The organism is Exiguobacterium sp. s50 (genome assembly GCF_018618175.1).
Classification (GTDB): domain Bacteria; phylum Bacillota; class Bacilli; order Exiguobacteriales; family Exiguobacteriaceae; genus Exiguobacterium; species Exiguobacterium chiriqhucha.
On the sequence record NZ_JACSLP010000007.1, the window covers coordinates 57509 to 114178 of the forward strand.

Annotated in this window: 59 protein-coding genes, 2 tRNA genes and 1 other annotated feature (2 of these 62 only partly in view); of the genes, 19 read left to right on the forward strand and 42 right to left on the reverse strand. The window is 51.5% G+C overall.

Going from position 1 to position 56670, the window contains the following annotated elements; translation table 11 throughout:
- Together cshA and KNP68_RS10975 are read right to left on the reverse strand one after the other, a co-directional pair.
- Positions 1-135: the start of a degradosome RNA helicase CshA gene (gene cshA / locus KNP68_RS10970; protein WP_214799566.1), read on the reverse strand. The gene continues 1371 nt to the left of window position 1, outside the view; the window shows 135 of its 1506 coding nt (coding positions 1-135); its start codon is at positions 133-135; the stop codon falls past the left edge of the window.
- Positions 136-298: 163 nt separating this feature from the next.
- Entirely contained in the window at positions 299-1150 is an 852-nt protein-coding gene (locus KNP68_RS10975) for a CvfB family protein (protein ID WP_029596042.1), read from the reverse strand.
- Positions 1151-1438: 288 nt separating this feature from the next.
- On the opposite strand from KNP68_RS10975, the gene KNP68_RS10980 reads away from it, so the two are divergent.
- From KNP68_RS10980 to KNP68_RS11000, 5 genes are all read left to right on the forward strand, one after another.
- Entirely contained in the window at positions 1439-1588 is a 150-nt protein-coding gene (locus KNP68_RS10980) for a hypothetical protein (protein ID WP_021067792.1), read from the forward strand.
- A 128-nt stretch (positions 1589-1716) separates the two neighbouring features.
- The gene (locus KNP68_RS10985; RefSeq protein ID WP_021067793.1) at positions 1717-1959 is read left to right on the forward strand and encodes a hypothetical protein; all 243 of its coding nucleotides are present in this window, start codon (positions 1717-1719) and stop codon (positions 1957-1959) included.
- An 83-nt stretch (positions 1960-2042) separates the two neighbouring features.
- Positions 2043-2303, forward strand: a complete 261-nt coding sequence (locus KNP68_RS10990) for a hypothetical protein (RefSeq protein WP_029596043.1) — start codon at positions 2043-2045, stop codon at positions 2301-2303.
- Between the two features lie 94 nt (positions 2304-2397).
- Positions 2398-3099, forward strand: a complete 702-nt coding sequence (locus KNP68_RS10995; protein WP_214799568.1) for a lysophospholipid acyltransferase family protein — start codon at positions 2398-2400, stop codon at positions 3097-3099.
- Positions 3096-4988 (forward strand): ABC-F family ATP-binding cassette domain-containing protein, encoded by a 1893-nt coding sequence (locus KNP68_RS11000; protein ID WP_214799570.1) that lies wholly within the window; start codon positions 3096-3098, stop codon positions 4986-4988. The genes KNP68_RS10995 and KNP68_RS11000 overlap by 4 nt, the downstream gene beginning before the upstream one ends.
- Positions 4989-4997: 9 nt before the next feature.
- On the opposite strand, the gene KNP68_RS11005 is transcribed toward KNP68_RS11000, so the two are convergent.
- The 6 genes from KNP68_RS11005 to KNP68_RS11030 all read right to left on the reverse strand — a co-directional run bounded on the left by KNP68_RS11005 (position 4998) and on the right by KNP68_RS11030 (position 9048).
- A complete protein-coding gene (locus tag KNP68_RS11005) occupies positions 4998-5543 on the reverse strand; it encodes a GNAT family N-acetyltransferase (RefSeq protein WP_214799572.1) in 546 nt (181 codons plus the stop codon).
- A 5-nt stretch (positions 5544-5548) separates the two neighbouring features.
- Positions 5549-6184 carry a response regulator gene (locus tag KNP68_RS11010; RefSeq protein WP_021067798.1) on the reverse strand — a complete coding sequence of 212 codons (636 nt, stop codon included), beginning with the start codon at positions 6182-6184 and terminating at the stop codon, positions 5549-5551.
- Positions 6181-7209: a sensor histidine kinase gene (locus tag KNP68_RS11015; protein WP_214799574.1), complete on the reverse strand. Its 1029-nt coding sequence runs from the start codon at positions 7207-7209 to the stop codon at positions 6181-6183. The genes KNP68_RS11010 and KNP68_RS11015 overlap by 4 nt, the downstream gene beginning before the upstream one ends.
- On the reverse strand, positions 7206-7898 hold the full coding sequence (gene liaF / locus KNP68_RS11020) for a cell wall-active antibiotics response protein LiaF (RefSeq protein ID WP_131472469.1): 693 nt from the start codon (positions 7896-7898) through the stop codon (positions 7206-7208). Before liaF ends, KNP68_RS11015 begins: the two co-directional genes overlap by 4 nt.
- 87 nt (positions 7899-7985) lie before the next feature.
- Entirely contained in the window at positions 7986-8642 is a 657-nt protein-coding gene (locus tag KNP68_RS11025) for a PspA/IM30 family protein (protein ID WP_021067801.1), read from the reverse strand.
- A 22-nt stretch (positions 8643-8664) separates the two neighbouring features.
- Entirely contained in the window at positions 8665-9048 is a 384-nt protein-coding gene (locus KNP68_RS11030; RefSeq protein ID WP_021067802.1) for a lmo0954 family membrane protein, read from the reverse strand.
- A 244-nt stretch (positions 9049-9292) separates the two neighbouring features.
- Here KNP68_RS11030 and rsgA point away from each other — a divergent pair, with 244 nt between their 5' ends.
- On the forward strand, positions 9293-10267 hold the full coding sequence (rsgA, locus tag KNP68_RS11035) for a ribosome small subunit-dependent GTPase A (protein ID WP_214799576.1): 975 nt from the start codon (positions 9293-9295) through the stop codon (positions 10265-10267).
- A 208-nt stretch (positions 10268-10475) separates the two neighbouring features.
- On the forward strand, positions 10476-11702 hold the full coding sequence (locus KNP68_RS11040) for an NAD(P)-dependent malic enzyme (protein WP_021067804.1): 1227 nt from the start codon (positions 10476-10478) through the stop codon (positions 11700-11702).
- 39 nt (positions 11703-11741) lie between these two features.
- Here the strand turns inward: KNP68_RS11040 and pflA are convergent, their stop codons facing one another.
- The gene (pflA, locus tag KNP68_RS11045) at positions 11742-12458 is read right to left on the reverse strand and encodes a pyruvate formate-lyase-activating protein (protein WP_021067805.1); all 717 of its coding nucleotides are present in this window, start codon (positions 12456-12458) and stop codon (positions 11742-11744) included.
- Between the two features lie 56 nt (positions 12459-12514).
- Positions 12515-14761: a formate C-acetyltransferase gene (pflB, locus tag KNP68_RS11050; RefSeq protein ID WP_021067806.1), complete on the reverse strand. Its 2247-nt coding sequence runs from the start codon at positions 14759-14761 to the stop codon at positions 12515-12517.
- A 360-nt stretch (positions 14762-15121) separates the two neighbouring features.
- On the opposite strand from pflB, the gene KNP68_RS11055 reads away from it, so the two are divergent.
- Genes KNP68_RS11055 through KNP68_RS11065 form a run of 3 tightly spaced genes read left to right on the forward strand, consistent with a single transcriptional unit; the run spans position 15122 to position 17403 of the window.
- The gene (locus tag KNP68_RS11055; RefSeq protein ID WP_021067807.1) at positions 15122-15544 is read left to right on the forward strand and encodes a hypothetical protein; all 423 of its coding nucleotides are present in this window, start codon (positions 15122-15124) and stop codon (positions 15542-15544) included.
- Positions 15545-15598: 54 nt separating this feature from the next.
- Entirely contained in the window at positions 15599-16765 is a 1167-nt protein-coding gene (locus KNP68_RS11060; RefSeq protein ID WP_131472465.1) for a DEAD/DEAH box helicase, read from the forward strand.
- Positions 16762-17403 carry a hypothetical protein gene (locus tag KNP68_RS11065; protein ID WP_214799578.1) on the forward strand — a complete coding sequence of 214 codons (642 nt, stop codon included), beginning with the start codon at positions 16762-16764 and terminating at the stop codon, positions 17401-17403. The genes KNP68_RS11060 and KNP68_RS11065 overlap by 4 nt, the downstream gene beginning before the upstream one ends.
- 29 nt (positions 17404-17432) lie before the next feature.
- Here KNP68_RS11065 and KNP68_RS11070 read toward each other — a convergent pair whose 3' ends face one another.
- The 25 genes from KNP68_RS11070 to KNP68_RS11190 all read right to left on the reverse strand — a co-directional run bounded on the left by KNP68_RS11070 (position 17433) and on the right by KNP68_RS11190 (position 42693).
- Positions 17433-18533 carry a hypothetical protein gene (locus tag KNP68_RS11070; protein ID WP_214756677.1) on the reverse strand — a complete coding sequence of 367 codons (1101 nt, stop codon included), beginning with the start codon at positions 18531-18533 and terminating at the stop codon, positions 17433-17435.
- Positions 18534-18542: 9 nt separating this feature from the next.
- On the reverse strand, positions 18543-19349 hold the full coding sequence (locus KNP68_RS11075; RefSeq protein WP_214799580.1) for a hypothetical protein: 807 nt from the start codon (positions 19347-19349) through the stop codon (positions 18543-18545).
- Positions 19346-20026: an ABC transporter ATP-binding protein gene (locus KNP68_RS11080; protein ID WP_021067812.1), complete on the reverse strand. Its 681-nt coding sequence runs from the start codon at positions 20024-20026 to the stop codon at positions 19346-19348. Before KNP68_RS11080 ends, KNP68_RS11075 begins: the two co-directional genes overlap by 4 nt.
- The gene (locus tag KNP68_RS11085; RefSeq protein WP_029596052.1) at positions 20004-20396 is read right to left on the reverse strand and encodes a GntR family transcriptional regulator; all 393 of its coding nucleotides are present in this window, start codon (positions 20394-20396) and stop codon (positions 20004-20006) included. The genes KNP68_RS11080 and KNP68_RS11085 overlap by 23 nt, the downstream gene beginning before the upstream one ends.
- A 123-nt stretch (positions 20397-20519) precedes the next feature.
- Entirely contained in the window at positions 20520-21125 is a 606-nt protein-coding gene (locus KNP68_RS11090) for a kinase (protein ID WP_214799582.1), read from the reverse strand.
- Between the two features lie 54 nt (positions 21126-21179).
- Entirely contained in the window at positions 21180-22865 is a 1686-nt protein-coding gene (locus KNP68_RS11095) for a b(o/a)3-type cytochrome-c oxidase subunit 1 (RefSeq protein WP_035385689.1), read from the reverse strand.
- Positions 22866-23336: a cytochrome c oxidase subunit II gene (locus tag KNP68_RS11100; protein WP_021067816.1), complete on the reverse strand. Its 471-nt coding sequence runs from the start codon at positions 23334-23336 to the stop codon at positions 22866-22868.
- Positions 23337-23357: 21 nt separating this feature from the next.
- Entirely contained in the window at positions 23358-23477 is a 120-nt protein-coding gene (locus tag KNP68_RS11105; protein ID WP_021067817.1) for a hypothetical protein, read from the reverse strand.
- 242 nt (positions 23478-23719) lie between these two features.
- A complete protein-coding gene (locus KNP68_RS11110) occupies positions 23720-24430 on the reverse strand; it encodes a Crp/Fnr family transcriptional regulator (RefSeq protein WP_021067818.1) in 711 nt (236 codons plus the stop codon).
- Between the two features lie 173 nt (positions 24431-24603).
- Entirely contained in the window at positions 24604-25989 is a 1386-nt protein-coding gene (locus KNP68_RS11115) for an aldehyde dehydrogenase (RefSeq protein ID WP_021067819.1), read from the reverse strand.
- A gap of 90 nt (positions 25990-26079) precedes the next feature.
- The gene (locus KNP68_RS11120) at positions 26080-27237 is read right to left on the reverse strand and encodes an MFS transporter (RefSeq protein ID WP_131472457.1); all 1158 of its coding nucleotides are present in this window, start codon (positions 27235-27237) and stop codon (positions 26080-26082) included.
- Between the two features lie 141 nt (positions 27238-27378).
- Positions 27379-28092, reverse strand: coding sequence for a purine-nucleoside phosphorylase (gene deoD, locus KNP68_RS11125; RefSeq protein ID WP_029596056.1), 714 nt, complete (start codon positions 28090-28092; stop codon positions 27379-27381).
- A gap of 15 nt (positions 28093-28107) precedes the next feature.
- A complete protein-coding gene (locus tag KNP68_RS11130; RefSeq protein ID WP_021067822.1) occupies positions 28108-28815 on the reverse strand; it encodes a response regulator transcription factor in 708 nt (235 codons plus the stop codon).
- Positions 28812-30560, reverse strand: a complete 1749-nt coding sequence (locus KNP68_RS11135; RefSeq protein WP_021067823.1) for a sensor histidine kinase — start codon at positions 30558-30560, stop codon at positions 28812-28814. The genes KNP68_RS11130 and KNP68_RS11135 overlap by 4 nt, the downstream gene beginning before the upstream one ends.
- A gap of 226 nt (positions 30561-30786) precedes the next feature.
- A complete protein-coding gene (locus tag KNP68_RS11140) occupies positions 30787-31875 on the reverse strand; it encodes a M48 family metallopeptidase (protein ID WP_214799583.1) in 1089 nt (362 codons plus the stop codon).
- 94 nt (positions 31876-31969) lie between these two features.
- On the reverse strand, positions 31970-33076 hold the full coding sequence (locus KNP68_RS11145; RefSeq protein WP_251131497.1) for a PQQ-dependent sugar dehydrogenase: 1107 nt from the start codon (positions 33074-33076) through the stop codon (positions 31970-31972).
- A 35-nt stretch (positions 33077-33111) separates the two neighbouring features.
- Positions 33112-34572, reverse strand: a complete 1461-nt coding sequence (locus KNP68_RS11150; RefSeq protein ID WP_214799585.1) for an MDR family MFS transporter — start codon at positions 34570-34572, stop codon at positions 33112-33114.
- Positions 34573-34635: 63 nt separating this feature from the next.
- Positions 34636-35355 (reverse strand): ABC transporter ATP-binding protein, encoded by a 720-nt coding sequence (locus tag KNP68_RS11155; RefSeq protein ID WP_058765719.1) that lies wholly within the window; start codon positions 35353-35355, stop codon positions 34636-34638.
- Positions 35342-36145: an ABC transporter permease gene (locus tag KNP68_RS11160; protein WP_236355798.1), complete on the reverse strand. Its 804-nt coding sequence runs from the start codon at positions 36143-36145 to the stop codon at positions 35342-35344. Before KNP68_RS11160 ends, KNP68_RS11155 begins: the two co-directional genes overlap by 14 nt.
- Positions 36146-36691, reverse strand: coding sequence for a nitrous oxide reductase accessory protein NosL (locus KNP68_RS11165; RefSeq protein ID WP_214756684.1), 546 nt, complete (start codon positions 36689-36691; stop codon positions 36146-36148).
- Entirely contained in the window at positions 36678-37865 is a 1188-nt protein-coding gene (locus KNP68_RS11170) for a NosD domain-containing protein (RefSeq protein ID WP_214756685.1), read from the reverse strand. Before KNP68_RS11170 ends, KNP68_RS11165 begins: the two co-directional genes overlap by 14 nt.
- Positions 37866-38012: 147 nt before the next feature.
- Positions 38013-39308, reverse strand: coding sequence for an ABC transporter substrate-binding protein (locus KNP68_RS11175; protein ID WP_214799587.1), 1296 nt, complete (start codon positions 39306-39308; stop codon positions 38013-38015).
- Between the two features lie 179 nt (positions 39309-39487).
- Positions 39488-40471, reverse strand: a complete 984-nt coding sequence (gene asnA / locus KNP68_RS11180) for an aspartate--ammonia ligase (RefSeq protein WP_021067832.1) — start codon at positions 40469-40471, stop codon at positions 39488-39490.
- A gap of 66 nt (positions 40472-40537) precedes the next feature.
- Positions 40538-40779: a binding site (T-box leader), on the reverse strand.
- Between the two features lie 106 nt (positions 40780-40885).
- A complete protein-coding gene (locus tag KNP68_RS11185; RefSeq protein WP_251128740.1) occupies positions 40886-41791 on the reverse strand; it encodes a carbohydrate ABC transporter permease in 906 nt (301 codons plus the stop codon).
- Positions 41788-42693, reverse strand: a complete 906-nt coding sequence (locus KNP68_RS11190; protein WP_058765715.1) for a carbohydrate ABC transporter permease — start codon at positions 42691-42693, stop codon at positions 41788-41790. Before KNP68_RS11190 ends, KNP68_RS11185 begins: the two co-directional genes overlap by 4 nt.
- Positions 42694-42935: 242 nt before the next feature.
- Between KNP68_RS11190 and KNP68_RS11195 the strand changes: the two genes are divergently transcribed.
- The 3 genes from KNP68_RS11195 (at position 42936) to KNP68_RS11205 (ending at position 48710) form a co-directional block, all read left to right on the forward strand.
- Positions 42936-44621, forward strand: a complete 1686-nt coding sequence (locus tag KNP68_RS11195; protein ID WP_029596063.1) for a formate--tetrahydrofolate ligase — start codon at positions 42936-42938, stop codon at positions 44619-44621.
- A gap of 22 nt (positions 44622-44643) precedes the next feature.
- Positions 44644-45573 carry an alpha/beta fold hydrolase gene (locus KNP68_RS11200; RefSeq protein ID WP_214756689.1) on the forward strand — a complete coding sequence of 310 codons (930 nt, stop codon included), beginning with the start codon at positions 44644-44646 and terminating at the stop codon, positions 45571-45573.
- 161 nt (positions 45574-45734) lie between these two features.
- Positions 45735-48710, forward strand: a complete 2976-nt coding sequence (locus tag KNP68_RS11205; protein ID WP_214799589.1) for an SH3 domain-containing protein — start codon at positions 45735-45737, stop codon at positions 48708-48710.
- A gap of 42 nt (positions 48711-48752) precedes the next feature.
- On the opposite strand, the gene KNP68_RS11210 is transcribed toward KNP68_RS11205, so the two are convergent.
- The 3 genes from KNP68_RS11210 to KNP68_RS11220 are packed head-to-tail and all read right to left on the reverse strand — an operon-like array spanning position 48753 to position 50079.
- Positions 48753-49166: a hypothetical protein gene (locus KNP68_RS11210; protein WP_021067838.1), complete on the reverse strand. Its 414-nt coding sequence runs from the start codon at positions 49164-49166 to the stop codon at positions 48753-48755.
- Positions 49163-49717 (reverse strand): hypothetical protein, encoded by a 555-nt coding sequence (locus tag KNP68_RS11215; protein ID WP_021067839.1) that lies wholly within the window; start codon positions 49715-49717, stop codon positions 49163-49165. The genes KNP68_RS11210 and KNP68_RS11215 overlap by 4 nt, the downstream gene beginning before the upstream one ends.
- 2 nt (positions 49718-49719) lie before the next feature.
- Complete coding sequence (locus KNP68_RS11220; protein WP_021067840.1) at positions 49720-50079, reverse strand: hypothetical protein; 360 nt, start codon at positions 50077-50079, stop codon at positions 49720-49722.
- Between the two features lie 128 nt (positions 50080-50207).
- Between KNP68_RS11220 and KNP68_RS11225 the strand changes: the two genes are divergently transcribed.
- The 4 genes from KNP68_RS11225 (at position 50208) to KNP68_RS11240 (ending at position 51956) form a co-directional block, all read left to right on the forward strand.
- A tRNA-Gly gene (locus KNP68_RS11225) sits at positions 50208-50281 on the forward strand.
- Between the two features lie 16 nt (positions 50282-50297).
- Positions 50298-50371, forward strand: a tRNA-Gly gene (locus KNP68_RS11230).
- 180 nt (positions 50372-50551) lie between these two features.
- The gene (locus tag KNP68_RS11235; RefSeq protein ID WP_021065283.1) at positions 50552-51352 is read left to right on the forward strand and encodes an MBL fold metallo-hydrolase; all 801 of its coding nucleotides are present in this window, start codon (positions 50552-50554) and stop codon (positions 51350-51352) included.
- Positions 51353-51749: 397 nt separating this feature from the next.
- Positions 51750-51956: a DUF3006 domain-containing protein gene (locus KNP68_RS11240; RefSeq protein WP_016508383.1), complete on the forward strand. Its 207-nt coding sequence runs from the start codon at positions 51750-51752 to the stop codon at positions 51954-51956.
- 41 nt (positions 51957-51997) lie between these two features.
- On the opposite strand, the gene KNP68_RS11245 is transcribed toward KNP68_RS11240, so the two are convergent.
- Positions 51998-52552: a peroxiredoxin family protein gene (locus KNP68_RS11245; protein WP_131472443.1), complete on the reverse strand. Its 555-nt coding sequence runs from the start codon at positions 52550-52552 to the stop codon at positions 51998-52000.
- A 74-nt stretch (positions 52553-52626) separates the two neighbouring features.
- Between KNP68_RS11245 and KNP68_RS11250 the strand changes: the two genes are divergently transcribed.
- A complete protein-coding gene (locus KNP68_RS11250; RefSeq protein WP_242679031.1) occupies positions 52627-53478 on the forward strand; it encodes an aldose 1-epimerase family protein in 852 nt (283 codons plus the stop codon).
- A 34-nt stretch (positions 53479-53512) separates the two neighbouring features.
- On the opposite strand, the gene KNP68_RS11255 is transcribed toward KNP68_RS11250, so the two are convergent.
- From KNP68_RS11255 to KNP68_RS11265, 3 genes are all read right to left on the reverse strand, one after another.
- On the reverse strand, positions 53513-53731 hold the full coding sequence (locus KNP68_RS11255) for a PspC domain-containing protein (protein WP_021065279.1): 219 nt from the start codon (positions 53729-53731) through the stop codon (positions 53513-53515).
- 27 nt (positions 53732-53758) lie between these two features.
- Positions 53759-54463 (reverse strand): NAD(P)H-binding protein, encoded by a 705-nt coding sequence (locus tag KNP68_RS11260; RefSeq protein WP_214799591.1) that lies wholly within the window; start codon positions 54461-54463, stop codon positions 53759-53761.
- Positions 54464-54542: 79 nt separating this feature from the next.
- Positions 54543-55784: an LCP family protein gene (locus tag KNP68_RS11265; protein ID WP_214799593.1), complete on the reverse strand. Its 1242-nt coding sequence runs from the start codon at positions 55782-55784 to the stop codon at positions 54543-54545.
- Positions 55785-55986: 202 nt separating this feature from the next.
- Between KNP68_RS11265 and KNP68_RS11270 the strand changes: the two genes are divergently transcribed.
- Positions 55987-56670: the 5' portion of a hypothetical protein gene (locus KNP68_RS11270; RefSeq protein ID WP_021065276.1), read on the forward strand. It continues 231 nt past the right edge of the window; only the first 684 of its 915 coding nucleotides appear in the window; the start codon lies at positions 55987-55989; the stop codon falls past the right edge of the window.

Below are 56670 nucleotides of genomic sequence, written 5' to 3' on the forward strand. Positions count from 1 at the left end.
TTGACCTAATACGTCCACTCCTGTGAGTGCGACAGGAATTGTCTCAGCTTGGATCGGTGTAGCTTCTTCGAAGCCCATTTTGAGTACACCTTTTACTAATACTTCACTTAACTGTAAATCTTGGAATTTTGTCAAATTATATTCTCCTTTTTTCATACAAAAAACGTCTGAGGTTTAGTTCTACAGACGTTTTTACAATGTTTCCTCGTAGTCAACTCTTACTACTATAACGCATTTGTTTCTAAAATGAAAGAAATACATTCTAAAACTTTTTATAGCCACCTGGACATGAGTTATCTTATTTCAATTTATAGCCATTGTCGAGTTTTTCAACTTGCTTTTCTTTCAGCAGTTTCCCGAGCGCCCGTTTGAACGCTGCTTTACTCATCCCGAACTCACGATCGATCACATCCGGCGCCGTCTTGTCGCCGTAAGGCATTTGGCCGCCGCGCTCTTCAATGTAGGCACGGATACTTTCCGCATCCGGGTCGATCGCCTCATAGGCTCGAGGTTTCATTGAGACGAGGACCGTCCCGTCTTGCTTCACTTGTGTCACGCGCACCGTCAATTGCTCACCGAGGCGCGGCCAACGTGTCATCTCTGCTTCATGTAGGAAGCCAAGCGACTCGTTCTCGACCCAGACGTTCACACCGACGTCGCGTCGATTGACGACGATCGCCTGCACATCTTGGTTGCCCCACTCTTCTTTGGCGGGACGCGCCAATAAGTTCAGGTACGCATAATGAGCCGGTTCGCCGAGGAGGCGGCTCTTTTGGTCGTACTTGAGACGAATGCATAGCTTGTCTCCTTCTTTCGGCCAATACGACCGGTTCTCAGGAAGATCATCTAATGAGACGAGTACATCTTTTTGAATCCCGATATTGACGAACACACCTGTGTTATACCGGACCCCTGTCACTTCATACCATTCATAGTCATCGAACGTGACACTAGGAATCGTCATCGTCGAAGCGAGACGTCCTTCCGAGTCGTGATAAAGGAAGACGCGTACCGTCTGTCCGACCGCAACTTCTTCTGTTTGTTCTTTTCGATGAAGGAGTACCTCTTCGCGACCGTTTCCGATAAACACTCCAAAATCAGCTGAACGTTCCGCGACCAAGTCTACTACTTCTCCTGCACGTAATGCCATACAATCCACATCCTTTTTCATCTATTACTGTCAGTATACCTACCTACACACGTTCCTAATCATATCATGTTCGATTTCATTGCTCCGCTTAATTGTGTCTAAATTGTGAACGAGAGACGAAGACGCATATGACCGATTGGCGAGCATTCTAACGTCTTTATTTCAAATTTTGTGACAATTTTGTGAACGTGCATTTTCCATCTAGTATCCACATTTTGAAAACGTTATTATTAAGGAAGTGTTGTTTAACGAATTAGGTTTCAGCCATGGCCGAACGGGGGATAATAAATGTTTGATGTTCAATCTCGATCATTTGCGAAGCGCTTTATGAAAGGCTTATTGATTGCTTTCTTCGCGCTACTCGCTTCACTTAGCTTCATTTTCTCAAACGGAGTCGATACAAACGTATCTTCATCCGTCACGATGGTCCAAGAGTAAACGCCCTCTCCTGACAGAAGGCGTTTTTTTGTTTTGTTCCGACAAAAAAAGGGATTTTTTGTGCAGCTGTCGAACGAACATAACGTTCGGCTTTTACTATTGAATCATCTGGGAAGGGAGAGCCACTCATGCTATTTTATTTTCTCACCACGATTCTTTCGGTCGTCGGTTTGTCCGTCTCGCTCCAAACCGGTTTTTTCAAAGACCCGATCGGTACATTCCTGTTCGCCGTATTGCTCGCCATGGGCTTATCTTCATTTAAACAGTTAGTCGCACAAACGAACGTCTTATTGATTGAACGCCGCAACCAGAAAAAAATCAAACGCATCGTGGCACGTATGCATTCAAGTACACGTAAACGTTCTACATAACACTCGTCTTCACCCTCCACTTTTGTTATTCTATTGTAGACAGAGAGCAAAACGGACTCAACCCGTAGGAGGCACAAACACGTATGAATGAAATCCCTTTATCGAACGAATGGCTATTACGTTATTCACCTGTCATGGAGCTATGGCTGAAAGAAGATGGCATCTTGCTCGTCGACGATGACAACCGGATTCGACTCACCCTCGAAATCGGCACTGATCACGTCATGCAGTTCAAGAGCATCGATCAAGACGGGGCTTACTTTGCCGTGGACCCGGTGAATAAACGAATCACGTTCGAACTCGAGGAAGAAGAAGAGGAAAGCGAATCTCGCTTCTGGGAATAAGGATTCATGCCGAAGAGTCGGATTCTCGCTTAGAGAAGAAGACTCTTTCTTCGTGTCCAGACTAACAGTTGTACGATTGAAAGGAGAATGACTCATGATCCGCACCGCCATCTGGTTTATCACCTTTTTTGCCGTCTTACCGCTGACGCTTCCGTTCTATCCGAAAGCGAAACGGCTGACGCCGCCCGAACGTTACGCGTACGTTCAAACCGTCGCCTATACATGGGCAAGCTTTCTACTCCGGATTGCCGGCGCTCGCGTCCGCGTTCACGGCCAAGAGAACATTCCGAATGAACCGGTCGTCTACGTCGCGAACCACCAAGGGAACTTCGATGTCCCGATCATGATCACGGCGACAAAACATCCGAAAGCGTTCATCTCAAAAATCGAAGTTCAAAAGTTCCCAATCATCCCACGTTGGATGGAACTAATGGGTTGTATCTTCATCGACCGCAGCGACCGCCGCCAGTCGATTAAAGCCATCCGCTCCGGCGTCGAGACGATTCAATCCGGCCAATCGATTATCGTCTTCCCGGAAGGCACCCGCTCGAAAGGCGGGCCGATTAAAGAGTTTAAAGCCGGCAGCCTGACGCTCGCCACATCAAGTGGCGCCAAGATTGTCCCGGTTGCCATCAAAGGCAGTCATCATTTGCTCGAAACGAAAAATCGTATCACCCCTGGGACGATCGACGTCACCTTTTTACCGGTCATCGATCCGGCCGACGTCCCGAACAAAGAAATCGCCGCGCTTGCGGAGACGATGATTCGCCGCGTTGTTGAAGGAGAAGAATCATGAGCTTATTAACGATTGAAGGTATCCACAAAGAATTTGCAGATAAAGTGTTATTCGATGACGTCACGATGACGATTCATCCAGGCAATCGCATCGGTGTGATTGGAGTCAACGGCTCTGGAAAATCGACGTTTTTAAAAATCGTCGCTGGCGTCGAGACGGCAGACCGCGGTTCGATGCAACATCCGAACGACTATCGGATTCGCTATTTGACGCAAACGGTCGATTTCGATCCGGGTCAAACGATTTTGGACGCCTTGTTCACGAGTGACACCCCATCCGTTCAAGCATTGAAGCAATATGAACTGGCCCGCCAAGCACTCGAGGCGAACCCGACGAGTGAACAGTGGTTGGGACGCTTCATGAAAGCCCAACAAGCAGTCGATGCAGCCGACGCTTGGGAGACAGAGGCCAAGTTGAAATCGATTTTGAATCGGCTCGGCCTTCCGGATGTGACGGCGGAAATCAGTTCGCTCTCCGGTGGACAGCAGAAACGGGTCGCTTTGGCCGCCGCTCTGCTCGATGAAGCCGACCTGTTGTTGCTCGATGAGCCGACGAACGAACTCGACGCCGATACGATTGCTTGGCTCGAGACGGTTCTGGCCGATTATCGAGGCGCCATCTTACTCATCACCCACGACCGCTATTTCTTGAATCGAGTCACGAACCACATTCTCGAAATCGCCGACGGGACAAGTTATTTTTATGACGGGAACTATGAGCTCTTCCTTGAAAAACGCGCCGAACGAAAAGCCCGGTCGCATTCGATGGAGCAGAAACGCCAAAACATCTTGCGCCGCGAGCTCGCCTGGTTGCGCCGCGGCGCCAAAGCCCGGACGACGAAACAGAAGGCGCGTATCCAACGCGTCGAAGATTTGAAACACCAAGAGACGCTCGCCGAGGATGAGGCGCTCGAAGTGTCCGTCGGATCACGTCGTCTCGGGAAAAAAGTGATTGAAGTCGAGAACTTATCATTCGGCTACGACGACAAGTTGCTCATCCAAGACTTCACGTGGTTGTTCGGACGACGTGAGCGGTACGGCATCGTCGGACCAAACGGTAGCGGGAAGACGACGCTCATGAACTTGCTCGCCCATCGCCTTCAACCGACGCAAGGAACGGTCGTCCATGGCGAGACGGTCCATCTCGGCTATTACGGGCAACAAGTCGAGTTTGAGGACACATCGCGCCGCGTCATCGATGAGATTGAACGCATCGCTCAAGTCATTTATACGCCGGACGGCGAGACGATCACGGCCAGTCAGATGCTCGAACGGTTCCTGTTCACCCCGGACGCGCAATACAAACCGATTGCCAAACTATCCGGTGGCGAGAAACGCCGCCTCGTCTTGCTCCGTATCTTGATGGACGAGCCGAACGTACTGTTTTTGGATGAACCGACGAACGACCTTGATACGGAGACACTGTCCGTCCTCGAGGACTACTTGGAGTCGTTCCCAGGTACGGTCATCGCCGTCAGTCACGATCGCTATTTCTTAGATCGGATTGCTGAGCAGCTCATCGCCTTCGAAGATGGGACAATCAACGTCTATCACGCCGAGTACAGTGATTATTTGGCCACACTCCAAGAACAGACGAAGCAACAAGTGAAGAAAGAATCGAAAGAGAAGAAAGAGCGCGTCAAAGTCGACGTCGTCAAATTCACTTTCAAAGAGCAGAAGGAATGGGAGACGATTGAGGAAGATATCGCTTCTCTCGAGTCCGAGATTGATGCAGCGGAGTCTCGGCTCGCTATAGCCGGAAGCGACCTCGGCAAAGTGAATGAACTGTACGCCGATATTGCCGCGTTGAAAGAAGCACTCGATGCGAAGATGGAGCGTTGGGAATATTTATCGGAGATTGATGAACAAATTCAAGCACAGAAGAAATGAAAACAAGGATCACGCGTCGGCGTGATCCTTGTTTGTCGTATAGCCATATACATGCACATCGTGCGCGCGGTCGCCTTGTCGCATATAGTGACGGAGCGTCCCTTCCCGCGAGAAGCCGTTCTTTTCGAGCATTTGTTGCGACGCGACGTTCTCGGTGAAGACGATGGCCCCGACCCGTTCCATCTCGCCTGTCTGCGCGGCATAGGTTAACGCGGCCTGGAGCGCTTCGGTCGCATATCCGTGACGCCAATAGTTCGGGTGAATTTCATAGCCGACTTCGGCACGTCGATGTCGCGGCGCTCGGTTATGGAATCCAATCGTTCCAATCAAGTCGGACGACTCTTTCGTCACGATGCCCCAGCGCATCACCGCACCGGATTCAATCCCTTCGAGCATACCGGCAAGCATCTGTTGCGTCTCCAAGATGGACGTATGAGGTTCCATTCCGTAGTAGCGCAAGATGTTTGGGTCTGAAAAGATGGTGAACAGCCGCTCAGCGTCGGTCACGTCGAGTTGTCGTAATCGGAGCCGTTCCGTTTCAATCGTTGGAAGCATCCCGTTCACCCTTTACTGACGATGTTATGTTGAAATGCATAGACGACAGCTTGCGTCCGGTCATAGACGTCGAGCTTCGTCAAAATGTTGGAGACGTGCGTCTTTACCGTCTTCAACGAGATGTATAGTTCATCGGCGATGACTTGGTTCGACTTTCCTTCTGCCATCAACTGCAAAATCTCACGTTCCCGGGCCGTTAGACTCTCGTGCAACGTCTTTTCCGGGTGACGGAGCCGCTCGAGCATCTTGCCCGTCACTTGGGCGGCCATGACGGGATTGCCCGCTGCCGTTTGACGAATCGCATCAGCGATCTCATTGGCGTTTGCCGTCTTCAAGACGTAACTCATCGCCCCGGCCTCGATGACGGGATACACTTTCTCATCATCTAAGAAGCTCGTCACGACCAAGATTTTAGCGTCTTTCCAACTCGCCTTGATCCGTTTTGTCGACTCGACCCCATCGACAGGTTCCATTACTAAATCCATCAAGACCACATCCGGCTTTTCTTGGATCGCGAGTTCCGCTCCAGTCGCGCCGTCCGATGCCTCTCCGACGACTTCGATGTCAGGCTGCGTCGACAAGAACGCCGAGACTCCGGCCCGCACCATCTCATGGTCATCAATCAATACGACTCGAATCATTGTAACCCCTCCACTTGTTGTTTCACACGCACTTCAATCTGAGTACCGACGCCGGGCACACTGACGAGTCGTAACGTCCCGCCGACCTCAGCCGTCCTCTCTCTTATCGATTGTAAGCCATATGAGGCGACTTGTGTATCATCGACATTAAAGCCGATGCCGTCGTCGTTTATTTTTAAGATGACCGTTTGTTGCACGGTCCGCATTTCGATTTCGAGTCGCTTCGCTTTCGCATGTCGAAGCGTATTGCTGATCGCTTCTTGAACGATACGGAACAGTTCATTTTCGGTGTGACGCGACAACTCGACTTCTTCGAGGCGCCAGATAAGTTCGGTCGACTGTTTGCGCGACAGCTCTTCTAACAATCGCTCGATACCCGTCTTGAGCGTCATCCCTTCAAGTTCGACGGGACGAAGTTGCAATAAGAGCGAGCGCATTTCGGCCTGAGCCGTTTGCGCCATCACTTCGACTTGTTCGATTTGTTTGGCGGCCACGTCCGGCTTCGCCTCGATCGTCTGCTTGGCTGCCGTCGTCATCATCGAGATGGCGTACAGTTGCTGACTGACCGAGTCATGTAACTCTCGGGCGACACGTCGCCGCTCCTCAATGACGGCTTCACTGCGCGCTTCCTCGACACTGACAGGCCGGTCACCGACCCGTTTCGCCATCTCGACCATTTCTGCGCGCTGTTTCGAGATGCGTGCAATCCGTTCGAGTGTATCGCGATAAGGCGACAGCGGCCGGAACGTGATTTCTTTTTGATTCTCGAGCTTCCATAAGGCAATCGCCACTTCCCGGAAGTCACGGCGCAAATAAAAGTACGAACCGACCCCGAACACGCTGCCGATCAAGACGGCGATGACGAGGATAGACACACCGAAAGGCAACCCTTCTTCACGTGTGAACAAATCTCGGAGTGAAGTCGAGTCACCTATTAAAAATGCAATCGTGACGAACAGTGCCGTCAAGAGGCTACTGAACAGTTGATGCCAGACAACGGTCCTTGGATACGAGTCCTTCTTCATACAGTCATCACCTCGACACTTCCGCTCATGAGCACGATATGAATCCGGACTTTTCGCGTCGCTGACGCGTAATCGTCCGATGCCGTATAAAAGCGACGATTGAACACGGGCGAATAATTCGATTCGTCGACTTGAATCTTGCCGAACCCGATCGAGGCGTCAATCGAGTAATCGTAACCGGCCGGAATGAGAATCCGGATATCCCCGGCGAGCCCATTCAACAGTAAGAACGTCTCTCCTTCCGGGATAATCGCGCGCGACAAGTCGAGTTCGACGTCACGCAACAAGAAAAATTCATTCGTGTCTTGGAGCACGTAGTGACCACTTTCCATTGTTCCGAACGTAAACGCCTGTTCTTGCCGGATGTGCGACTTGAATCGGCTCGATTCGAGCGGACGGTTTTTATACAGCCGATAACCGAACATGAGCAATAGACCCGACAACACGAAACCAAATGCCGCCGACGAAAAGATGAGTCCGACGAGCATGATGCCGCCAATCCCGTAAAAGATATAGCTGACCGGCTGATTGCCTTTGCGGCTGAAACGTCGTCCGATATAAAGCAACAATAACGGGACGACCATGCTGAAGAGGACGCTGTTTCCACCCGTCACGATATCGATAAATAGTCCAATGGCAAACAAAATAATCATGAATCCGATGATTTGGCGTGTGTTCCAACGTTCCACGTTGCTTCCCCCTCTCTGACAGTATGTACAATGAAGCAAAGAAGCGATGGCCCAACTCATTCGCCGGACCATCGCTGAACCGTTACGTCAGTCTTGTTTGAATCGACGCTCAAGTTCTTTTAGTTTTGCTTCGAAATCATCTTCGTCCGCTGCATCGATTTTCTCTTCAGCGGCCGGTTCTTGCTTCTTCTCTTCTTCCGTGAACGGATGAGTCTTCGACGTCTCCGCTCCGAAGATTTGATCGAGCGCACCTTTCAATAAATCCAGGTTCTCTCGCATCGCGAACTCATAGCGTTTGTTTTGCATCTCATCGAGTTTCAGTCGCATCTCGAGGGCACGGCGCTCGAGGGCATCGAGTTCGCGCGCTCCTTCGTCGAGCAACCCTTCAAAGTAACGATACTGCTCACCGTAATGCTTCGACTCGAGCGCGGCCCGCTCCGCGAGTTTTTCTTCGCCCGCTTGTTTGGCGAGCTCGGTCTGCTCGTAACGCTTATCCGCCATCAGTTTAGCGTCATCACGTTTTGTCGCCAGCTCATCGAGGAGCGCCTTTTGACGTTCGACGAGACGTTCGACAGACATCGCTTCTTTTTCAGCACCACGGATGTGGCGGTTCAACTCGGCCTCCCCGCTCGAACGCGGTGCCGAACGTGGACCCTCTTTATCTTGGAACTTCTTCATCTCTTTCGACAATTCTTTCGTCAACTCGTTAGCTAAATCACGAAACTGGTCAAATGGTGTTTTCATCATAATATCCTCCTTGTGAAGCTTAGCGACGGTTTACAAACTTCTGCCACACTTGATCAAACGATTGAAAGCTGCTCCGGTTCGCACGCGAGCCGTCCGCATTCAAAATCTCGACGTCTTGTTTTTGGTTGGCATACATCATATACCCTTTAAACAATACCCATGCCACCACAATCCCGATTAACGCCCAAATATTCGATAAAATTGTGATGATCCCGATCACGGCAAGCGCGCCGTAACCGATTTTTGCGCCGACATGTGTCACGGCCATGAATCTGACTCCAGCCCACAGTGCTAAGAGCGCCCCCAAACCGAACATGATCATATTCGGTAAAAAGCCGATTAGAACGAGAACTAAAGAGATCGCGGCCACGATGAACAACACTTGTTTCACCTGGCGATTCATCTATCATCCCTCCTCGTTAAGTACACTCTTATCATAATACGTTATTTTTTATAGCGCGACGAGCGCAAGGCCCGTTTTCCCTCGGTCTATAGACTGAGATGATAGCGTTCTCAAATCCTGTGCTATACTAAAGGCATCGAACAATGAAAGGATGATGTTTTATGAGCACCGTATTCAACGCAGTATACACCTTGTCAGCCAATCGGAGGGCGACTGTCCTCCATCACTAAGAGGAGGATTCTATTTGAATCAAACAACAATCACAACGGGGCGTGTCACGGCACAGTTCCAACATATGTACACGGTCACGACCGAAAATGCAGCCTACACGTGCAGCGTCACCGGGAAATTCCGACATGAGGCTGAAAGCGAGCGCGACTATCCGGTCATCGGTGACTTCGTCGAGTTCACCGTTCGCGAACACGGTCAAGGCGTAATTCGACGTCTCCTTGAACGGCGCACTGTCCTATCACGGGCAGCCGCCGGCAACGAGACGCGCGAACAGCTGATCTGTGCGAACGTCGACTTTATCTTAATCACGATGGCGTGCGGACACGATTTCAATCTGCGTCGGCTCGAGCGTTACTCGCTCGCCGCGTGGGAAACTGGCGCCACGCCGTTCATCGTCTTGACGAAATCGGACCAAGTCGACAACGCAGATGCACTCGTCGACGAACTTACGTTGACAGTGCCTGGGGTCGACGTCTTCCCTGTCAGTTCAGTCACTGGTGACGGCGTCGAAGCGTTGCAAGCCGCACTGCCGAGCGGAAGCACCATCGTGCTCGTCGGCTCGTCCGGTGTCGGGAAATCGACGCTGACGAACGCGCTCGCCGGGACGACCGTCGCCGAGTCACAGGCCGTCCGCGAGAGCGATGAACGCGGCAAGCATACGACGACGCATCGCGAACTGTTCCAAATTGACGATTTGTTCGTCATCGATACACCCGGGATGCGTGAATTTGGCCTTTGGGACGGTGCCGATCACCTCGACGATACGTTTCGGGATATCGAGGCGCTCGCCGAGACGTGTCGGTTCCGGGACTGTTCACACCAGGCCGAACCCGGTTGTGCGGTCCGCAAGGCGATTGAAACCGGGATGCTCGACGCGAAGCGCTATCAAAGCTTCGTCAAGCTCGAGCGTGAACTCCGCTACGCCGAAAAACGACAAGCGGAAGCGGCTCGTCTCGCCGAGAAGAAGAAACGAAAAACGAAAGCTTAATCTACGAAAGGAGTCACAGAAAAACTGTGGCTCCTTTTTTGACCTTCCTGACCTAGCACCAAGTCCTATCAGCAATCCGACATTTGTGAACAACCGTTCAGAAATAGTTCGCCCAAATGCAGGTAAAACCCTCGAAAGTAAGCGGTTTCTCCGTTACAATGGACTCGTATTGTCACAGATTAAAATCGCTAATTATAGGGAGAGACTTATGAAAACATTGAACGAACGCGCACTCGAGATGCATGCCTTCCATCACGGAAAATTGGAAACGACACCGAAAGTCGACGTCGACACGAAAGAAGCACTCAGCCTCGCCTATTCGCCTGGCGTCGCCGAACCGTGCCGTCGCATCGCCGAGGATAAAGAGTTGTCGTATGACTACACGCTCCGCGCCAACACGGTCGCCGTTGTCTCGGACGGGAGCGCCGTGCTCGGTCTCGGCAATATCGGTCCAGAAGCCGCACTGCCGGTCATGGAAGGAAAAGCCGTCTTGTTCAAAAGCTTCGCTGGCGTCGATGCGTTTCCCATCTGTCTCGACACGCACAACGTCGATGAAATCGTCCGGACGGTCGAACTGCTCGCACCGACGTTTGGTGCCGTCAACTTAGAAGACATTAAAGCACCCGAGTGTTTTGAAATCGAAGCCCGTTTGAAACAATCGCTCCCGATTCCTGTCTTCCATGACGACCAGCACGGGACAGCCATCGTCGTTTTGGCCGGTCTCGTCAACGCGTTGCGCCTCGTCGATAAAACGATGCCTGAACTCCGTGTCGTCATGAACGGTGCCGGGGCCGCGGGCATCGCCATCGCCAAACTGTTGAAGCGTTTTGGTGTCGAGGACCTCGTCATCTGTGATACGAAAGGCGCGATTTACGAAGGACGCGTCGAAGGGATGAACCCGTTCAAAGATCAAATCGCCAAAGCGACGAATCGGAAGCAACACGAAGGATTGCTCGCCGACGTGCTTCAAGGTGCCGACGTCTTTATCGGTGTCTCGGCGGCCGGGGCCGTCACGGAAGACATGGTCCGCTCGATGGCCGTCGATCCAATCATCTTCGCTCTGGCGAACCCGATTCCGGAGATTATGCCAGACCTCGCGACAAAAGCCGGGGCGCGTGTCGTCGCGACCGGCCGTTCCGATTTCGCCAACCAAGTGAACAACGTCCTCGCCTTCCCAGGTATTTTCCGGGGCGCACTTGACGTTCGCGCCAGCGAAATCAATGAGGAGATGAAGGAAGCGGCCGTCCACGCGATTGCCGATTTATTGACCGAAGAAGATTTGGCGAACGGTGTCGTCATCCCGAGCCCATTCGATGAACGAATCGCACCGGCCGTGGCGGTCGCGGTCGCCAAAGCCGCCGTCGAGACCGGCGTCGCCAAACGTCCTCTCGATGAGGCCGCCATCCGTCAGCACGTCAGTCAAAAACATTTGTAATCCAAAAACTGCGCAGACCATGATGGTCTGCGCAGTTTTTTAAACGGTTCCTTGTAAAATCCCTTCCGCCCATTCGACTTCTTCCGTCGTCGGGGGTTTAATTCCTTTGAGCGGATAGTCGAGACCGAGCGCCTCCCATTTATAGACGCCCATCTCATGGTACGGCAAAATTTCGACTTTCTCGACGTGGTCGAGCTTTTGAATGAACGCTGCCGTGCGGCGGAGCGCTCCTTCATCAAGTGTCCATTCCGGGACGAGGACGTGGCGAATCCACATTTTCGTTCCGCGCTCGGATAAATGTTCAGCGAGCGCGAGCGTGTTGACGTTGCTCCGTCCTGTCAGTTTCTTACACATGTCATCGTCGATATGTTTGATATCAAGCAACACGAGGTCCGTATGGTCTAAAATCGCATCCAAGTTAGGGGGACGGAGTGCACCGGACGTGTCGAGTGTCGTATGAAGCCCGTGTTTCTTTGCTTCACGCAAGAGCGCCTCTAAAAACTCTGGCTGCGCGAGCGGGTCGCCCCCAGAAATCGTGATGCCGCCTTTTGACGCTTCCATGAACGGACGATAGCTGAGCGCTTCTTGAATGACGTCCTCGGCCGAACGATGGTTATTCTTTTTGAAATCCCACGTGTCAGCATTGTGGCAATACAAGCAACGAAGCGCACAACCTTGTAAAAAGACGATAAAACGAATTCCCGGGCCGTCAACGGTTCCAAACGATTCGACCGAGTGTACATATCCCATTGTCATCGAAATGACCTCCTAACGAATGAGCGGCCCTCGAGTGAAGGCCGCCAAGCCTTTGTTTACAATGAACCGTGGAACGTCCGGTTGATGACGTCGATTTGTTGCTCACGTGTCAATTTGATGAAGTTGACCGCATAGCCAGAGACACGGATCGTGAGCTGTGGATATTCTTCCGGATGCTCCATCGCATCGAGCAACGTCTCACGGTTGAAGACGTTGACGTTCAAGTGATGTCCTTTATGCTCGCCGCCCATATAACCGTCAAGGAGTGCCGCCAAGTTGAGTTCACGGGCCACTTCTTCTTTACCGAGCGCTTTCGGTACGATTGAGAACGTGTATGAAATTCCGTCTTGTGCGTGTTCGAACGGGAGTTTCGCGACTGATGAGAGCGACGCAGCTGCCCCTTTCGTATCGCGGCCATGCATCGGGTTCGCACCAGGTGCGAACGGTTCGCCGGCGCGACGTCCGTCCGGTGTGTTCCCTGTCTTTTTGCCGTAAACGACGTTTGATGTGATCGTCAAGACCGATTGCGTATGGAGCGCATCGCGGTACGTTTTATGCTTGCGTACTTTTTGCATGAACGACTCGACGAGCTCGACGGCAATCGCATCGACACGGTCGTCGTTGTTGCCGAATTTAGGGAAGTCGCCTTCTGTCTCGAAGTCGACGGCAATGCCTTGCTCGTTGCGGACCGGTTTCACGGTCGCATATTTGATGGCTGAAAGACTATCCGCCGTGACCGAGAGGCCGGCGATGCCACATGCCATCGTCCGTAAAATCTCAGGGTCGTGGAGCGCCATCTCGATTCGTTCGTATGCATATTTATCATGCATGAAGTGGATGACGTTGAGCGTGTTGACATAGAGCTCGGCGAGCCAATCGAGCGTCCGGTCGAAGTCGGCATACACTTTGTCGTACGTGAGCACGTCCTCGGTGTTCATCTCCCAAACCGGTGCGATTTGGTCGCCGCTCTTCTCATCACGGCCTCCGTTCATGCTATAAAGGAGTGCTTTCGCCATGTTGGCGCGGGCTCCGAAGAACTGCATCTGTTTCCCGATTTTCATCGGTGACACACAGCAGGCGATGCCGTAATCGTCACCGAACTCTGGAAGCATGAGGTCATCGTTCTCATATTGGATGGCAGACGTCTCAATCGACATCTTCGCACAATATTGTTTGAAGCCTTCTGGCAATTTCGTCGACCAAAGCACCGTCAAGTTCGGTTCTGGTGCTGGCCCGAGGTTCGAGAGTGAATGCAAGAAGCGGAACGAGCTCTTCGTCACGTTCGAACGTCCATCCTCACTCATCCCACCGATTGACTCGGTCACCCATGTTGGGTCACCCGAGAACAATTCGTTGTAGTCAGGCGTGCGCAAGAATTTGACGATCCGAAGCTTCATGATGAAGTGGTCGACGATTTCTTGAACGTCCGACTCGGTCAAACGACCTGCTTCGATATCACGCTCTGCGTATACATCGAGGAATGTCGAGACACGTCCAAGTGACATGGCGGCGCCGTTCTGTTCTTTGACGGCTGCGAGATATGCAAGGTATACCCATTGGTACGCCTCTTGTGTATTTTCCGCCGGACGGCCGAGGTCAAACCCGTACGCCGCACCGAGTTGTTTCAACTCTTGGAGGGCCCGGAGCTGCTCAGACATTTCTTCCCGTGTCCGAATATCTGCCTCTGATAAGAAACCGCCACGGTTCGCCAAATCTTTTTTACGTGCGGCAATCAAGAAGTCTAACCCGTACAAGGCAACGCGACGGTAGTCGCCGATAATCCGTCCACGGCCGTAAGCGTCAGGAAGTCCTGTGATAATCCCTGACTTCCGTGCTGCTCGCATCTCAGGTGTATACGCATCGAAGACACCTTGGTTATGCGTTTTGCGGATTTCCGAATAAATCTTTGTGATTTCAGGGTTCGGCTCGAAGCCATACGATTCAAGTGCAGCGTCGACCATTCGGATGCCACCGTTCGGATGAATCGAACGTTTGAACGGCTCGTCCGTTTGAACGCCGACCACTTTCTCGAGCTCTTTGTTTAAGTATCCCGGTCCGTGCGAGACGATTGTCGATGGGTTGTTTTGATCGACGGCCCAAACACCACCGCGTTCCCGCTCTTCTTTCGTCAATTCCATCACTTGTGCCCAAAGACGATTCGTCGCTTCGGTCGGTCCGACGAGGAAACGGTCGTCTCCTGTGTACTCATGTCGGTTCAAACGGATAAACTCACCGACGTTCACTTCGTTCGTCCACTGCCCAGGTACAAATCCTGACCAGGCTGATTTAATTTCGGTTGCCATTGTGGGTCACTCCTCATAGTTGAGATAACTGCGTGCTTTCTATAAGTTGAGTGTACGTGAAAACGTGAACATTATGTTTTACATTCTTGTGAAAGTTGTAACAATCTCATGAACGTTGGCGTGAAGCCGTTTTTGTAAGCGCTTTAAATTCTGTTATAACGTATTTCTCATTAACTATGAAACAGATAAATCACGTCACGACGCAATTCAAGTCGATTCTGTATCATCTGAATTCGGATGTGACGATTTGTACAGTTTTTAGTGTGATGTATATCACGACTCAGGGATAGAACTTGAATTTTTGCCTTACATCGGACACAATGAAGGCAGAACATTGTAGAAGAGGAAGGGGTTCTTCCCATGACGTACGAATTATTGACAGCTGATCACGACTTGAAAGCCGGTGACCGCATCTCCCTTAAAGTAGAAGCGAACGGTGAACAACGTGATGGATTTATCACAGAATTTGAAGACGCAGGTTTTTGGATTCGGTTTGACGACGACATCGAAAACGAGGATTTCATCGACTACCGCGATAACTTGCTCGTTGCTCTCATCTCGCGCCCGATTGACGTGGCAGCGACGTATCCAGAGCTCGCTTCATACGAACGGTTGACGAAAGAATTGCAGTATCGTGTGTATCAAGGCTTCACCGTCGAAGGCGTCGAGGCGTCGGCTGACCAAATCGATGTGCACATCAAACTCATCGAGGACGGACAGACGTTCACACAGACACTCCGTTCTTCATTCGACCAAGATACTGAACATGTTCGCTATATCTAAGACAGGGAGCGCTTATGCTTCCTTTGTTTTTGCCCCACGATAAGGAGAATTGATATGAACTTTACAAAACCATTTATTAACGAAGCCTGGGATCGCCTTGGCTTTACTGAACCAATGCCGGTCCAAGCCGAAGCCTTCCCGCTTCTTCTTGACGGAAAAGACGTCACGATCGAAGCGCCGACAGGTACCGGGAAGACGCTTGCTTATTTGTTACCCGCCATTGAAAAAATCGACACCTCGAACGACCGGATTCAAGTCGTCATCGTCGCGCCGACACGTGAGCTCGTCATGCAGATTCAGACGGTCGCGCAACGCTTCACTGAGAAAGGTGATGTCCGCATCGCTTCATTTATCGGTGGTGTCGAATTGAAACGTCAAATCGATCGCTTGAAGAAAAAGCCCCATTTGATTGTCGGGACACCAGGCCGACTCGTCGAACTGATCGACAAGAAAAAATTGAAGCTTCATGAGACGCACACGATCGTCCTCGATGAAGCCGACCAAATCATCGATAGCGGATTGACAGAAGCCGCCGAACGCATCATCAAGCACACGGCGCACGAACATCAAATCGCCCTCGTCTCGGCAACGCTCACAGACACGCTTCAAGCATGGGCTGCCCCGTTCTTGAAGGAGCCGGCACACGTGAAAATCGAACGAGCTGTGAGCAGTCAAGTGACGTACGGCTATATGTTGACGACACGCCGCTATAAGCCGGAATTGCTTCGTCGTTTGTCACATGTCAACGGCGTCAAAGCGCTCGCTTTCATCAACAACCGCTCATTCTTGCCACCACTCAGAGGCGAACTCGATAAAATGAAAGTGAATTACCGGATGCTCGACAGCCTAAAAGGGAAACGCGAACGCGTGGAGACGCTCCGTGAATTCCGGAAAGGCGACTATCCACTTCTCATCACGACGGGTCTCGCGGCCCGTGGTCTCGACATCGAAGAAGTGACGCACGTCGTCCACTTCGATTTGCCAGAATCGATTGATGACTTCATTCACCGCTCGGGCCGGACGGCACGCGGGAATGCGGCCGGGACCGTGCTCTCGCTCGTGACGGATGAAGACTTGACGCACTTGAAATCGTTCGCTCGCCAGCTAGGCGTGGAATTGAAAGAACTCGAGATTTATCGTGGCGATGTCATCGAGAAACGGATCGAAGATAAACCGCCGGTCGTGAAGCGTCCTGCGAACAAACGAGGACCGCGCCGATGAAAAAAGACCGGAAAGTAATTCCATTCCCTTTGCTTGTAGAAGAGTCCGAATTGCTGGCCGAGCTGAAAAAGTTGTATGAGCAAGCCGCGCTCGCGCGCAGCACACATTGGACGAACTATATTCAAGAGATCGCCTCGGAAGGCACATGGCAGTTGAAAGACGCCGAGCTATTCCGCGACCTGTTCATCGACTGGGCCGTCTTCTTCGAGACGGACGAGGAAGGGATGACACCGCACGGCCGCTACTTGGCAGATCAAAAAGCCGACATGTCCCCGGCCTTGTATCACGCGCTCCGTGGCTTGGCAGTCCCACGTTGCTCGGTTTTTGAAGTGACCGAGGAAGGACTGCGCGACTGGGAGACGAAAGAGACGTATCGCGTCAATCTCCCGGAAAAACGTGAGGTCGGTGACATCATGCTCGGCAAGCTGCTCGATATCCGAGGCAGCTGGCGTTTCGGGTCGGCGTTCCTCGCTCTTCCGGCGAAAATGGCCGGTAACGTATCGGACCTGTATATCGACTTCACCGATGAGGTCGGTCCGGGTGCGTTCCTCGATCAGTTCCCAGAGTTCTGTGCAGAACTGATCGACATGTTGCTCGATTTAGAAGACGGGGTCATCGTCCCGAAACCATCAAAATAACCGAGAGGCGGCTGCCTCTCGGTTATTTGTTATTGTACATAATATTTCGTATTGGATAACAATGCCTTTGCCGCATCGTTCGTCGCCTTCACGACGGCGCTCGAGATGGCTTTCCCATCTTGATAGACGTCGATAACGGCCCCATCTTTCGTCGGGCGAATATGATACAGTTGGTTATCGACATACCAAGTCGTACCGACCGAACCATCGATGACTTGTCGCGTCGATTGCTTCCCTGTCTTCAAGTCGACAACGAATTCGGTCCCATCTTCCTGCAAGACGATTAATTGATCCTCATAGACGGTTGCGCCCCACATATCCCCTTCAGCTTTTAACTCGACGACACGCTTCTCTTCGGTGTCATAGGCATACACGCCTGGACGTTCCGTCTCGTTCGTGTACGTCTGACCATCTTCGGTTATCGTTTCGTATGTCCCAAGACGTACCGGGAGGAAACGATTATCGGCTGCGATGGTCATCCGGTTCTCATCGTAAAACCTAGATGTTCCGACAACACTAGAAATAAAGCCGTCTTCTATTGAGATTTCTTCAAGGGTGATTTCAGCCGCCCCTTCATCAAATACGGCGATTTTTGTTGCTGCCTGTCTGTCATAACCGTCACGATAAATCAAATGAACACGACCATCTTGAACGAATATGCCGTGCCAGTTCCCTTCCATGACTTCCACTGCACCGCTGACATTTGACGGGAACGTTGTCGTGGCAATGTCGTTGCCTTCGGTTCGGAAAAGAACGATTTCATCGTTTCCTTTTTGTCCGATGCCGACATACTCCTCTTTCGTGCGTAACGATTGGGTGAAACTAAGGTTTGTCATTTGACGATAGAACTTTCGCATCGTAGGATTGACCCGTTCGCGTTGTTTAAGCGCTTCTTCGACGTAATTTAAATGGGTCGTCACTTCGCTACCAGACCTGGTGATTTCAAACCGTTCCTGGACCTCATCCTCAGTTTCATAAAAGGCTTGTATCTTTTGATTTTCCCATACACTTTCATTTGTTTTGACATCGAGCACCCACTCCGCCGTTGATGCTTTCGAATCAATGGCGAACGTACCGAGCCCGATGATGACGACCGCACCGAGCGCGGCCACATTCCACATTCGTTTCATCTGCTCACCTCACACACTTAATTTCTTCGTCAACTGACGATGTCCGATCCAAATGACCCCAATAAACCAAATCACTAAAATAAGAGTGAAGACGGCCAGCGTCTCTTCCATGAACAGATAGTTCTCAATGATAAAGAACCCAATCATCGGCACAACTACGACAACCCCAATCATCAATAAGGCGAGGAACGGCGCCCACACCGTCCGTTGCCACAGGCTCCGTTCAATCAACACAAATGCGAAGATGAATAAGACGGCGAGGGCAATTAATACTTGATGGACAAAGAAGTTGAACAGTGACGCCGGGAACATGACCGAAAGCGCCCCATCGTAGCCGATGGCCTGTTCGAAGGAGCCACTCATCGGAATCATTTGCGAGTCCAACCAACTCGAAAACGCTATGTACTGGAGTTTGAGCGCAATCCACTGGACGGAGAACAAGCCAAGGATCATCAACATCATCGTCACTAGCTTCGCACCGAAGACGAGCATCCGTTGTTGCGGCATGAGCAATAGGCGCATCATGAACGTCCCACGGCCTTGGAAGTCGCGATACCAAATCCAAAAACTGAAGAATACCATCGCCGTGACAGCAACCCCAATCGACAAGATGAACGGTGTGCCACCAAGATAATTCCCGAACGTCAAAGTGTAATCCGGCGTTCCAGCACGACGCATTTCTTCATACATATTCGTCTCGCTCCATAGGAAGACGCCGAGCCAGGCGAACTGGGTGACGACGAGTAACGTGATCAAGATGAGATACGGTTTCGTCAACCGCTCGACTTCCCATCCGAGTAGTTTCAACAAATTCATGCGCCATACTCCTCTCTCATGACATCGACAATCGACTTCCCATGAATGAAGCGGACGTCCTCGACGTCGAACTCGCGAACGATCCGGCCGCGGTTCAACATGACGGCCTTGTCGACCAAGTATTCGATGTCTTCAATCTCGTGCGTCGTAATCAAGACGCCGCGGTCTTCCATAATGTCACTCGAGAACAACTCGACAATTTGTTCTTTCGAGAACACGTCGATGCCCGAGAACGGTTCGTCGAGCAATAGATAGTCCGGATCTTGGGCAATCCCGAGCGCCAAATTCACTTTGGCGAGCGTCCCTTTCGACAGCTCATTCAACTTGTCCTCTGGGAACAGCTTGAACTCATCGACAAGACGGGCAAACAATTTCGGGTCGAACTTTGGATAAAAGTCGCGCATGAACGCCTCGCACTGTTCAATGGTGAAATGGATGGGGAACGTCGAATGGTCCGGTACGAACGCGACACGATTCAAATCGATCGGTTTGCCGTCGACAAGCACCGTCCCCTGGTCGAACGGCGTCAGTCCCATGATGCCTTTTAAAATCGTCGATTTCCCGGTACCGTTCAACCCGATCAAGCATGTGATTTCCCCTTTTTGGGCCGTGAACGACACCTCTTCGATGACTTGTTTTTTGCGGTAACGCTTCTTAACTCCCAGTACTTCGATCATGAATATTCCCCTCCCCGTATTGCCGTTTGATTTTATCGACGAGCTCATCCATCGTGACGTCAAGTTCTTGAATCGATTCGACAAAGACAGCGACTGCCTCATCGACGAGTTCCGTGCGGATGCGTTTCAATACATGTTCATCGGTCGTCACGCGGCTCGGACGGTTCCGTTCGGTCGTAATCAATTGTTGTTCCTCCATCTCTTTGAACGCCTTTTGGACGGTGTTCGGATTGATTTTCAGTTCGGTCGCGAGCTCACGTCGCGACGGCATCTCTTCGCCCGCCTGCAGTTCGCCAAGCGCCATCTTCTTTTTGAAGTAATCGACGACTTGAATGTAAACCGGGGCTCTCGTGTTGAATTGTATGATCATGTTGTCACCTCTCTAAGTGTATGATGCGACTAATACACTATCTAACTGTATTATCACCATAGTACACTAACCGAGTCAACAGTTTTTTCCAAAACAAAAACGCATCCCCTATAAATGGATGCGTCAACTAGATGAAACGATTTGATCGGCCTGGGCTTGCGGGTTGATCGTTTTGATGTAATGCGCTTCTCCCAGCCAATACCGGCGTTCGTACTTAGCAAGCCGCTCCGACAAGTCGCCGATATACGTATCACGATTCAAGACCCGTTCATACCGGACTTCCCGCGGACAGTCGAGATAGACGATGTAGTCAAAATAAGGACGCCACTCGTCCCGCAATAAGAAGATCCCTTCGATCAAGACAAGTGTGTTCGGAGCAATCTCAATTGTTCGCATGTTGACCGCGTCCTGGTCTCGCTCATAATACGGCAACGTCAAATTCGTCTGCCCTTCCCGAAGCGGTTTGAACAAGGTCTCCACGAGCAACTCGACGTCCCATTGGAGCGCATAATATTCCATCGCCTCTGACTGTCCCGTCGCGTAACGTCGGTGCCGCTCGACGATAAAGTCGTCGATATGTAACACCATTTCATTCGTTGCAATCCCGCGTAGTTGTTCGACCATCGTCGTCTTCCCTGCCCCGCTCAACCCGTCGATCGCGACGAGGAACGGCCGATCCGGCTCGCGTCTAACATATTCACGGTGAATATCTGCACGAAGTAGCTCCATCTTTCCATCTCCCCACATGAAAAAGTCAGCCCCGCTAGCGAGGCTGACTTCAGTTTACCAGAGCACCCAACCTTTAGCTCCCGGCGGCGCACTCTCAATCAAGTGCCAAATCGGAATCGTATAGGCGAAGGCAATTAAAACGAACGTGACCGTAATCCAAAGCTTCCAATTCTCGAAGAAACGCGGTGTCTCCATCGCCGCCTCTTCGGTCTCGGCGAGCGGGAACTCCTCTTCTCCCTTCGGAGCGAGGAACGACAAGTTGAACATTGAATAGACGAAGATGAGGACCGAAATCAAGAGGATCGTCCCGCCAATCGCCATCGCGATGTGGTATGGAATCCACTCGCGCGTAAGCGCATCCGAGAAGTACGTTGCCGGACCGGTCCGACGCGGATTACCTTGCAGTCCTGAGATGTGCATTGCGTAAGACATGATCGACATTCCGAACGCCCACGTGCCTGCTTGAATTAATCCGATTCGATTCATCTTTTTCGTTAGAATACGACCGCGCAATACCGGCACGAGCCAATATGCCGTTCCGAAGAACGTCAAGGCGACGGCCGTTCCGACCGTGATATGGAAGTGGCCCGTGACCCAAAGTGTGTTGTGGACCATCGCGTTCAATTGGTGCGATGCGTTGATGATTCCGCCGGCCCCAGCCGGAATGAAGAACAACATGCCGACGAACGGAGCGAGGAAACGGACATCCCCATATGGCATCTTCTTGACCCAACCAAATAAACCGCGAGCTCCGAGTGCGCGGCCGCGCAGCTCGAACGTCGCAAACAGCGAGAACGCCGTCATAAACGACGGGATGACGACGAGGAACGTCAAGATGACTTGAACGAACTTCCAGAACGGTTCAATCCCTGGTTCCGTCAACTGGTGGTGGAAGCCGACCGGGAACGAGAATAGCAGGAACAACAGGAATGCCATCCGGGCGAGCGCATCGGAGAAAATCTTTCCGCCGATGACTTTCGGCACGACCGTATACCAGACAATATAGGCCGGCATGAGCCAGAAATAGACGAGCGGATGACCGAAATACCAGAAGAGCGTCCGTGACAACTCGATTCCGACCGTGTCTTTCCAACCGAGCGAGAGCGGGAGCAGTTGGAATAAAATCGTCCCGGCGACACCGAGCGTGGCGATGACCCACAAGAGCATCGTCATGATACTCATATACGCCGGAAGCGGCGGATGAACGCCCGGATTTTCTCGTTTATAGTCCGCATACATCCGGAACATGGCGAACGCCGATAACCACGTACCGACGACGAACAAGACGAGACCGATATAAAACACTGGGTCGGCCATGAGCGGTGCGTAGAACGTATACAAGACGGTCGCTTTATTGGCGAGCACCATGATCGTGACGAGCACGGCGCCGGCGATAATCATCCAAAACCCGAGCCAAGCGACCCTCGTTGGGAACGACTCAAAGCGTCCGAACGACTTGGCGAGGAGCGCGTAAAGCAGACCGATAATGAACATTGTCGTGAAAACGAGACCGAGCATGATGCCGTGCGCGGTCAAGAGTTGATAATAACCGAACACTTCCGGGATGACGCCCGTTCGGATGAGCGTCTGCATGAGTCCTGCCAAACCGCCGATTAAGACGGCGAGGACCGAAATGACGACATGGGCATAGGCGAGGCGTGCTTCTTTGACACCGATACTCGGTACCGGTACGCCGCGTTCCATTTCCCACTGCTTTAGTTTTGAAGCTACGTCATTCATTTAGTCCACCACCTTAATTTTTGTCGACATCATGTGATGTCCGGTACCACAATATTCGTTACAAAGGATTAAAAATTCGCCCGCCTCGTCGAACGTATACGTGAGCGAGTTGATATGGCCAGGTACGACCATCATATTGACCGGTGTGCCCGTCAACTGGAAACCGTGAACGACGTCCGGTGAGGTGACGAGAAACGTGACTTTCGCCCCTTTTGGAATCTCGACGTTGCCCGGCGTGAACGTGAACGCTTGCGCGACCATGACAAGTTCATATTCGTTGTCATCAATTTTATGAAGTCCCGGTTTGTCGAACGGTGCGGTTTGATGTACTTTCGCCGGATCGATCAAATCCGCGTCCGAAGCCGGTTGATTTCCTGCCGCAAAGGCAGAGATACCAAGCACGGTTAAAAACACACCTAATAAAATGATGCCGAATACAAGCCAATATTTTTCAAGTTTATGAATATGCATATGTTGCTCTCCTCCTGCTCGTTATCGCGTCATAAATAGGTAAAACACTGACGACCACATGGCAATGATGACGCCCGCGACAATCATGACCGATGTGAACGTGCCTTTTAAGTTCGGTTCTTGTCCATCGTTTTTCTCCACGTGAAGGACCCCTTTCCCTGTGATTTCCACTTTTATTGTATGAAATGGGATGGGGATTAATATGTGACATTTATCACTCCAAAAGTGACAATCACATCAAATTCGCGTAGTTTCCACACATAAAGTTCACATTTTGTATAAAGGCATACAAAAAAGGCGATTGTCCCGACACGAATCGAGTCAACCACCTGTTCGGTTTCACGCGCTTTGATAAGGTGAAATGTTGCAACTCTCTTGAAAGATTAAAGCCGACAAATACCGGCGGGACAGCCTTCGCAGTAACATAGCTCTTTCAAGAAATCGATGTCATGCAAAATCATCTCTGTCCCCGTCGTCGTCAACATGCCTTCCTTCCGCCACTGGTTCATCATCCGATTCACCGTCTCGCGAGGTGCGCCAATCAGCTGACCGAGCTCCCCGTCTGACGGATGTTTTGGCACGACGATCCCTTCTGCTGACTCGACGCCGTCCATCGCCGCCATGCGTAATAACGTGGAGGCGAGGGCACCCGGTTTCCCATATAGCAGCAAGTCACGGAGTTTCATCTCGGACTGCTTGCGCATCATCGACGTCCACCGCAATACTTCAGTGGCCAACTGCGCATCGCGCCGAACGAGTTCATCCATCTCTTGCTTCGAAATCCAACCGATGACACTGTCCGAAGTCGTCTCGATGCTATACGAACTCGGGAACACCTCGTCGATATCGAACTCCCCGAAGAAGTCGTCCGCCCCATAGATGAACATGATGAGTGCGCTCCCTTTTTTCGTCAGCTTCGTGAATTTGACGGAACCGCTCTTCAAATAAAAGAACTTGTTGCACTTCTCGCCTTCCCAACAAACGATGCTCCCTTTCGAATGATCTTGAAACGTCATCATCTCGAGCAAGAGCTGTTTCGTCTCTTGCGAAAAGACAAAGCTGTTCGGTTTGGTCGTTCCGCATTTCATAGTCATGTTATCTGCTCCCTCCACTAATCGTATATCTGATTAAGTCTCGTACGTCATGTGTATGGCTATATTATACAAGAGGTATGTAGCTAGTTTCATAAAAGTATGTGACATTTCAAACAATCTTCTTATTCTTTGCCCACAAAAAAAGACTGCAGGCTCCCTGCAGTCTAGTCTGGTCAACGGTAGACGAGTCGAATCAACTTCTCGGCCGCTTTGAAGTTCGGATAACGAATCGGTAAATCAAATTTCGTCGTGTTTCGTAAAATCGATTTGGCGTGACTAAACGTCTCAAAACTGTAACGTCCATGGTACGAGCCCATCCCGCTCTCGCCGACGCCGCCGAACGGCAGGTTCGGGTTCGTCAAATGCATGAGCACGTCATTGACACAGCCTCCACCGAACGTGAGGTGTTTCATCACGGTCTGCTCCACGGCTTTCGTCTCGGTGAACAAATAGAGCGCGAGCGGATGCGGACGCGATGACACAAACTCAATCACTTCGTCGAGTTGGCGGTACGTGAGGACTGGTAGAATCGGTCCGAAAATCTCATCTTTCATCACGTTCGCGTCCTCTTCGATATCCGTCAACACGGTCGGGGCAATCTTCAATTCGTCCCGGTCCGTCTGGCCACCAAAGAAAATGTCTCCTTCTGTCAAATATGCGGTCAAGCGGTCGAAGTGGGTCTCATTGACGATTCGTGTGAACCGTTTCGTCCCGACGCCGTTTCCGAACATCGTGAACGCCTCCCGTTTGATGGCCTCGAGGAATGCCTCTCGTTTAGATTCGTGGACAAGGACGTAATCTGGAGCGACGCATGTCTGCCCGGCATTCATCCATTTGCCCCAGGCGATGCGCTTGGCTGCAATCTCGATATTGGCATCTTCATGGACAATGGCCGGTGATTTCCCACCAAGTTCGAGCGTGACGGGCGTCAAGTGCTTCGCCGCCGCCTCCATGACGATTTTCCCGACTGGCGTCGACCCTGTGAAGAAGATATGGTCCCATTTCTGGGCAAGCAACTCGGTCGCAACGTCCTTATCTCCTTCGACGCTGACGACGTAGCGGTCGGTGAACGCCCGTTCGAGCACTTTCGTGATCATTTGGGCGACGTTCGGTGTCAATTCCGAAGGTTTCACGACAGCCGTGTTGCCTGCGGCAATCGCTCCGATGAGCGGCGCCATCGCCAATTGAAACGGATAGTTCCACGGAGCGATCACGAGTACCGTTCCGTAAGGTTCATACATGACCTCACTTTGCGTCCCGAGATGGATTGAGGCGCCTCGGACACGTTTCGGGCGCATCCAACGCTTCAACTCACGTGTCGTCCGTGTGATTTCGTCATAGACGAAACCGATCTCCGTCGTGAACGCGTCGAGTTCTGATTTGTTCAAATCCTGCTCCAACGCTTGAAGAATCTCTGCTTCATGATGCTTGATTGACTCTTTTAAAAACGTCAACATGCTGAGACGGAATGCGAGCGACTTGGTCGCTTGCGTCCGAAAGAAGCGACGCTGTTTACGAATGAGCTCTTCAATGGTCAACTGTTCGATTGGTGCGAGCATAAATCTGCCTCCCTTGGATGATAACGCTAGCTTCATCTTATCATCTTCACTCGGTCAGCGACCATTTTGAACCTTCGATATGCGTCCGTCCTATCTGACAGGCACGTCCCGTTTCTTCGTTTGTTGCATGACGACAAATATCAAACCGGCTACAAGCAGGATGCCACCCGTGAGCGCGAATTTTTGTGTCAGCGTAATCGAGAGCCAGCCTAACAATGCCGAGCCCGTCACTGTCCCGAGCGAGAAGAACGCATAAAAATAGCCGTACGACTTACCACGATTGGCCTGATTCGTCGCTTTAATCAACATCGTATTGATGGCTGGGAATAAGATGGCGAACCCGACGCCATACAAGGCGAGGACAGCGTACAAGAGGAGCGACGTCTCTGATCGGCCAATCAACAGTTGGCTCACACCGAGAATGCCGACACCGAGTGCCGCGAGCTTCGCTGGTTCGATTTGGTCGAACAGGCGATTCGTCGGCAACACAAACACGAGCACCGCCATGATACCGAACGTGCTGAGCAATGTCCCGCTCAGACTAGAGTCATACCCGAGCGCCTGCACGTAAAGGGGAAGCAAGTACGCGATTGCCCCTTGCGAGAACATCAAGAGGAAGGCGCCGATATACGCTTTCACTACGTCTCGTTCCAGGCGCGACGTCCCTTCATCTGTACGATGGGAAGGTTCAAGCGTTAACTTCGACGGGCGCAAAAAGACGAGTGCGAGGAGCGCGACGGCTACCCCGAACAGCGCGACGTATGTGAAGACGATCGGCACGGTCGTCTGGCTGGCCATGATGCCGCTGAACGCCGGACCGACGATGGCTGCCAAACCAACAAAACTGCCGGTCAATGCCACTTTTTTACCTTGTCGGTTCGCGGCGGTCAGATTGGCGGACAACGTGAACGCGGCTGGGACAATCAAACCCGCTACAAAGCCGTGCACGATCCGGACAATTAATAGCGTCGTCGCTGTGTCGACGAGATGATACGACAAGAGACTGAGGCTCGACAGCGCAAGACCAACGAGCAAGATGACGATCGGACCAATCCGGTCGGTCCAAATGCCGGATAAAATGTTGCCGAACGTATTCGACAACGAGTAGATGGCGATGACGAGCCCTGCGATGAAAGGTGTCGCACCAACCGATGTCGCAAACGTGCTCATGACCGGAAGCTGGGCGAATAAATCAAAGAAGGCAAAAAAGACGATACTATAAATGACAAAAGCGGACGCTTTATTCATGATGACAACTCCTTGATCCAGCCCAATACGGGAACTGTTCGTTTCAGCTTCAGTCTAGCCTGCCAGTTTCACTTTGTATACAAGACAAGGCGCGCGGACACAAAAACGCCTTACAAACCAGTGGTCTGTAAGGCGTGTTCATTAGTTTGTGACTTCGACCGCTGTATCGAGTGCGACACGAATCATTTCGTCAAACGTCGATTGACGCTCTTCCGATGTCGTCTCTTCACCTGTCAACAAGTGGTCTGAGATTGTGAGGATCGTCAACGCGTTCACTTTGTGTTTCGCAGCGAGTGTGTAAAGACCTGCCGCTTCCATTTCGATGGCAAGGCAACCGAAATCGGCCCACTTCTTGAAATGGTGGAAATCATCCTGGTAGAACTGGTCGGCTGTGAAAATTTGACCGACTTTGACCGGAATACCAGCCTTTTCAGCGTTCATATACGCGCGATGTAGGAGGTCGAACGTCGCTGTCGGTGCATAGTCCATGCCGTTGAAACGAACCCGGTTTTGGGCCATCTCACTCGATGCACTCATCGCGATGACGACGTCACGTACTTTGACGTCTTCTTGAATTCCGCCGGCCGTACCGACACGAATCAAGTTTTTTACGCCGTATGACATAATCAATTCGTTCACGTAAATCGACATCGATGGAACACCCATCCCAGTCCCTTGAACGGAAATACGTTTTCCTTTATATGTTCCTGTGAAGCCATACATGCCGCGGACTTCGTTGTATAACTCAACATCCTCGAGGAACGTCTCCGCGATATATTTCGCACGCAACGGATCTCCTGGCAATAATACCGTTTCTGCGATTTGTCCTGCTTCTGCCCCAATGTGTACACTCATGATTAAATTCCTCCTTCAAGATAGTCGTTGGCACTGCTCCCGATATTCATTCGGGGTGATACCAATCTGTTTTTTGAAGACTTTCCGGAAATACTTATCATCCGAAAAGCCGACCGCTTGGGCGACTTCATAAATACGTTGTCTACTCGTCTCAAGGAGACGTTTCGCCTCGAGCATCCGGATCGACAGCAAGTACTCGGATAAGTTGACGCCGTACTGCTGTTTGAAGCGACGCGATATGTATTCGCGGCTCAAGTAAAAGCGCTCGCTCATCCCTTGTAAGCTGAGTTCTTCCGCATAATGGCGTTCGATGAACGCGCCAATCTGTAGAATCGGATCGTCTTCGTCAGGAATGACGTCGGCGAGGGCACGTGCGAGCGTCTCGTTCAAGACATCCGGGTCAATCGGTTTCAGCAAGTAGTCGAAACTGCCGAGCTGGATCGCGCGCCGCATGTACGAATATTCGTCATAGCCCGTCAAGACGATCAGTTTGGCCGTCTCCGCCTCCATATGGACCCACTCCATCAACTCGATGCCGTTACATCGAGGCATTTGAAGGTCCGATAAAATCAACGCCGGCCGTTCTTTGACGATAATCCGTTTCGCTTCTTCCCCGTCTTGCGCCTCAATCACTTTCGTGACGCCGAGCCGGTCCCACTCCCCGAGCAGTTTCACCGCTTCCCGTACCGGCGATTCATCATCAACGATCAACACTTTCGTCATGACGCATCCGCCTCCTTTACGGCCGGGAAACGCATGACAATACGAAATCCGCCTGTCTCTGGTGTAGCCAACATAAACTGAGCCTCCCGATTATAGTTTAACATGAGTCGATCCCGAATGTTCTTTAAACCGGTACCTTCCGCCCCATTCAATGGCTCGGTCGATACCTCGATCCGTTCTTTCAATAGCGTCAACTCTTCATCCGAGAGATCGCGTCCGCTATTCTCACAATGAATCACAAGATTTTGTCCCGACTGATGAATTCGCACGGAGAAACGGTTGGCTGCTGTCGCACCGTCGCGCTCAAACCCATGCTTGAAAAAGTTCTCGGCGAGCGGCTGCAAAATCATCTTCGGCACAATCAAATCGAGGAGCGGCTCCGGCACATCGACCTCAATCTCAAATTGATCCGGGAACCGGACTTGTTGCAAGCGAATGTAGGACGTGAGGTGATCGACTTCTCGCTTTAGCGTCACGAGCGACTCATCAGGGTGCATCGTATAGCGCATCATCGAGGAGAGCTGCGTGATGAGACGGTACACCGTCTTGCCATCGCCTTTCAATGCGAGCGTCCCGATTGACTGCAAGGCGTTAAACAGGAAGTGTGGGTTCGTCTGGGCTTGGAGCGCCCTCAGCTCATTCGTCCGATTCTCGAGCGCCAATCGGTACTCCCGTTGAATCAAATCATCGATTCGTTCAATCATCCGCTTGAACTGCCGTCCGAGCACGCCGAACTCATCATTTCCGAGGGAATCGAATGAGACCGTCATGTCCCCTTGTTCGATGCGCCAAATGTTCGACGTGAGCGTCTTGATTGGAGTCGTCAAACGCATCGAGGCATAGGTCGCCCCAATCAATGCCAATACAAGCGACACCATCCCGACGACAAAGATGATGAACGACGTCCGCGACGCCGGCTCGGTCAACAATCGATCCGGTATCGATTTTCCGACGTAGAACGTCTGGTTCTCAAACTCGAACGATTTGACGATACGGTGATGCTTTCCATCGCTCGACAGCGAGTTCGTCGATACATTTTGCGGGATTTCACCGTCACCGAGTTGTGCGAACACTTGATTGCCTCCCCCGACGAACCAGAGGCTCTCGCTCGGATTGTTCTGTAGTGAGGCGAGTTGGCCGATGAAAATGTCCTCCGGAATATCAATCGACAATATCGCGAGTGGCTGATCCGTCTCGATTTTGTCGAGTCGGAAATGGAGTGTGACGACCTGCTCTTCCGAGACGAGCGGCCCGAAATCATGATAGGGCACGAGCGGATGCGAGGCCTCAAGCAGGACGCGGCTCTCCTCATATTTCAATAGTTGTTGCTGAATCTCACTTGGCTGCCGTTTCGAGCGCGGGGACACTTTCATCTTATAGGCGGCGAACGAATCCATATCCTCAAGCATGAGCAGTTGGATTTGGGCCACATCCTCACGGGATAAGTACATCCCGAGCAGCGCCCGTCGTACCTCGAGTTCAGTCTGTTCGAGCGACAGTCCCGGGCCGTACTCGAGAATATCGAGCACATCCCGATTCGCATACAGACTGGTCGGCAAGCGGCTCAAGTCCGAGACATACCGTTCCATCTGTAGTGTGCCTCGCTCAAGCGACCATTCCGTGAGCTGAAGCCCCCGTTCCCGCTCCCGGTCTTTGACGTACCAAAAGGAAATGATCGTCGCCAAAATGACGGGAACGATAATCGTCAATGCGATCATTCCCGTCAGCTTCGTCCGAATGCTCATCCACGTATCGCCTCCTCGCTGTCATTATATCACGGCTTATGCAAGCGTTTGCAATGTTGTCATGAAAAATCTCGTCTCCCAGTTTCTCGAGAGACGAGCCAGTTGTTCATTCATAAGAACGTAGCAGTTCTACAATCCCAAATTCGTGGCTCCAATCTTTCGCCACATCGACTGGTGTCATCCCATCGTCATTCTCGATTGTGACATCGGCTCCGCTTTCGAGCAGCTACACTAATGAATCGTAGTCCATTCCATCGTTATACAGCAAATTATGGAGCGGAGTATCACCATAACTGTCTTGCATGTTAACGTCCGCGCCGTTCGCCAATTCCTCTCGAATCGCGTCCGCACCTGCATTGTCATACGCCAACTGCTGAAGCGGTTCTTCAGTCATATCACCAGCAAATTCTTCAATGAAAGGCGATGAAGCGAAGCTTGTAAATCCATCACTCGTGAACAACCAGGCGACAATGGCCACATTGACAATGACAGTCAATACAATCGTCCCGATAATCGACCCTTTGACATACCCTGCCGTCTTGAAGACCGGAACGTTCGTCTCACCGGCGTTCGTCGCGATGGCCGCAATTCGTTTCGGGAGTGGCGGATGTGTCGATAACAACTCGCTCAACTTGGCGATAAATCCGTTCTCACGACTCGCTTCATATAAGTAGTCAAACTCGCTCACTTCTTTTGCCAATTTGCCACCGATGGCAAGAATCGTGAGGGCACGTTTCGATGCCGCCTGATCTTGAATATGATGGGCGGCCATACGGTCACACGTAAACTCACAAGCACGCGAATAAGCCGACCCTAAAAACGGAATCCAACCGCCGAGCATCATCGCCCATTGTTTTTGGACATGATTTCGGCGAATATGTGCCAACTCGTGCGCGATCACAAACTCGACTTCTTTGGCGTACCCTTCACGTGACAACTCGACGACATCCGAATACAGGATGACCATATTCTTTTGGAAGAAACGAGTCGCGAAAGCGTTCAAGACGCCTCCGGCTTGAAGAATGTACACGTCTGGGAGTAAGCGAATTCCCATTTCTTGTCCGACACGCTGATACGTCTGATACAGGTCGGCGAATTGACGCTCCGTGACTTTGACGCCGTTCGTGCGAATATATCCGATTTGGAGCCAGTGTGTGAATAGAGACAGTGCTAAAATTGATCCGATCACCCATAAAAAGATGCCGAGCGAGGCAATCGTGAAGACGATTCCTAGCACTACCGTCAACACGCTGGCGGCGACGAGCAGTCCAAAATACAATGTTTCGTTCTTATGTACCAATTGCGATTGTTTCATGTAAAAATCCCCTTCATTTTCCATATGAAGTCCATTATACCGGATAAATGGATGTATTCAACAAAAAAATAGAAACTGACACGTATGTCAGTTTCTATTCGATCGTGAGGCGATACAGCTGGTCGTCCCCACTTCCAGGGTTGCCACGTCCGTCCGTATTGTTTGTGATGTAGTAAAGTCCGTCGTCTTCCAACCAGACGTCACGGATGCGACCTTTATCCTCGACGAGCGGGATGACCTCACGTGATTCCCGGTCGATGGCAACGAGGCGATTCCCGCGCAGCGTCGCCATATACACGTAACGGTCGTCGGCAACAATGCCCGATGGTGCCCACGACGTCTCCCCGACCTCGAACCATGGTGTCTCGAGCCCATCTCGTTCTTGGTCTGCCTCGATGAGCGGCCAGCCGTAGTTGTTACCCTCTTCGATGATATTCACTTCATCGTGACCGGACGCCCCATGTTCACTCGCATAGAACGTATCCTCGATTTTCGTCAAACCTTGAGGATTGCGGTGTCCGGACGAATAAATCCAATCGGTCGGATTGCCCGCTCCGGATAATGGCACCCGTAACACTTTTCCGGCAATCGATGTCTCGTCTTGAGCCAGTTCCGGCACGAGCGCATCTCCGGTCGTGACCCAAAGCACGTCACCGTCGAGCAATAACCGTCCGCCGTTATGGAACTGGGCCCCTGGAATCTCATCGAGTACAACCGCCGTCTCTTCAAACTGATTGCCATCCCACGTCAACTCGACGACCCGGTTTTGGACGTTCCCGGGTGTCCCGTACGTATGATAAGCGTACAGTTGGCGTGACGTCGCAAAATCTGCGGTCAACGCGAGTCCAAGGAGACCGCCTTCCCCGATTTCAAGCACGTCTTCGTCTAAGACGACCGCTTGTCGGTCGAGATTCCCGTCCGCATCGATGACGGCAATCGTGCCGCCGCGTTCCGAGATGAGCCATCCGTCATCGGTTTTTGCGATTGACCACGGTGCCTCTAACTGTTCGACAATCGATTCGGTTGCACCGGTCGACACGTCGCCTTCCGGCTCAGTTGGTTCCGGCTCTGGTGCCGTATCAGACGGTGCTTCTTCGGTCGACTCTTCGACTGGTGCCTGTTCAGGTTCCGGCGCCTCGGTCGATTCCGAGGCACAACCGGCAACAAATACGAGCGACAAGATGAACATCCATCGTCTCAACATGATCGCCTCCTTTTCACCATCATACCGTGTCTTTAGTTATCGCGTGAAGGTTCAGGTGGGCTAACCGGTAAACGTAGTGCAATCAACAGTGCGATGAATGCGGCAAGTGCCGCACCGATGAAGATGGTGTTCAATCCTGTGGCGATGAGTTGTTCGCCTTGGAGCCTGACTGTCGCGTTTAGCGCCTCGGTCATACTCCGATTGAAGAACGATTCGAGTGACACACCGCTTAACCCGGGCTCGTCACGGAAGCCACTCAGGACGATGAAGTTAAACACGGCACCGAATACGGCGACACCGAGCGTCTGACCGACGGTACTCAAGAAGGAGTTTGCCGCCGTCGCGGTCCCGCGTTGACGATATGACACGACCGTCTGTAAAACGACGATGAACATCGGCTGCGACAAGCCGAACCCGACGCCGATAATGGCGACAGCGAGGTAGACGAACAGATCTGGGCTTGATTGCGTGAGCAGCGTCAAGATGATTGTCCCGATCAACAAGAGACTCATTCCTGTCACGGCTCGACGCCGTGGCGAGGCCGCGCCAAGTGTACGGCCGCCGATAATCGATGTGAACGTCCAAGCGACCGAGAGCGGCATCAGCATGAATCCGGCTTCCGTCGCCGATTTACCAAGTACGGCCTGGGCCCAGATTGGAATATAGGCCGACATCGAGACGAGCACCCATGCCGCGAAGAAGACGGCGCCATTGATGGATGCGATAATCGGTTGTTTCAATAAATCGAGCGGTAGTAACGGTGTTTTCGCACGCCGCTCTGATAAAAAGAAACTGGTAAGCAGAACGACACTGAACACGGCACTGACGATGATCGATGGTGTCCAGACGTTCGTTTCGCTGAACGTGATCAGTCCATATAAGAATGCCGTCGTACCGAACGCGAACAACAGCGCCCCTTTGACGTCAATCCGCTCCGTCGTCTCGGTCACCGTCTCTTTATAGAAGACAATGATCATGATGAACGATAACAGTGCGAACGGTACGTTTAAGAGGAAGACGTAGCGCCAAGACAACGTCTCGACCAAGAACCCGCCGATGACCGGCCCGAGCACGCCCGAGACCCCCCAGACCGCGCTTAAGATGCCTTGAATCTTGCCACGTTCCTCATACTTATACAAATCGCCGATGATGGTCATCGAAATCGGCAATACCGCCCCGGCACCAAGTCCTTGGAGCGCCCGAAAGATAATCAATTGCTCCATCGATGTGGCAAGACCGCATAAGAGCGAAGCAAGGGTGAACAAACCGATCCCGAACAGTAGGACCCGCTTGCGACCGAACAAATCGGCCACTTTTCCATAAATCGGTGTCGACACCGCCGTGAACAGCAAGAAGGCGGCGAACACCCAACTCACGAGGGCGGCCCCGTTCAACTCGCTCGCGATGACCGGCGTCGCGACCGAGACGACCGTCCCTTCAATCGCCGCTAAAAAAGTCGCCAACAACAACGCGACCGTGACATTCTTTCTCATATCTGTCATCTCCCCAATAAAATAGTGGTGCCGGAAGGTTCCGAGCACCACTTCAACTGTCTATTATTTTGTGCGAGCGACGCCCGTTTGACAAGCCTCAACTTCCGATTCGAAAAAGAAACGTTTAATCTCAGCGTAGGCCTCCGTTTCGTCCGTTACGATAACGCGACCGGCGACCCGACCGTCCTTGAGCATCCACACTTCGTCAGCAAGCATCGCTGCGACGTCGAGCTGATGTGTCGAACAGACGATTGTCGCTCCACGCGCCGCTTCATCCCGTAACAGACCGCCGAGCAGATGCATCCATGTTGGGTCGAGTCCGTTCGTCGGTTCGTCGAGGAGTAGGATGTCTGGTTTGGTTACGAGCGCCTGCGCGAGCAAGAGCCGTTGTCGCATCCCTTTCGATAGCTTCCCAACGTGACGATGCCTTAGTTCATCGAGACCGACTCGCTTCAACAGTACCTTGTCCGGCTTCACACCTTGCCATAAGGCGTAATAGGCGTACGTCTCACCGACGGTCCAAGACGGGTCGAACGCAAAATCGTCTGGCATGTAACCGAACGTCTGATGGTACGCTTTCCCGTCACCAATCGTTCGACCGTTCAACGACACGCTCCCGACGCTTGGGGTGATCGTGCCGTTCATGAGATTCAACAGCGTCGATTTACCTGCCCCATTGCTGCCGCACAAAGCCACGATGTGACCCGCTACTATCGTTCCGTCGAGCGGATGGAGCGCCCATGACTCGCCGTAACGTTTCCCTACTTTCTTAAGCTGAATCATGTCGACCCTCCCGTCGTAACCACCAGGCTGAAGCGGATAGCATCCAAAGAATAACCGTTGCGATTGTAAAACCGACGACGGCCGTGCCGATTGATCCATCGAGCCAATCAATAAACGTCTCATAGATGGCGCCGAACAAATCAGGTGCTGCTAAAACCGCGCTCACCCAGACACGCAACAGTTCAAATCCGTTCAAGAACAAAGCACCGATCATCGCTTCCGCCTGAATCCCATACGGCATCCAAGCAATGACACTCACGAGTATCGTTGGCCACAATAAAATCATGACGATCCAGATGAGGAAAGACAGAAGGACGGCTTGAAGTCGATTTCGACCGATAACGCCAACGAACGTCCCGAGCGCCGCCCCATACGCGATGAGTCCGATTGAATAGGTCCATAAGACGAACCATGTGGTGAGGGGCATCGATACGACGAATGAGGCGAGTGCATAGGCGAGCGTCACGATCAAAGCTTGCGTCGCGAGAAAAGCGCTGTATCGCATCCAAATGAGACGAAACATCGATAGCGGGTACGTCGTCAAGAGGCGCAACCGTTTTGACTCCCGCTCTCCTCCCCATTGGAGTGCCGTCGTCAACATGACGAACAGCGGCAAGACGAGACCGATAATCGTGAGCAGTGACGCGTTGACGTTCGTGTAGGCAGACGCCATCGGCAGTGCTTGTCCAAGACCACCGAGCAAGACGAGCGTCACCATCCAAGTGAACAGGAAGACGTAACTCTCTTTTTGACGCAACGTGCGCGACCACTCGATCCGCCAGAGCATCATTTACTGTCCGTGGCCTTCTGATGAATCACTGTCACTCATCTTGTTGTCATCACCCGTGTTCATTTTTTTATGTTGGTTCATCTCACCACGTTCCCATGAATGCTCTTTCAAGTCGTCGAGGTCCATGACCGTTCCGCCGTTCTTATCCGCATATGCCTCAGCGTCCGCTTTTTTTGCGAACGAGACAATATTGTATGCCATCGGCGTCTTCGACATCTTATCGTGGACGAACGTTCCTTCCTCGAGATCGACCCATTCTTTCGTGTTATAGTCTTTGACGTACATGGCCGCAATGTCTTCCTCGGTCTGTTCCGGATACCAGTCCCGCATCAAACAACCGATGTCATCGAACGCATAGCCTTTTCCGTTGTCCATGATTGCCTCGGCAGCGAACTGTTCGTCCATGATTTTCATGTTGCACACTTCACATTCGGTCTCGCCCCATTTGATGTCGAACGGTTCCGCTGCCGCACTTGAACACGCCCCTAGCGCGAGTGTCAATCCAGATACGGTAAGTAATCCTGCCATCTTCTTATAAGTAATCATCTTGTTTCCTCCCAAATCGCCATAATAACATCAATAATCCACTTAACACGGTCGCCCCGACTGTTCCTTGCCAAGTAAACTTGAAATTCGTCACAAGTGGCGCCGTGTCAATGAGCGTGACCTCATCGGGACTTCTGAGGACACGCTCGAGTACGGTCAGCCCGGGGGCCCCGTACAATAATTCAAACGCTTCATACGAATCGGCGAGCAAAAACAAATACGGGTCAGCCCGATACGGAATCTCGCTCTGTCCGTCCTCGGTCAAATCAAGCGTCAGCCCACCCCATCTGTTGCCGGCAATCACGTTGTCAGCCGCTTTGAACGATATGACCGGATAGCGATTATGTGTCAAATCATTCCCGACCAGGGTCATCCCGGTAGCCCGCTGCAACCGCAACGCGATATCATTTCCGTTCACTCCGTTATGATGGATTGCCGTCCACTCCGATTTCTCGGCGTAAATCCCCACGCGGTTCCCATGAATTGCATTCGCACGAACGGTCGTCTCGACCGCCTCGAACAGCATGAGCCCCATCCCCGTCGCACCTGTCTGGTCATGAATTTGTCCATTTTCGATGCTGACGCGCTCGGTTCCCATCACCATCGCGCCGGTTTCGTTATGGTGCAGGATGGGTGAGGTGATTGAAACGTCCGTCGGGAACATGAGATGAATGCCGTACCGTGAGTTCATAACGAGTGGCCGAACCAATTCATATCCGCTCCCGTCTTCGATGTAAATCCCGTCTCGGGCATGGTCGATGATGGCACCTTTAATCACCGTCGCTTCACTATTATGTACGGAGATGCCTTCTCCCCGACCTGTCCCGGTCACGTTCGGTCGAATCAACCGGACCCCGTGACTGTCCCTGACGGCAATCCCGGTCCCGGCTGCTTCGATTCTCGCATCGATGACTTGGTTGCCCAGCCCCTCGACGAGCACCGCGGGTACAGTCGTCCGTTCGCACTGTTCGATCTCGACGTTCTCGAGCACGGCCCCGATTCCTTCGAGTTGGAAAGCGGGTCGTTCACAACTGATGAACCGTTTTCCTGCACCGTTGAACGTTTCGTTCGATTGAATCACAATCGGTTCTTCGAGCAACACCGGTTCTGTGTCCGCTTGAACAGCTATCGGTGAGAAGAACCATAAAGCGAGTAACCAGCTTAGTCGTCTCATAACCCCTCCTCTTGATGAATCGCTTACAGAACATATTGTACGAAAACCCACGGGGGTATGTGTGTCGTTTTTATGGGATTCGTGTGACGGTTTCTTCATAAAAAAAACACAAGCGGCGAAGGGGTCATTTCGCTGCTTGTGTTGCTGTTATTTTGCCTTATCGGCCCATACTTTTGTGAAGTCTTGGAGCATCTCGTCTCCGGTCTTTTGACCACCGACGTACGCTTGCATCAACGCGCCGTACTCGTTGACCGCGCCATCCGGATACTTGAACCAGTTCCATGAAATCGTCTTGCCTTCGTTCGAATAAGCCAAGATGTCGTCAGCAAGCGGACCGAGGTCGTTCGCTTCGATCGACTTGAACGCCGGAATGAATTTGAATTTGTTGACCATGTAATCTTTACCTGTATCAGATGTCGCCATCCATTCGAGGAAGTCTTTCGCTTCTTCTTTATACTTCGAGTTTTTATTGACGACCCAGTTGTTCGGGACGCCGACCGGGAGACGATCCATCTTCTCTTTGTCATCGTTGATTGGGATTGGGACGAAGCCCATCTCAATGTCCGGATTCACGTCGAGAATCATCTGTTGCGCCCAGTTCCCTTGCTGAAGTATTGCCGTCTCACCTTGAGCGAACTGTGTGACTTGCGTGTTATAGTCCGTCGTGAGCGGGTTCTTATTGCCGTATTTGATGGTGAGGTCAAACAGTTTCAAGAATTGTTGGAACTGCTCATTGTCCTCAAATTTTTCTTTATTCTCGTTGAGTGCCTGGATGAACGCATCCGGGTCGTCTTGTTGCGCCATCGGAATGTTGAGCAAGTGAATTCCGAGAATCCAAAACTCGGCATAACCGACCGAGAACGGTGTGATGCCTGCTTTATCCAACTTCTCAGCCGCATCCGTCAACTCAGACAACGTCTTCGGCAACTCACTGATGCCCGCCTTCTCGAACAGCTCCTTGTTGTAGATGAAGCCGTATCCTTCCAAGTTCATCGGCATCCCGTACAGTTTTCCGTCCATCGTCATCGGTTCCTTGGCCACTTCCGTCAAATCCCCGACCCACTTCTCGCCTGACAAATCTTCCAATTTGTCTTTCCATGTCTGAGCTTCGGTGAACCCGCCGTTATTGAAGATGTCCGGCTCGTTGCCTGACGCGAACTGTGACTTGAGCGCAGCGCCGTAATCGGCTCCGCCGCCGACTGTTTGAACGGTCACTTTGACGCCCGTCTCTTCCTCGTATTGTTTCGCCATCGCTTCAAGATCTTTGGCGATTTCCGCTTTGAACTGGAAGACGTTCAACGTGACGTCTTGCTTGTCCCCGTTATCTGCGTTCGCATCGTTCGATCCTTCATCTTCCGTAAGCGACCCGCCGCCACAGGCCGCAAGTGTCAATACCATCCCTGCCGTCATGACGGCAGTTGATAATCTCCATTTACGTTTCATTTCGCTTCCTCCTAAGTATAGAGTCGACAATCCTTCATCATTCGGTACACCCTAACTTTAGATGAAAACGCTTCCATTATGTAGGTGTCAAAATTGACGTGTAGGGTGGAAAATGTTGCACAGAAAACCAGGACTTTCTTATTGAAAAGAAAGTCCTGGTTTTAGTTTCTTCTATATAATTACAACAGGCTGATTCCAGCTTCTTCACATGCTGTGATCATCTCACTCGGCCAGACCGAAGATTGGACTTCACCGATGTGACGAGCACGAAGCAAATACATGGCGACACGCGATTGCCCGATGCCGCCCCCGATTGTAAGCGGGAGACGTCCTTCGAGGACCGCTTGGTGGAACGGGTACTTGCGTTTGTCTTCAGCTCCGGCTGTCACCAACTGCTCGGCAAGCGCTGTCTCGTCGACACGAATTCCCATCGATGACAGTTCGAACGCCGATTCGAGTTCCGGGTGCCAGACGAGGATATCGCCGTTGAGCGACCAGTCGTCATAGTCAGCCGCGCGACCGTCGTGCTTATCGCCCGAAGCGAGTGCGCCGCCGATTTGCGAGAGGAAGACCGCACCGTACGCTTTACAAATCGCGTGCTCACGCTCTTTTGGTGTAAGATCCGGGTAAAGGTCTTCTAACTCTTGGCTCGTCAAGAAGTGAATCGACTCTGGCAAGATCGCCTCAATTCCGTACATCGTTTCGACCGTCTGTTCCGTCTCGCGGAGTGCCGCGTAAATCGTTTCGACCGTCGCCTTCAAGTACTCCGTCGTCCGGTGTTCCCGAGCGATGACACGTTCCCAGTCCCATTGATCGACGTGGAGTGAGTGTGTCGCGTCGAGTTCTTCATCCCGACGGATGGCGCGCATCTGTGTGTACAACCCTTCACCGACTTCGAATCCGTAGCGGCCGAGCGCTTCACGTTTCCACTTCGCGAGCGACTGAACGATTTCGAGTTCATGCCCTGGATACTGCGTATCGAACTGGATGATGCGTTCGACACCGTTCAAGTGGTCGTTGACACCGCTCGCCGATGTGACGAACAGTGGGGCCTGAACTTGTGTGAGTCCGAGCGCCGTGCTGAACTTGTCTTCGAATGTCGCCTTCACTACTGTAATCGCCTGTTGTTTTTCCTTCATCTTGCTCATTGCTGTTGTTGTCATGTTTTCTTCCTCCAATTGTGGGATTTCGGGATGGAGCAATAGAAAAAAGCCCTCCAATCCCATGGACTATGGGACGGAAGGCTTCAAGCTCCGCGGTGCCACCCAAATTAGTAGACGAATCTACTCACTTTTTCGAGACGAACATCTCGTAGTTCCGATAACGGGGAACAGTCCGGCTACGTCTACTTGCAAAGCGTTCGGGTAGCGACTCCAGGAGGTTCTTCGACAGAGATTTCAGTCCGGGCTCTCACCTTCCCCGGCTCGCTTTGCTTACGTCTTCTGTGTACTCGTCCTTTCAATGTCGTTCACAATTGAATTGACCCAATTATTATCAATATTCAGACGAATGTCAACCACTTTTCCAAAAAAAAATTCTCCCCCGTGTAGCGGACGGGGGAGATCCCTTGGGCAGGGTTATTTGATCGAGCCGCTCGTGATCCCTTTGATAATATGCTTTTGCATACCGAAGAAAAAGACGAGGAGCGGAACGATCCCAAGGACTAAACCAGCAAGTGCCAAATCCCATTGTTTTGTATATTGTCCGAAGAAATAGAACGTCGCGAGCGGAATCGTCCGCAGCTCGATGTCTCGGAGGACAAGTGAAGGTAAGAGAAAGTCATTCCAAATCCAAAGGCTGTTCAAGATGACGATTGTCACCGTGATTGGTTTGAGGAGCGGGAAGACAATTCGCCAAAACACGCCCCACGTCGAACAGCCGTCAATGATGGCCGCTTCTTCAATCTCTTCCGGAATCGACTTCATGAAGCCATGATATAAGAATACCGAAATACCAGACCCGAAGCCGAGATACATGACCATCAGTCCCCAATGACTGTTTAAAAGACCGAGCAGGCTCGACACTTTCACGAGCGGAATCATGATTGACTGAAACGGGATGACCATCGCCGCGACGAACAAGAAGAAGATGACGGTCGAAATCCAATGTTTTGTCCGGACGAGCTTCCAGGCCGCCATCGAGGTGAACAGCACGATGAGAAGGTTCGCCCCGGCCGTGATGAGAAGCGAGTTCAAGAAGACGCGTTCGTAGTTCATCGCCTCCCAGGCTTCTGTATAGTTCGACGCGAGCCAGACGCTCGGCAAGGCAGACGTGTTCGTGTAAATCTCGGCAATTGATTTGAACGAGTTGACGATGACGTAATAGAACGGGACGAGATATAACAGTCCAAGTAGAATCGCCACCAGTTCGACGAGACCGAGACCGGCCGTATATCCACCCGCCCGCAGCGGTTTTTGCGGTAGCAATCGCTGGGGAGATGAATCGACCTTCGCTTCGATGCGTTCAATTTTTTCTGTCGTCATGCCTCCACCTCCCGCTTTTTCGTCAAGTAGACTTGAGTGACGGTAATCGCCGCGACGACAAGGAAGAAGATGACCGCTTTCGCCGAGCCGAGCCCGTAATTATTATTCACGAATGATTCTGTATAGATGTTCAAGGCGAGCATCTCTGTCGATTTGAATGGGCCACCGTTCGTGAGCGACAAGTTCGTGTCGAACACTTTGAACGACCAGGAGATCGTCAAAAACAGACAGATGGTGATCGACGGCATAATCATCGGTAACGTGATGTGACGCAACATCTTCAATCGATTTGCCCCATCGATTTTGGCCGCTTCCAGCAAATCCGTCGGCACGTTTTGAAGCGCTGCGATGTAGATGACCATGACGTAGCCTCCGCCTTGCCAGATGGCGACGATGACGATGCCCCAAAAGGCTGTCTGGGCGTCACCGAGCCACGGCAGTTCGAACAAACTCCATCCGGTCAGTGCCCCAATTGATTCAAAGCCCTTCACATAGATAAACTGCCAAATGAATCCGAGAATGAGCCCGCCAATCAAGTTTGGCATGAAAAAGACGGTGCGCAGGATATTGCGTGTCTTAATGTTCATCGTCAACAGTAAGGCCAGTAAGAAACCGACGATGTTCGTCAAGATGACGGCCACAATCGTGTATTTCGTCGTAATCCAGAACGAGGCGCGGAACTGTTCATCCTCGAATAGAATCCGCTGATAGTTGTCCCACCCGACTACGTTCAACTGACCCGTCACACCGTTCCAATCCGTGAAGCTGTAATAAATCCCGTTTATGAACGGTATGAGCACAATCGCCACAAACGCCAAAAAGGCCGGACCGACGAATGCGATAAAACTCGCTGGTTTCTTCCAATTTCGTCTTCGCTTGTGTTGTTTTGGTGTTTCTGTCATGTTCATCGCCTCCACTATCAACTTACCTTCAAATAACCAAAATGAAAACGGATACATTTGACGGAAAGGGTGGAATATATTGCACTCAATGGGTGAATTATACGAGACGATGCGTTATGATAAACTCAATGACAACACGAACGAGTCTTCCTGAATGAAGAATTAAACCTTGATTCTAAGTCGATTCACGAATGAAATGAAATAAACCGATTACAATGTTCGAAAGTGGAGGGATTTTATACATGACGACGATTAAACCGTTATCCGACCTAACGATTGCCCAACAAGCCGAGATGTTGCCCGTCAAAGAGATTGCGGAAAAGCTCGGTTTACAAGAAGATGACCTCGACCTATACGGGAAATATAAAGCCAAGTTATCCTTCGACGTCATCGATCGGATGGCGACTCGCGAAGACGGGAAGCTCATTCTCGTCACGGCAATCAATCCGACTCCAGCCGGTGAAGGAAAGTCGACCGTGACCGTCGGGCTCGGCCAAGCGCTCAACCAACTCGACAAACAAGCGATCGTCTGTTTGCGAGAACCGTCGCTCGGGCCGACAATGGGCTTAAAAGGCGGTGCCGCCGGCGGAGGATTCAGCCAAGTGTTGCCGATGGAAGACATCAACCTTCACTTTACAGGCGACATGCACGCTATCACCGCGGCCCACAACACGATTAGCGCCATGCTCGACAATCATCTCCATCAAGGGAACGACCTTGGCATCGATGTCCGGAAAATCGTCTGGAAACGTGTGCTCGACTTGAATGACCGGGCGCTCCGTCACGTGACGATTGGCCTTGGCGGCAGTGCCCATGGCGTACCTCGTGAAGACGGCTTTGATATCACGGTCGCGTCTGAAATCATGGCCATCCTCTGTCTCGCCGATTCGTTGACTGACCTCGAGACACGCATCAAGCGAATCGTCGTCGCATACGATCGGGACAATGAGCCGATCACGGCCGAACAAATCGGTGCGGCCGGTGCCGCGACACTGCTATTGAAAGAAGCGTTCAAGCCGAACTTGGTGCAAACACTTGAACAGACACCAGCCCTCGTTCATGGTGGTCCGTTCGCCAATATCGCGCACGGATGCAACTCATTGATTGCGACGAAAACCGCGCTCAAGCTCGGTGAATATGTCGTCACCGAAGCTGGTTTCGGAGCCGATCTTGGCGCCGAGAAATTCTGTCATATCAAGTCACGCATCGGAAAATTGAACCCGGACGCCGTCGTTCTCGTGGCAACAGTCCGTGCTTTGAAAATGCATGGCGGTGTCGCCAAAGACCAACTCCACGTCGAGAACGTCGGAGCTGTCGGAAACGGGTTAAAACTTCTCGCCAAACATGTCGAGACGATGGGGAAACTCGGTTTGCCGACCGTCGTCGCCCTCAATCGATTCAATTCGGATACAGCCGAAGAGTTGGCGGCCGTCCTCGATTGGTGTGAAGCGAACCACATTCGAGTGGCGCTCAGTGAAGTGTGGTCGAATGGTGGACAAGGCGGTCGTGCCCTCGCCGAGGCCGTCATCGACACGATTGAGTCGAATGAGAGTTCGTTTACCCCGCTCTATGCGTTAACCGATTCCATCGAACAGAAAATTTTGACGATCGCCCGTGAAGTGTATGGAGCGGCCGACGTCACCTTTACCGCAACCGCGAAAAAACAGATGGCACAAATCGAAGCGAACGGCTGGCAGAGCTTGCCGATTTGTATGGCGAAGACGCCGTTCTCGCTCTCGGATGACCCGACGAAACTCGGATACCAACACGGCTTCACCGTGACGGTGCGAGAGTTGAAACCGTCGGTCGGCGCTGGCTTCCTCGTCGCCTTGACAGGTAACGTCTTGACGATGCCGGGTCTGCCGAAACAACCGGCCGCCTTGAATATGGGGATTGATGAGACTGGGAAAGCGATTGGCTTATTCTAATCAAGACAACGGAGGGATAGGGATGGACGTCACGGAACATACGTATGCGGACGGATACCGGACACAACTATTGCACGTCAAGGCCAGACAACCGATTGGAAATTGTTTCATTTTCCATGGGATGCTTGAACATCATCAACGTTATGTCGAATTCGCTAATTTTTTGTCAGAAATTGGTTTTAATGTGTTTTTGTGCGACCTTCGCGGCGCCGGTTCTTTGGCCCGAACCCAGTCCACTTACGCTCATCTATCTCCACACGAAGGATTTGATCAAATGGTCGACGACGCCATCTCGCTCCTCGATCACTATCAAGATGAATTGCCGACCGTCGTCCTCGGCCATAGTTTTGGCTCGTTGCTCGCGCGTCGACTCGGTCAACAGTTAGGTCATCGATTGGCGGGTGTCATCGCCGTTTCCCCGCCCCCGCATTCTGGATTGATTGGACGTGCCGGACTGTATGCGATCGATTTGGCCATTCGGTTTAAAGGGAGCACCCATGAATCCCGTTTATTCGAACGCTTGTTGTTCGGACGATATAACTTGAAATTCTTACCCGCCACGACCGAGAGCGATTGGATTTCTAGTGTCCCCGAGGAAGTGATCGCCTATATGAACGACCCGGACTGTGGTGGGATTCCGACGCTCGGATATTTACACGAGGTAGCAAAAGCGTCACTCGATGTGACCTCTGCCGCCCGGATACAAGAACATCCGAAAACACTACCAATTTTGTTCGTCGTAGGTGCCGATGACCCCGTCGTACATGACGGAGAAGGACTCTCCGGAATCGTCCGCAAACATCAGGCCGCCGACATCGAATTGACCGTCCTGTCTTATGATCAGGCTCGCCACGAAGTGCTTCGTGAGCGCCAACGCCAAGACATCTGGACGGACATCGGCGACTGGATGCATCAAACGATACGAATCGCAAAAAGAACCTCCATTTCCTAGGAGGTTCTTTTTGTTTACCAAAATCATACAATAGGATTCTAATTCATTTACCTTTTTTGTAATTTAGATTCTTCTTTCCAATTTTTAAGTGCGCTATACTTAGACCGCACACTAAAAGAATACTCATATTTTGATACGTATTCACCGAAAGGGGTAACACATTGAAGCCAACGATCACACGATTGAGCACGGCCGTCCTCATCTCTAGCACGGTGTTGAGTACGCTCGTCCCCGCTCATTCATATGCAGCAACATACGAAGGAACAGTGAATACATCGATTTTAAATGTTCGTTCCGCCACATCTACCACTTCGGATATTGTCGGGAAATTGACCGAAGGCGAAACCGTTCAAGTGTATACGACGAACGACAACTGGGCTCAAATTGAATTCGAAGGCGAAAAGCGCTACGTATCGTCGACTTATTTGACACTCAAATCGACCGTCACGAAAACGGCGACGACCGCCTCGACGACGGCGACGTCTGCTTACAAGGCTGATGCGAACGTCAACTTGCGCTCATCGACATCGACGTCTGCCACCGTCTTGACGACCATCCCGAAAGGCGCGACCGTCACTTATATCTCTTCGCATGGCGCAACCGGTTCATGGATGAAAGTGATGTACGGCAAGTACACCGGTTACGTCGTAGCTCGATACTTTACGCCGTCGGCTCCTGTCGAAACACCATATTACGCGAACAAGACAGCGGTGCTATACAACTCGACCGGTTCGGGCGCGACGAAACTCGCGACGATTCCGGCTGGTGCCAAAGTGACGCATCTCGCCTCACTCGGCGCGACCGGCTCATGGTTTAAAATCCAATATGGCACGAAAATCGGCTACGCTCCATCCCGTAACTTCTCGACGTCACTATTGACTCCAGATACGTCGACGCCTGAAACGACGACGCCTTATTTTTCAATCACAAACGTCGCCCTTTATAACAGTTCGGCCTCAGGCGCGACGAAGATCGCGACCATCCCTTCGGGGGCCCAAGTCGAACAAATCGCAATGGCAGGACTCAGTTCGTCCTGGTTCAAGATTCGTTACAATGGCGTCACCGGCTATGCCGCAGCCCGTAACTTCTCGAAGACGAAGCCGGAAGTCGTCGTACGAACGCCTTATTACGCCGCTCGCGATCTCGTCTTGTATAAATCGTCTGCCTCGGGTGCAGATCGTCTCCGGACCATCCGCGCCGGCAGTAAAGTGACACAAGTGTCGGATGCTGGACTCGCGAGCTCATGGTTTAAAATCGAGTATGACGGTGTCACCGGCTATGCCGCCGCTCGCAATTTCTCGACGACACCACCAGAAGTGATTGTCATCAAGCCTTATTACGCGATTCGGAACGTAGCGATGTACAGTTCGTCCGCCTCGGGCGCAACGAAAATCGATACGATTCCATTCGGTGCGAAAATCGAACAAATCTCTCAAAGCGGATTATCGAGCTCATGGTTCAAAGTCCGCTATGACGGGAAAACCGGTTATGCCGCTTCACGTCACTTCTCAGTCGAAAAACCGGAGGTGATTGTCGTGACAGATTACTACACGACGCAACGAGTCGTCCTCTATGACCGGTCGGCATCACCGAAAACAAAAATCGCAGTCATTCCGACAGGGACAAAAGTTCAGCAAATTTCTGAGGCCGGATTGACCAGCTCGTTGTATAAAATCAAGTACGGCTCGCTCACGGGCTATGCGACCGCGAGTTACTTTGCGGACAAGCCGCCAGTGCCAGAAGAACAGCTCGAATCAGAACGTGAAGTCGAGGTCGTCGTCGCGAACAACGGGACGCTGAACGTGCGCAATAAAGCAGTTGATGGCGCCGTCATCGGGACGCTCGCGAACGGGACGGTCGTCAAAGTGAAGCCAATCGTCGGTAGCGACTGGGGGGTCATCTCATATCTCGTCAACGGCTCGCTCGTGAAAGGGTACATCTCCCTCACGTATACGAAATCGTACACACCGCCTGTCGCCGGCAGTAAGGAAATGGTCATCACCGAAACGGCCTATCCATACACGCTCGCATCGATGGTGACGACGCAACGCAACGTGTTCGCCCAGTCGGACGCCTTCCGGGCTGCGAACGCCTATGTACCGAAAGCGTATATCACTCGCGCGACACCGACCGCCACGACAGGGACGATCAGTTCGACGGAACTCATGACGACTTCATTCCAATATTTGAAGGCAACCGCTTCAACAGCCGCAGCAAACTTGGGCGGCTTGTCGACGAATACGAAACTTGAGTACCTCGGCACACAAAAAGTCGGTTCGACGACTTGGTATAAAGTAAAATCGGGTCTACTGACCGGATACGTCAGCGCCGCCAACGTCGCTGGTAATGTCAAGGTATTGAAAGACGCTTCTATGACAGCTCACTCGTTCGGGGTGCTCAACCCAGGTGAGACGGTGAGCATCACTGGTGAGCTCGGTCAATATTACACAATCAGCTACTATCGCCCGAGTGGATACAACATTCGCGTCTATGACCGGTCTTGGCGTCTTGCGACGGATGAGGAAATCACACGTCACGTGTCACCGTCTTCGTTCGCCACGACGTCACGGGAATATTTCCAGTTCCTCGATTTGTCGAAGGGGGCCGATTTGACGGCGCCGGTCTTGAACAAGTCGCTCGTCGGTAAAGGGATTTTAGATGGACGCGGTCAAGCGTTCATCGATGCGTCACGTACGCACAACGTCAACGAAATTTACCTATTGTCGCATGCATTGCTTGAAACCGGTCATGGGACGTCCGCCCTCGCCACCGGGACAGTTGTCTCGAGCGTCGACGGCAAGGCCGTCACACCGAAGACCGTCTACAATATGTACGGAATCGGTGCGATTGACGGGAACGCCCACGTCAAAGGGGCTGAGCGCGCTTATAAAGAAGGTTGGTTCACACCGGAAGCCGCCATCATCGGCGGTGCCAAGTTCATCGGGGATTCGTATATTAACAACCCGAGCCGGAAACAGAACACGCTCTATAAAATGCGCTTTAATCCATCAAATCCTGGGACGATGCAATATGCCACGGATATCGCTTGGGCGACGAAACAAACCGCCAACATCTACAACATGTATCAACAGCTCGACGCCTACACGCTTTACTTCGAAGTTCCAAAATTCCAGTAAGACACAAAGAGACACGCAGCCGACTTTGGCGCGTGTCTCTTGTTATGTCCATTCAATGGAGTCGATAATCGATTCAATCTCTACTTTTTCATTCGTCACTTCATCGGCGACGTACGTCAAAAACAGGAGTCGTTTCCCGTCTGTGAGTGACCAGACGTCGAGATGCATCCCGTCCTCGATTCCGCTCGCATAGGCCGTCGTCATACCGCCTGCCTCCGTCGTGACGCTCGGGGCGACTTTGACGTCAATCGGGAACTCGCCTAAAAATGTGTTCAACTCTTGGAGAGCCGCGTCGCTCGGCGCTTGCTCTTCCTCGGCTTCATAGATGGACATCTGAAGCGTCCCTTGGGCGTCGGCTTCTACCGAATAAAAGCTGACATGGTCTTCTTCTTCATTGTATTCAAAGTGTTCTGGGTAGGATAGACGGATCCAACCGTCAATCTCGTATTCCTTCATGCTGTTTGCTCCTTCGTCTTCTTAAATGCTAGACCTGTCACCATCTTCGCTTGGAGCGCATATTTGAGGCGCTCGGTCACGTAAAGACGTTGACTGTTTTGGTCTTGGGCAATCATGTGCCCGAATAAGTTCAATCTTACGGTTTGATGTGATAAAAAATAGAGTCGGTCCGGGTCTAACGGTCGATATTCGCCTGAATCTTCGAGATGCTCAATCTCGAAGCGACGCAATACGTTGAGCGCGCAATATTGATCCGTCTTCCCGGTGCTCGTGTGCAACTCGACTCGAACAAGCTGAATATCGTATGGGCATAGGTTCATAAAAATTGGACCGATTCGTTCATGGATGAGCAACACTCCCATATCCGTCTCAATCAAATCGGGGAGTGCCTGCTTGTCTTGTGAGATGCTCAAGACGACATAAGGACGTTCAGTCGGTGCGAGCAATTCCCCTTTAAAAAAGCGGAATCGTTGGATGCCGGTCAATACACGGGCTCGCCAGGCACTGCCCCGAGCTTCCGCTTCAATCCGATATAGCCTTTCTCGACTCACGACTACTCCCCCTTCAATTGTTTGAGCGACGCGACGAATCGTTCCCACTCCTTGTCGTCACAGACGACCTTACTTTCAATTCCCCATTCTTCCTCGATCTTCAAACGTACTTCGTTCGTTTCGAGATGACGCGTGAGCTGAAGTGCCCCAATTTGAACGGATAGCGGTTCGACGATGAACTCATTCGTCGCCGGGCCGATCCATTTCAATCGTTCCGTTCGAAGAATCACCTGCCAGTCCGACTCGCGATTAATCGAGAACATCCATTGGCGAAGCTTCGTCTCGTGGTTGAGTTGTTTGGATTGTTTCATCATCCGAAACCCTTCGCTCATCATCTGTAAATAGGATTTACGCTCACTCATGCCCCATCCACTCCTCTCCTCTATTATCTTAGCAAGACGACCTAGCCGCAACAACCAATGTTTTTTCAAAAAAGGGTTTGCAAAGCTAAAATCCTGTGCTATTATATTACCGTAACGTTAAGCGTTTCGCGGGTGTAGTTTAATGGTAAAACCTCAGCCTTCCAAGCTGATGACGAGAGTTCGATTCTCTTCACCCGCTCCATTTTAAAATTTCATGTGCGGGTGTAGTTTAATGGTAAAACCTCAGCCTTCCAAGCTGATGACGAGAGTTCGATTCTCTTCACCCGCTCCAATTACCGACATATACGCGAGAATTTGCTCGCACACATAACCGCACGGTGTCCCGTGCAAAAAGCAGAACGTCATTCGACGTTCTGCTTTTTTTGTTTTTCAGCATAATAGCACCGAATTCAACAACGCTTAAATGACGTTAATTCGGGAAAAGGATGGAAGACAAGAAGGAGGGATTCCTGTGATTCAAGTACGTCTTCAACCGTTCACCGTATACGAGAGTGCTTTGATGCGCACGACTTCGACGTTAATTGAGACGAACGAAAGCTTGATTGTGATTGATCCGACCTGGTTGCCCGAAGAAATCGCCACGATTCGCCGGGACGTCGAATTACGACGCCGGGGGAAAAAGCTGTATGTCATCTATACGCATCAGCACTATGACCATATCATCGGGGCTTATGCGTTCCCCGATGCCACCGTCATCGCGTCTCAAGCGTTCGTCGAGACGGATGCGAGTTCTCAGCTCGATGAGATTCAATCGTTCTACGAACAGTATTACATCGATCGTCCCATCATCAAACCTGCTGTTGATATTATGATTTCGGAAGATGGTACCCTCGCCCTCGGCTCTACGCCCATCACGTTCTTATTGACGCCTGGTCACGAGTCGACCCACATGTCTTTAATCGTCGAGCCGTTACGTCTGCTCGTGTGTGGCGATTATGCCTCCAATATCGAGCCCCCGTTCATCGAACACGATGCCGAGGCGTATTTGACGTCGTTGCAGAAACTTCAAGCTGCCATTTACGAGTATGAGATTCGGTGGCTCATTCCTGGCCACGGCGACTTGTGTGACGACCGTAGCAAAATGATGGAGCGACTGAGCGCCGCCGAAGAATATATCCTCGCCTTGCCAGAAGAACGCGTCTGGTCTCCGCATTGGCCCGAACACGCTTTCTTCCAGCGCGTCCATGAACGTAATCGGAAGCACGTCGAGCAAAAAGCAAAAGATCGCGAGTCGCGGCAACAAGATTATTGACACAAAAAAATCGCAACGTCTCCCCAAGACGTTGCGATTCCCCCCTATTATGTAGACCTATTTCTTTGTGACGCGTTCTGAACGGACCGTGAACATACGGTCAATCCCATAAATGGTCACGCCGGTGACAGCGAGCAACCCAATCATAGCTGATGAAAACATTGACCATACCCCCATTGTTCACAAATTCGTCATAATCACCCCGTGCCTTCATTATAGAAGAAAATAATTCAAAAAGAAAGCGTTTTCTTCAAAGTTTCTTCACAATTCTGTCACGCTTCTGTTTTTACTTTTGCTTGTCTAGCCTTGCGCAAATATGTGTAGGTTTTGTGGAATGTGGGAATACACTCTATAAGAATAAAAGAGACAGAAAGCTGTTCGTTGAGGAGGAAGAGGCATGATCAAGTATGGCACGTTGGTGCGGGTCGAAGGGAAGTATGCCGTGTTACGTTGGAACAACGGCTCGAGCTTTATCCCAAGACGATTCTTGCCATCAGAAGCACGTGTTGGCGATACCATCATTCGAGATAACCACCATTACTATCTCGAAGAAGACATGACACCCAATTTCGATGCGCTGATTAAACAACATTATAAAAAGTAGACAAAGACAGACCGGTTTCTTTCCAGTCTGTCTTTGTCCGTTCATTTCGTTCGGTCATGCAGCCAGTCGAAATCGACTGGTCCGACTTGTTTGGCCGTGATGATGCCGTCTGGCCCAATTACGTAGGTGGTCGGGAGCGCGACGACACGATACGTCTTCTCCACCGTCCCCGTCTCGTCCAATAGGATCGGGAAACTGACCGGCACTTCCTGTAAAAACGCATCGACGTCTCGTTTACCGAGCCGCTCGTTTTTCGTCGCATTCACTCCGAGCACAGGGATGCCTGTATCTTCGCCGAATTCAATCAACTCTGGCAACTCTTCCCGACACGGTGGACACCACGTCGCCCAAAAGTTCAGGATGACTTGTTGCCCTTCATAGTCGGCGAGGGACACCGGCTGCCCCTCCGTCGTCTCGAGCTCGAACTGTGGCGCCCGCTGTCCGACTTCAAGACCACCGAGCACGCCGTCGTCCGTGGCGACTTCGACCGTCGGCTCACTCGCTTGGCTCGTCTTGTACTCGTCGTAACCTTTATAAGCCAATCCTCCAATGAGGCCGGCCATGATGAGACTGATTGCTAGTTTATGAAATCGCATGATTTACCCCTTGTTCTGTGGACTGTTCACTCCTAAACTTAACTTATCACATCATTCAAAGGAGAGTAACTATCTTGCAACTTCACAATGAGAAAGTTAGCCTCACCCTAAAAGCGCACGGCGCCGAAATGACAAGTTGGAAAGTCGAAGGAACGGAGCTCCTTTGGCAAGGCGACCCGACGTATTGGGGGCGGCAAGCCCCAATCCTATTCCCTTTCGTCGGAAGGCTGCTTGACGACCGCTACTTATATGAAGGACTGACATACACGATGAGCCAACACGGATTTGCACGAGACGAACTGTTCGAGGTCGCCGAGGCTTCGGACACACACGTCCGGTTCATTCTTCGTGATTCGATCGAGACCCGTAAACACTATCCGTTCTCATTCGAACTGAACGTCATCTATCGCTTGATCGGCGAAGAGTTGAATGTGACGTACCACGTCGTCAATCGGGATGATGTCGTACTCCCATTCAGCATCGGCGGACATCCGGCCTTCAACATTCCGTTTGCCGGGGGCACGTTCGAAGACTATACGATTGACTTTGGGGAGACACGAACACTCGACCGTCTCTTGCTCGAAGGACCTTACTTGACGGGTGCTTATCAACCGCTTGGGGAACGTCGTTATATCCCGTTGACGCATCATTTGTTCGACCAGGACGCCCTTATCTTTGAACAAATCGAATACGCGGCGCTCCGGCATCAGCCGAGCGGCCGGGCCATCGTCATGGAATCCCCCCAGTTCACCCACTTCGGCATCTGGTCACCTCCACATTCCGACGCCCCGTTCGCCTGTCTCGAGCCGTGGTTCGGACATGCCGACTATAAAGGGCACCGGAAAGACATCCGCCATAAGGAAGACATGCAACTGCTCGAACCAGGCGAGTCGTTCGAAGCGACTTACACCTTGTATATGGAATGAAAAACGTGCTGACCGCTATGGTCAGCACGTTTTGTTAAAAGCGACTGTCTTGCTCCGCCTCATACTCTGAAGGCGGTTTTTTCATGACGATGGCGAGGACGATATAAATCAGAAGACCTGGACCTCCAAATAGGGCGAGAACGACGAAGATGATTCGCATCAATGTCACATCGACACCTAAGTAGTTCCCGAGTCCCGAACAAACACCAGCAATCATTTGATTCGACGGATCTTTATACAGTTTTCGTTCCATCAAGACACCTTCTCCTCCAGTTTTTCGTTAACGCTGTGGTCGACGGAGCGTCGTTCTGCCACCTGTCGCCACTTCTCCACGACTGTCGAAATCGAGCGCATCGTTGATTGGGGTACTGCCTGATTTGACTTCAATCCGACGTCCGTACAAGCCTCGATTATCGAGCGAGGCGGCGATGATGGTCGCGACGTCCGTTTCAGAAATCGTTGCGTCACTCGCATCACTCAAATCTTCTGATGCCTCAATCGAGCCTTTCCCTGGACCATCTACGATTGTCACTGGGCAAATGATCGTGTAGTTCAAACCGCTATGTTCGATATACTCGTCAGCCGCATTGTTAGCAGACAAGAAGTTGAAATGTTCTTTTGGTGCAGCGTCTGGTTGATCGGCGCCGTAAGCGCTGAGCAAAACGACGTGGCGGACCCGTTCTTTTTTCGCAACATCGATAGCTTTCATGGCGACGTTGCGGTCCAGCAGTTCGATTTCTTTGCTCGAACCTTCTGCCCCAGCCGTTGCTGCGATGATGACGGCGTCCTGTCCGGAAGTCGCCTCGTGTATCCCTTTATCCAATTCTTTCTCGACGTCGACGGTGAGCACACGCGCACCCATTTTTTCATACTCTGCCTGTAGTTCAGGATAACGAATTAAAGCGGTCACTTGATGCGTTTTCGCTAAACTTTTCAATACACGTCTACCGATCTTTCCTGTTGCTCCAATGACTAAAACTTTCATTCAAATTTCCCTCCTCAAAAGAGTAGTTCATTTGATTAAATTTCCTCTTTCGGGATGGAATCAAACCCTTTTCGCAAAATTATCTAACAGTTCCCCACATCGTTAAGTCGAGGGCATCGCGAACGGCTTGAACACTCGCTTCGGTCGGTTGATAGTAATAGACGTTATCGATGTAGGCGTCTTCCCCTTCGATTTGAAGTTTGTCCACCTGTGGTTGTAGCACCATCGTCATTCCGATTGAAGCCATTTGCAACGGGTTCATCTCAAGCCCCATCTCGTCTTTCATAAAGCGATACGTTGCCGGGATTTTTGTCCAGCCTGTTGGACTGGCCAATTTATCGGCGACGGCTGACATGACCTCGGTCTGTCGATTCGATCGCGCCCCATCCGTATCTGTTTTCCGATGACGAGCATAGGCGAGCGCCATATCTCCGTCCATGGCGTACGAGACACCTTCCGTGTATTCATACGTCTGATTGAAGCCTTTCTCACTGAACGAGTGGGTCGCCGTCACGTTGACGCCGCCAACCAAATCAATCAGTTCCATGAACGTTTCGAACGTGATGATGACTTGACCGTCGACAGACGCTTCGGTCAATCCCTCTACCGCTCCAACGGTACAGTCAGCACCGCCATAGGCGAACGCATGGGTGATTTTATCGCCTTCTCGCTCTGGTTCACAAGGAATCGCCGTATACGTGTCACGTGGAATCGAGACGTTTTGGACAGTGCGGGAACGTGGCACGAATTCCATCAGCTGTAACGAGTCGGTCCGTGATCCTGATAACGATTCTCCGACCCGGGCATCGCTGCCCATGACTAAAAACGTGACCGGACGTGTCGCCATATAGCCGGCCCCAATCATCAAGAGCAACAGGACGAGAAGCAATTTCCCTTTCCATTTGCGACGGCGTGGTTTTTCCTTCGGAGCGGCCGTCTCCCGCTTGGCGTGCGTCCGTTCCGGCTCTCGTGTTTTCTGTCTAGGCTCACGTCGTTCATCTCGGCGCGGCTTCGACTTACGCTTCTTACCGAAGGGAAGACTTAGTTTCGGTTTTTTGACGTTGAGCGATTTCTTCTTACGTTCCGACGGCGTTTCCTCCGAACGATTTAAAAACGGATGCTCGCCCTGCCCTGTATCTGTCGGTCGATTCGAATCATTGTTAAACTTGTCTTCTACATGCCCATGGTGCTGGGGCGTCTCGTGTCGAGCCTCTTCATCTAGTCGAGCTTGTTCGTCTAGCCGGGCTTGTTCGGTTAATCGTTCGCGTTCAAGCTCCCGTTTCCGTCGTTCGACACGTGATAAGTGTTGATCGTCATTCATATGCTGTACCTCTAGTATGGTTAGATTTTTCTACATTATCATCGACAAACGCTATTCTGACAACGGTTAGCGCAAAAATCCGTCTTAAGCATGAGACGGAAGGGTTGTTTTGAATCGAAACCGGGAAAGGAATAATAATTGGTGTCTGCCCATCTGTGGATGGATAGATTGTTCGACGTCCTCTCGAAAGGAGGGAGAGCTAATGCGTATCGGGAAGTTACGGATGTTGCTGGAACAATACGGTGAAGCCACGCTTCGCGATGTAATTGTCGAGATGTATCGCAACATCCCAAAAACCGTGATTGAAGAGAAAGACATCGACTTTATGGTCAGCCAGTTCACGCGCTATAAAGAACAAAAGTCGTCAGACGAACGTCATTCGCTCTCACAGACCATCATCCTCGCTGAGCGCTTTGTCGAATTGGCATATGACCATTTATATTTAGTACCCAATCAAGTGATGAGCGAACGGGATCAAAAAAACTGGTACATTCACGCTAAAAAGATTATTCGCGACCTCGTCCATTACGCTGACGATGAGCCCGAGGCTCGGACGATGTATGAAGAAATGTTTTTGTTGCTGTCGTCTTCAGCGGGAGAAGAACCTCTATTCACGACAAGTGACCCGTTTCGACTATTAAAATTGTCTCAAACCACGATGTTATCCCAACTGATTCAATATTATCAACTCGACGCCCCCGCCCCTGCCGTTTGGATCGATCGGTCTTTGTATACCGCGCTCCACGTCCCAAAAGATGTCGATTCCACCCGGGTCGATTTGCTCTCGACCCTCCTCGAGCAATCGTATAGTATAGCTGAATGGAACTTGCTCCACGAACGCCTCACCACGTTGTGCGACCGTACGTTAGCGAAAGCCCAGACAGAC

Excerpts from the sequence above, each read along its gene's own strand:
- KNP68_RS10975 (WP_029596042.1), bottom strand. The coding sequence starts at position 1,150 with ATGGCATTACGTGCAGGAGAAGTAGTAGACTTGGTCGCGGAACGTTCA.
- KNP68_RS10980 (WP_021067792.1), top strand. The coding sequence starts at position 1,439 with ATGTTTGATGTTCAATCTCGATCATTTGCGAAGCGCTTTATGAAAGGC.
- KNP68_RS10985 (WP_021067793.1), top strand. The coding sequence starts at position 1,717 with ATGCTATTTTATTTTCTCACCACGATTCTTTCGGTCGTCGGTTTGTCC.
- KNP68_RS10990 (WP_029596043.1), top strand. The coding sequence starts at position 2,043 with ATGAATGAAATCCCTTTATCGAACGAATGGCTATTACGTTATTCACCT.
- KNP68_RS10995 (WP_214799568.1), top strand. The coding sequence starts at position 2,398 with ATGATCCGCACCGCCATCTGGTTTATCACCTTTTTTGCCGTCTTACCG.
- KNP68_RS11000 (WP_214799570.1), top strand. The coding sequence starts at position 3,096 with ATGAGCTTATTAACGATTGAAGGTATCCACAAAGAATTTGCAGATAAA.
- KNP68_RS11005 (WP_214799572.1), bottom strand. The coding sequence starts at position 5,543 with ATGCTTCCAACGATTGAAACGGAACGGCTCCGATTACGACAACTCGAC.
- KNP68_RS11010 (WP_021067798.1), bottom strand. The coding sequence starts at position 6,184 with ATGATTCGAGTCGTATTGATTGATGACCATGAGATGGTGCGGGCCGGA.
- KNP68_RS11015 (WP_214799574.1), bottom strand. The coding sequence starts at position 7,209 with ATGAAGAAGGACTCGTATCCAAGGACCGTTGTCTGGCATCAACTGTTC.
- KNP68_RS11025 (WP_021067801.1), bottom strand. The coding sequence starts at position 8,642 with ATGAAAACACCATTTGACCAGTTTCGTGATTTAGCTAACGAGTTGACG.
- KNP68_RS11030 (WP_021067802.1), bottom strand. The coding sequence starts at position 9,048 with ATGAATCGCCAGGTGAAACAAGTGTTGTTCATCGTGGCCGCGATCTCT.
- KNP68_RS11040 (WP_021067804.1), top strand. The coding sequence starts at position 10,476 with ATGAAAACATTGAACGAACGCGCACTCGAGATGCATGCCTTCCATCAC.
- pflA (WP_021067805.1), bottom strand. The coding sequence starts at position 12,458 with ATGACAATGGGATATGTACACTCGGTCGAATCGTTTGGAACCGTTGAC.
- pflB (WP_021067806.1), bottom strand. The coding sequence starts at position 14,761 with ATGGCAACCGAAATTAAATCAGCCTGGTCAGGATTTGTACCTGGGCAG.
- KNP68_RS11055 (WP_021067807.1), top strand. The coding sequence starts at position 15,122 with ATGACGTACGAATTATTGACAGCTGATCACGACTTGAAAGCCGGTGAC.
- KNP68_RS11060 (WP_131472465.1), top strand. The coding sequence starts at position 15,599 with ATGAACTTTACAAAACCATTTATTAACGAAGCCTGGGATCGCCTTGGC.
- KNP68_RS11065 (WP_214799578.1), top strand. The coding sequence starts at position 16,762 with ATGAAAAAAGACCGGAAAGTAATTCCATTCCCTTTGCTTGTAGAAGAG.
- KNP68_RS11070 (WP_214756677.1), bottom strand. The coding sequence starts at position 18,533 with ATGAAACGAATGTGGAATGTGGCCGCGCTCGGTGCGGTCGTCATCATC.
- KNP68_RS11075 (WP_214799580.1), bottom strand. The coding sequence starts at position 19,349 with ATGAATTTGTTGAAACTACTCGGATGGGAAGTCGAGCGGTTGACGAAA.
- KNP68_RS11080 (WP_021067812.1), bottom strand. The coding sequence starts at position 20,026 with ATGATCGAAGTACTGGGAGTTAAGAAGCGTTACCGCAAAAAACAAGTC.
- KNP68_RS11085 (WP_029596052.1), bottom strand. The coding sequence starts at position 20,396 with ATGATCATACAATTCAACACGAGAGCCCCGGTTTACATTCAAGTCGTC.
- KNP68_RS11090 (WP_214799582.1), bottom strand. The coding sequence starts at position 21,125 with ATGGAGCTACTTCGTGCAGATATTCACCGTGAATATGTTAGACGCGAG.
- KNP68_RS11095 (WP_035385689.1), bottom strand. The coding sequence starts at position 22,865 with ATGAATGACGTAGCTTCAAAACTAAAGCAGTGGGAAATGGAACGCGGC.
- KNP68_RS11100 (WP_021067816.1), bottom strand. The coding sequence starts at position 23,336 with ATGCATATTCATAAACTTGAAAAATATTGGCTTGTATTCGGCATCATT.
- KNP68_RS11110 (WP_021067818.1), bottom strand. The coding sequence starts at position 24,430 with ATGACTATGAAATGCGGAACGACCAAACCGAACAGCTTTGTCTTTTCG.
- KNP68_RS11115 (WP_021067819.1), bottom strand. The coding sequence starts at position 25,989 with ATGCTCGCACCAATCGAACAGTTGACCATTGAAGAGCTCATTCGTAAA.
- KNP68_RS11120 (WP_131472457.1), bottom strand. The coding sequence starts at position 27,237 with ATGAATAAAGCGTCCGCTTTTGTCATTTATAGTATCGTCTTTTTTGCC.
- deoD (WP_029596056.1), bottom strand. The coding sequence starts at position 28,092 with ATGAGTGTACACATTGGGGCAGAAGCAGGACAAATCGCAGAAACGGTA.
- KNP68_RS11130 (WP_021067822.1), bottom strand. The coding sequence starts at position 28,815 with ATGACGAAAGTGTTGATCGTTGATGATGAATCGCCGGTACGGGAAGCG.
- KNP68_RS11135 (WP_021067823.1), bottom strand. The coding sequence starts at position 30,560 with ATGAGCATTCGGACGAAGCTGACGGGAATGATCGCATTGACGATTATC.
- KNP68_RS11140 (WP_214799583.1), bottom strand. The coding sequence starts at position 31,875 with ATGAAACAATCGCAATTGGTACATAAGAACGAAACATTGTATTTTGGA.
- KNP68_RS11150 (WP_214799585.1), bottom strand. The coding sequence starts at position 34,572 with ATGAGAAAGAATGTCACGGTCGCGTTGTTGTTGGCGACTTTTTTAGCG.
- KNP68_RS11155 (WP_058765719.1), bottom strand. The coding sequence starts at position 35,355 with ATGATTCAGCTTAAGAAAGTAGGGAAACGTTACGGCGAGTCATGGGCG.
- KNP68_RS11160 (WP_236355798.1), bottom strand. The coding sequence starts at position 36,145 with ATGATGCTCTGGCGGATCGAGTGGTCGCGCACGTTGCGTCAAAAAGAG.
- KNP68_RS11165 (WP_214756684.1), bottom strand. The coding sequence starts at position 36,691 with ATGATTACTTATAAGAAGATGGCAGGATTACTTACCGTATCTGGATTG.
- KNP68_RS11170 (WP_214756685.1), bottom strand. The coding sequence starts at position 37,865 with ATGAGACGACTAAGCTGGTTACTCGCTTTATGGTTCTTCTCACCGATA.
- KNP68_RS11175 (WP_214799587.1), bottom strand. The coding sequence starts at position 39,308 with ATGAAACGTAAATGGAGATTATCAACTGCCGTCATGACGGCAGGGATG.
- asnA (WP_021067832.1), bottom strand. The coding sequence starts at position 40,471 with ATGACAACAACAGCAATGAGCAAGATGAAGGAAAAACAACAGGCGATT.
- KNP68_RS11185 (WP_251128740.1), bottom strand. The coding sequence starts at position 41,791 with ATGACGACAGAAAAAATTGAACGCATCGAAGCGAAGGTCGATTCATCT.
- KNP68_RS11190 (WP_058765715.1), bottom strand. The coding sequence starts at position 42,693 with ATGACAGAAACACCAAAACAACACAAGCGAAGACGAAATTGGAAGAAA.
- KNP68_RS11195 (WP_029596063.1), top strand. The coding sequence starts at position 42,936 with ATGACGACGATTAAACCGTTATCCGACCTAACGATTGCCCAACAAGCC.
- KNP68_RS11200 (WP_214756689.1), top strand. The coding sequence starts at position 44,644 with ATGGACGTCACGGAACATACGTATGCGGACGGATACCGGACACAACTA.
- KNP68_RS11210 (WP_021067838.1), bottom strand. The coding sequence starts at position 49,166 with ATGAAGGAATACGAGATTGACGGTTGGATCCGTCTATCCTACCCAGAA.
- KNP68_RS11220 (WP_021067840.1), bottom strand. The coding sequence starts at position 50,079 with ATGAGTGAGCGTAAATCCTATTTACAGATGATGAGCGAAGGGTTTCGG.
- KNP68_RS11240 (WP_016508383.1), top strand. The coding sequence starts at position 51,750 with ATGATCAAGTATGGCACGTTGGTGCGGGTCGAAGGGAAGTATGCCGTG.
- KNP68_RS11245 (WP_131472443.1), bottom strand. The coding sequence starts at position 52,552 with ATGCGATTTCATAAACTAGCAATCAGTCTCATCATGGCCGGCCTCATT.
- KNP68_RS11255 (WP_021065279.1), bottom strand. The coding sequence starts at position 53,731 with ATGGAACGAAAACTGTATAAAGATCCGTCGAATCAAATGATTGCTGGT.
- KNP68_RS11260 (WP_214799591.1), bottom strand. The coding sequence starts at position 54,463 with ATGAAAGTTTTAGTCATTGGAGCAACAGGAAAGATCGGTAGACGTGTA.
- KNP68_RS11265 (WP_214799593.1), bottom strand. The coding sequence starts at position 55,784 with ATGAATGACGATCAACACTTATCACGTGTCGAACGACGGAAACGGGAG.